Genomic DNA, 57,671 nt, shown 5'->3' with positions numbered 1-57,671 from the left:
GCCTGCGGCAGGTAGTTCTACCCGTGCCAAAAAACGCCACGCTGCGGCTATCGCCATGGTTTTTGACAAGAACCTATTCAATTAATACGTACATTTGATTTTCAGAATAAAACACTCATAAAATTATACTGACATGATTTTAGAAATGAAAGTTCCCTCGCCGGGGGAATCGATTACCGAAGTAGAAATAGCTACATGGCTTGTAAAGGATGGTGACTATGTAGAAAAAGACCAGGCCATAGCCGAAGTAGATTCAGATAAAGCAACCCTGGAGCTTCCTGCCGAAGCTGCGGGTATCATTACCCTTAAGGCAGAAGAAGGCGACGCTGTAAAAGTGGGCCAGGTTGTATGCCTTATAGACACCGGTGCTGCTAAACCGGAAGTTGGCGCTGCCCCTAAAGCAGAAGAAAAGAAAGAAGAGCCTAAGAAAGAAGAACCGAAAGCTGCTGCTCCTGCACCGGCTCCGGCTGCCCCTGCTGCTACTTACGCTACAGGTGCCCCTTCTCCGGCGGCTAAAAAAATACTTGATGAAAAAGCCATAGACCCTGCTACTGTAACCGGTACCGGTAAAGGCGGACGCATAACCAAAGACGACGCCGTAAACGCTAAAGCCAGTATGGGTACCCCTACAGGCGGTAACCGTGGCAGCGAGCGCACTAAACTAAGCATGCTACGCCGTAAGGTGGCAGAGCGCCTTGTTTCGGCTAAGAACGAAACGGCTATGCTTACTACCTTTAACGAGGTAAACATGACGCCTATAAACACCATCCGTAACGAGTACAAGGATGCGTTTAAGGCAAAACACGGCGGACTTGGCCTTGGCTATATGTCGTTCTTTACAAAGGCAGTAACCCGCGCGCTGCAACTGTTCCCGGATGTTAACTCTATGATAGACGGTGATTTTAAAACATCGTTTGACTTTGCCGATATTTCTATCGCAGTATCGGGCCCTAAAGGCCTTATGGTACCGGTAGTGCGCAATGCAGAAACACTTTCTTTCCGTGGTATTGAGGCCGAAATTAAGCGCCTTGCGCTTCGTGCCCGTGACGGACAGATTACTGTAGACGATATGACCGGTGGTACCTTTACCATTACTAACGGTGGTGTATTCGGCAGTATGCTTTCTACACCTATTATTAACCCTCCACAGAGCGGTATCCTTGGTATGCACAACATTATAGAGCGCCCTATTGCCGTAAACGGTAAAGTGGAAATACACCCTATGATGTACGTGGCGCTTTCTTACGACCACCGTATCATCGACGGCCGTGAATCTGTAGGTTTCCTTGTAGCCGTTAAAGAAGGCCTTGAAAACCCTGCTGAGCTTCTTATGGACAACAACCCTAAGAAAGCCCTTGAACTATAGTATATATTAGTCAGTATATATAAAAACCGCTCCTGAAAAGGGGCGGTTTTTTTGTTACTTGTAGTATTGATTTACAGAAACCGTATCAATCAGTTTCCAGTTTTGGGCATAATGCTCAATTATAGCATCAATCTCTTTTTGGGTATATGGGGGAAGGCTGGCTTCCTTGCCATCTTTTGTAAGGGTTGCGGTTTTGCCATACGGATAGTTCTCTATAGCATACTCTGATGTTTTTATGAGGCTGTCTTTTTCCCATTTATAATTGCCTATTCTCATAGATTCAAAAGCACAGCAGGCGGTATAACCCTGTATGACATTATGCTTAGTAAGTAGCATAGGAGTGCCTATTTCTCCAAATTCGGGAATATACTTAAAAGTGTTTACTTTGTTTAGCCATAGGCTAAACGACATAATAGCGGTGCCGTTAGATACCATACTTACTGCACCAATATCATTAATACCATCAAAATTATAATCGGCAATGTAAACCAAATCGGGTCTGAGAAAGTCTGTGTTTTGCTGATTATATGTCTTTATCCACTTATCATCCTTTAGTTCATATACAGATAAATCCGTGATAGAGTCGGTATGGATAACAAGTGCCTGCTGTTTGTTTTTGTTGAGAAATCTCCCAATCCTGATATAGCCAAAATCAGAAGTATCAGTAAAATCATCCGACAGTTTTTCCGCAAGCATTTTATCCGAAAAATACTGCTCGGCTTTAGAAAGGGGCTTTGCTTTTTGGCAACTGCAGACCACTATTGTAAACAACACTGACATGATTACTGTTTTATACATAGCGCATTTTTTGTTGGTTTATTTTTGGGTCTTAAAATGAGAAGGAACAAATACTATTCAAAAATAAAATTATCACTCCCCTAATCTATAAATCCTTGAATAGTTTTCAAATTCAGTTCCTTTCAGATTTTGGTCTATAACTTGTTTTGCAATATCAAAATCAACCACAACACAACCGACTTCCATCGTACTGCTACCAATACTCCCACCATCTACATGCCCCAAACCTGTCCAGCCCAAAAGTTCATTTAGACGATTCTCCAGGCGATGCCGTTTATCAAGATCTTCTTCTGTGCCGAACCCGTCAACGACGTACTCTATTTCTAAAAACACCAAATTATCTTCGTCTAATTCGGCATATCCCTCATTAACCTTCAAGTCCACTTCTTTTTGGACTATTTTTCTGAAGTTGGAGAAAAAACTACCTTTTATTTGTTTATGCTCGCCACGTTGTCCGACAACTCCCCAATGTATTACAGCTGATTTATCATCGCTATCCCATGTTTCCCAATAATGCAATTGTCCATCAATTAGTTTGTAAAGTTTAAGCATAAAAATATAGTAGGGTTACTTGGTTAAAGACTAATTTTTACTCTTGCTCCGGCGTAGTACCCCAGCCGTCAAATTCGCAATCATGTTTAAAACCAAGGTCGCACATCTTGTTTACCCAATCTGCTACAGTATTATCAGCCAAGGGCATTTTGGTCGTCCAACCGTTTACAAGATACTCCCTGCTGCTACCGGCAGATTTACCATGGTTCACCTCATACCCCAAAGCAGCAAGAGAAACCGAAAGCGCCTGTGCCTTTTCGGCAGTATCAGTGTAAAAGAAAAATTCCAGTTTAAGTTCCCTTTCGGCAGTAACATTCAGTTTACGTAATTGCCCAAGTGTTTCTGGAGCCAGTTGAACTTGCATTTTCTTATTACTGCTAAATGCGTTTTCGGTTACAAAAGGCTTATTAGTTTTTGGCTTTAAAAAGTCGAATATTCCCATATTGGCAGGTTTGATATTAAAGATACAAAAGCGCCCTATTATGGGGCGCTTTTGTATTAATTCGTTGTAATGTCATTTTCGGTAATGGTAACCAGCAGCTCTCGGGTAATTTTTGGTTCGCGTGCTATGCGGTTTGCCTGCTCTTCCATAGTTTTCTCGAAGATGTTTCGTGCAAAACGCCCGTTGCCAAACGAGTTATCCCTATTGGTGTATGCCTCGGCAAACACTGTATTTAATTTAGTGACAGCACCCGGAGTAAGTTGATATTCCAGCTTCTTGGACTGGCTTTCAAAAATTTTAAACAACTCTTCGGGAGTGTAATCCGGGAACTCTATGTAACGGTTAAATCTTGATTCAAACCCGGGATTTGTATCTATAAAGTTAGCCATTTCCTTAGTATACCCTGCCAATATTATCACCAGTTTATCACGGTCATCCTCCATACGTTTTATAATGGCAGCTACCGCTTCTTTACCGTAGTCATCGTTGTTTTCTCCTACCAGCGAATACGCTTCATCTATAAACAGCACACCGTTTATAGCGGTATTTATGGTACGGTTTACCTTAGGCGCGGTTTGCCCTGCATATTCTCCTATTAAACCAGATCTGTCTGTTTCTACAAGTTGGCCATCGGTAAGTATACCCAAATGCTTGTATATTTTTGCTACTATACGTGCTACCGTGGTTTTGCCTGTGCCGGGGTTACCTGTAAAAACAATATGATAAGATACAGAAGATGATTTTAACCCCGATTCTTCCCTGGCTTTTTGCACCTTAATGAAGTTAACCAGGGTATTTATTTCTTCTTTTACATCGCTTAAGCCTATAAGGCTGTTAAGTTCTGCCAAAACCTCATCGAGTGATTCATTGTCAGTGGCTTTAGAAACATGCAACGTTTCATTCTCCTGGCCGGGTATGGGATTATTTATCATATGGTAAATTTCTTTAAGCGTATTTTCTTCGGTTTGGGTTACAATGGTGTCTGCCTTAGAAATAATAGTTGCAAACCTGTATAATGCTGTCGCATATTCTTCAAAAACGTTACTCTCACCAAGTTTAAGTAAAATGGTAAGCCCCAGGTCTGTAGTTGTTTCAAGATCACTTACACTATTATCACTGTTCTTTTCCTGAAGGCTAATGCCCAGCATACCCTTTTCTTTTCCGTTATCTATAAAATTTTGGGCAAGCGGTTTATAGATTCCATTTTTAAAACCTTTTTTTACCACCCCAAAGTCAGAATCCAGCGAAATAGACTGCGGAAAATCTGCCCCGATTCCGGTTACGGCTTCTCCTACCAGTGCAATGCCGGTTGCTTCCAGGCTGCCATAATCTATGTTACCCCCTTTTACAAACAAGGCTACTTTGGCAAGTTCCTGGTTTATTACCAGCTTTACCATGTTTCGCACTGTAATTTTCCCTTCTAATGATGGTTCTAACTGCTCATTTATTCCGGTATCATTACTTACTTTATCAGCCACTTTACATATGTAAGCGGCATATTCTTTCAGTAATAAATAATATTCATTGGTAAACCCCGAATCAGTATCTTCTTCCTCTTGGTTGTCGTCGTTTTCTTCTACATTATTATGGGCAATATTGTTATCTGCCTCCCTGAAAGCACGCCTTAAAGCACTTTCTTCACCGGAAGTCCGGTTTGTAGTCTCCTGATTATGTATCTCCGGCGAATCGGTTGTAAAATGTGACACTGCCCCTTTATTGTATTTTTTATCAAAATCTTCCTGAGACATAAACAAAAAAACAAAAACATCTATAACCGATATTACCAGCGGTATAAAAGTCCAACAGAAAATAAGGGATAATAAAGCCTTTGTTTTATCTCCCAGATAAAAACGATGCCCACCAACAGCGCCAAGGAAGAATGCAAATAAGATGGTAGTAGTTTTTGATTTTGGTGTATTCATTAAAGAAAAATGTTGGTTACAGAGGGGCTAAAATAAGGTATATTTTATTGTTTAAAAACCTCTTTAAAAAAAATAGTAAAAATTTTGCCTCAGGTATTAACCCTAAAAAAGAGTGCTTTACTTTACAAGGTTGATATTTCTGCATTAACAAGCTTAGCACCACGAATAAATATAAAAAAACCGCCCCTATTCAGGAGCGGTTTGTATCATCAGGGCAAAAAAATATTAAGGCAACGCATTAATAGCATCTACAACTTCCGTTTCAGTGGCCGTAATAAATTCTTCGGGGGTAAACGTATAAGACGCATCTTCTGGCAGTGTTACCGATTTTATGGCATATATCCAGCCGCCACTACCGTCGCCCGTAACAAAAATAAGGTGGCATTGCAGCCCTACAGGATATTCACCCGAAAGGTTGCCCAGCGTATTCGGCGTATTTACCAATGCTATAAAAACGTTACTGTTTGCACCATTGTAGCCTTCGGGCACTATAATTTCAACATCCGTCTTGGAGCCTTCAAAACCATAAAACTTATCGCAGTTAAACCACCCGAAACCGTCAAGATAAGCATTAAAAGATTCTTCGTCCTGCCCCTGCTCGGTGCCTACCCAAAAATCGTTATACTGCTGCTCCCACACCACATTACCAGCAGCATCTACAGTACCCATCCAGGGCAGCATACCGGGCACCGTGCCACCGGTAAGGCTCGTAGGTATGCTAACGCTCAGGCCACAATTGGTGTCAAGCTGCTGGCCGTTTTGGGTAACGTTGATGTACACCTCACCTCCCGACAGCAGCAGGGATGTATCGCCATTTGGCAAAAGGCCCATAGTGGTTTTATTGGTAACCACCATGTTGCCACGGTCAAAAAGTTCCACATAGTCAACGGTCACGTCGCCGGTTACGGGGCTGCCGTTAAGGGTAAAGCAATTTGTAGAAAGCCATACCGTAACGCCTTTTTGCGACGTAAAGCTTGTCCAGGCGGCATCAGTACTTACGGTAAAATGCTGGGTAGCATGCTCTATGGCCTGTACTTTTACATTAGCGAACTCCTGTGCTGTGGGGGGAGTAAATGTGGGGGCTTCCGGCTGCGTGGGAATGGTTACACTATGGCCGGGCAGGCCAATTTCTTCGGTAGGGCCGCAGGAAACAAACAGGCTCAAAGAAACGGAAGCTAACAGAAAAAGGTATCTCTTTTCCATACATTGATTTTAATTGGTTTCCCAATGAAACAATGTTATGGTTTAAAACCCTACCACGCATGTGGTTATTTCCCCTACTCCACCACCACATCGGTAACCCCGTCAGGCCTTCCGATATCCAGCCTTTTAATTTCTTTCCTTGTTTTCAGGTCAATGACAACCACGGCATTGTCGGGCGTACACGATACAAACATACGGTTGTCTTTGTCAATGTAAATACCCGCGCCTTTGCCTATGTTCACCTGTTTTTCCAGCTTTCGGGATTGCAGGTTGTAAAACAGTAAATCACCTGTTTTAACGCTTACAATACACACGGTTTTACCATCTGGCGTCATCTTCAGGCGGTGCAGGCCGGGTACGTTTGAGTTAATGTCAGCCTTCACTGCTTTCTTTTCAAGGTCAACAATAACAATATGCCCATCAGGGCGGGCTGTCCACAACTCTTTGCCGTCGGGCGATACATCAAAACCTTCAGCACCGAAGCCCACGTTTATCAGTGTCTGCCTCCACTCTACCCTGGGTTTGGCGTTAGCAGGCAACACACCCGTAGGCGGCATATAGGGCGGTATTTCTTTCTTCTCGTAAATGCTTACCGTACCCGATTCTACATTAGTGGTATAAAAACGGTTGCCGTCGGGCGTGAGGTGTATCAAGTGGGTAAAGTCCTGTCCCGTGCCGTAAATATCGGTTACTTTATCCTGCTTTATATCGTATACGGCTACCGCTTTAGAACCCTGTGCGGTAAACCACAGCCTGCCGTCACGGTACACCAGCCCATGCGGAATGTAAAATGGACGGGTATCTACTACCTTTTCAGGCTTCAGGGTTTTCAGGTTTATGATGTCTATTTCGTGCCCGTTACTGTTCATCATAGGCACCGAAATGTAAGCGTAGTGCCCGTCGGGGCTGGTAACAATTTCATGAGGGTCATCGCCTACTGATATGCGGGCTATGGTATCGAGCGTTTTATAGTCCAGCACTATAAGCTTATGTTCGGTTTTGGATAGTACCAGCAGGTAGTGTTTGGGTTGGGCTATGGCAATGCTGTGGGCCATTATAAAAAAGGCAACCAGCAAATGTTTAAGGTATTTCATAATATAGCAGTAGCCCCGCATTTACGGGGCTACTGTATGATTAAAATTACAGCCGTAGGTTTAAACGGTACTGCAATAAAATGTAAAATTACTATAGGCCGTTACTTGGTTTGCAACTCCTTTAAAAGGTCTTCATACGTATACGTACCGGTGTTGGCAGTGCCGTAGTTTATAGAAACACGCAGTGCTTTAAGGCCGGTTACACCTTGCAGGTCTTCTACATCAAAGCTTTCCACCACATTACCCAGCAGGCCTTTGTGTTGCAAAAACTGGATGTAACGCCTGTATTCGGCTTCTTCCTTACGCTGGGTGTACACTATGGTAATCTTGCCTTTTTGCGTAATACGCTCCTGGGTACCTTTAATGTTACTCTTGTCTATGCGTTTTTTCACCACTTCGTAACGGGCATTGTAGGTGCCGTCTACGTCAAAACGCTTTTCGTCCATACGGAAGCGGATGCTTATGGGCGAACTGAATACCAGTATCAGCGAGGTAACATCAAGCTCGTATGGCAATGACGGTTTCAGGCGGTAGTACTCATTTTCCATTTCGCACATTACCTGTAGCTGCCACAACCTTAGGTTGTTCAGGTACAGTGGGTTGTACGGATGCTTCGGCGAAATACTGGCCCCTATGTACAGGTTGTGCTCTACACCATCGGTTTTAAATCGCTCGTAATAATGTGGGAAGAATGACTGTGCCTGCTCCTGTTTTTTATCGAGCAGGTTAGCCATCTGCTTGTTGATGGCCGACAGCGTACGGTCAAAATCCTTACGGCTTTGGTACACCATGTGCAGCTTGCCGTCCAGCGTATCGAAGTATTCCTTGATGCGTGTCCTTACGGTAGGGTTGCTGTTGTCAAAATGGTTCAGCACCGGGTGTACCTCGTTAATAAGGTACGCCTGTATTGTCGATTCAGTATCGGCCTTCAGCGGGTCGCGCAGCTTGTCTTCCAGGCTTTCCAGCTCGTAGATATGCTGTTCTATAAGCGGTAGTTGTTCCTGCTCAAATATAAACCGGAATACCGACAGCAAGGTTTGTACCTGTAGCATCAGGTCTTTTTCTGTACTGTCGTTACGGGCGGTGCTGCTGCCTTTTACGTCCAGCTGGCCGTAAAGCGGGTACACTTCGCGGAATACAATATCCTTAAATGCCTCGCGGTTGTTGCGGCTGTGCAGGTGTTCCAGCGCCTCCTCACGGAATTTCCAGTACACGCTTTGGTGTATGGCCGTGTATTCATTTTGTATTATGGCGTCTACCTCATTTTGCAGTTCGCTGTAGTAGCGTTCTATGGTATCGGTAATAAACGGCGTTACAAACTCCAGCTTGTTGGCATTTATGGTATTCAGCTCCTTAGGATGCGACGATACCAGTTCTATAAAGCCATAAAAACGTTCGTTTTTTACTATAGGTGCCAGTATCATGCTTCGGATGTCCTGCGAAAGCAGGTGCTTGCCCATGGCTTCCTCATCAGGGTTTTCAACAATATAGCGCTCCACATCGCTTATTACAAAGTACTTGCGGTCGTTCATTATCTCGTCGAGCGCATCGCTGCAAAACATGGCGTCGCAGTCCATTTCGCTGATACCGTTCAGTATATGGCTTTTTATTCCTACAAACGGTGCCAGCCTGAAAAGGTTGTCTTCGGTGTTTACCTCGGTAAAGCCCACGCGGAGGTCGGCCATACGGAAGATAGAACGGAAAATCCCCTCGAAATTTTCGGTGTCCTTGTCTTTCGTATCGTCGTTATTCAGCAGGCTGTCCTTAAGGCTGCCTATGGCATTTTCGGTAGTGGCATCAAACAATGATATTATGCCAAAACCCTTAACCAGCCAGCTGTCCGGCGGGAATTTCTCCTGCCACAGTTCCAGGTTGTCAAAATTATCAATCAGCCGGTCTACATCTTCGGGCGTAATGTGTACAGCCTTATCGGTAGGTACCAGCTCCATAAAATCTGCATTGTAGGTAATGCGGTAGTGGTGCATTACCCCCTCTTCATCTGGGATATCGTAAAACAGCGGCTTATTGAAATCAAACTTATACCCATAGTACGCATTAAGCACAAGGCAGCAGCAGAACACATAGAACTGGTGCCCGTCAAAATCGCGTATGGCCATATCAAAGTCGGTACCCGCATTGCTGAGTATCTTTTTAAAACGTGCCGTATGGTTAAAGGTAAGGTCGTAAAACGGTATGGTTACAGCCTTAATTTCGTTGTGGGTAAGTGCCGTGGGGAACAGGTCGGCGAGCAGGTTGCGTATCAGCCCTTCATGGGTTTCTATGAGGCCCATGTCTTCTATACCATCGCGCAGCTCAGGAAAGGGAGCGGCATGGTTTAGCAGTGCCTGTGCGTATTCGGCACGGTAGCCGGTTTCGTTTTTAGCGATATCCTCCAGTGCTTCAAGCACTTTGTGGAATGAGAGGCGGGGTGCCAACGGCCCCCATTTGTATTGCTTTGCCTCCATAGCTTCGTGTATTGGTGTGTGAGTGCAAAGGTACAAAATTTTTAAATCCGTTATACTAACTTTGAGGTTTATGCGTTGCGGGGAGGATTTGGAACACAGATGACACAGATTTTACAGATTTACACTGTTTTCTTTCGCATAACCGCATAACCAAGTTACCGCATTACCGCTTATCCCCTGCATTAAGCACACCTAAAATACCGTAACCCATTTCGCTGAGCTCGTGTTCAGAATTATCGCTGTGCATGTTTGTAAGTATAACAATCCCGGTTTTTAAGTCGGGGTACATAATAACATAACTGGTAAAACCGGCAGTACTGCCACTCTGGAAAACCGAGCGTTCTGTACCTTCCCTGTGCGACATTTGCCAGTTAAGCCCCATGGCATAGTACAATAAGTTGCCCCAGGTAGGCCGGTGCGAGAGCTCCACTACAGAGTTTTGCTCATTAAGGTGATAGCCTATATAATTAAGCATATCCGGTATTGTAGAACGTATTCCCCCGGCGGCATTGCTTTGGTTTGGCACCGCAGGCTTACCCTCCCCGTCGTACCCCTGCAATATAAATTCGCCTGACGTGTCAAGCGTGGTACTGTCCATTTTCAGGGGAGTAAAAAGCTTCCTTTTCAGTAATTCAGGAAAAGGCTTGTTGTACACTTTTTCCAGGATGTAAGCCAAAAGGTTTGCCGCACTGTTAGAATAACTTAGCTTAAAACCCGGAACAGTATCCAGTTTCACGTTATGCAGTTCTTTATAAAATGCTTTTTGGCCGAGTACCTTTCCGTTAGTGTCGTCACTTGCCCACGCGTTCGGCAATCCCGAACTGTGGTTCAGTAGCTGGTACAGCCGTATGGGCTGGCCTGCATATTCCAGGTTTGGGTACGAACCCGGTAAATAGTTGCGTATATCGTTGTTCAGCTTCACCTTGTTTTCGGTTGCGGCCATGGCAAGCAGGGTACCGGTCATGGTTTTTGTAACCGAACCTATTTCGTACAAGCTCCTGTCGTCCGTATGGTTGCCGTAGTGATACGCAGAAGTATTACCATTATCATAAACGCCTACCGAAATAACCACATTGCCCGGTTTGCCCGAAAGGAATTTTTCGGCTGCAGCATCTACAGCAATATCTATAGCCCTGAGGGAATCTGCGGGTTCTTCAGGTGTTTGTGCCGGGGCAATAAAACCAACAAGAAGAAGGACTGCCGAGAAAATGATGTTGCGGTATTTTTTCATACGGATTTGAAATTCATGCTAAAGATAGGTTATTTGGTTATTGGTTAATTCGTGGATTTGTTTATTCGACGGTTGTAGATTTCATCTCTCCTATCCGGTGTATCATTACGAGCGAAGGTACGAAGCCATCTCATAATCCAAAGTATAGACTAATATAAATTGTTACGAATTAAATGCTCCCGTATAACTCTTCCCATATCTTCAAGCATCTTATTATCTACATTCATGCTTAGTTGTCGGGTATGAATTACCAGTTTCTTGCAATCCTCACTATAATGCAGATAAAACCAATTCCCCCTCTTATAATCTGTATACTTTCCTATTTTGTCTCCTGGGTAGGTAACTTTAAATGTTTTATCTATTTCTCTATTAGGGTCAATATTGGTAATATAATTTGAACAAGCCAGCACCACGACCGAAAAGCCTTGGATATACGCTGAATTTTTAAATAATTCCTTTCGGTCTTTTAAACTACTTTTATCAGCTGAAGAAGTACGTTTTGATGGTGCATCATTAATCTCAGTGGTAAATACCTTTTCAAGAAAATCCACATGGAAAGGTTCACTTTTCTTTTCAAAAATTATGTCTGTTAGTTTTTGGTATTTGCTCCAGGTATTTCTTCCCCAACCGGCTCTTAAATCATGATCTTTGGAGACAGCATAGCTCAATACTTGCCCTTCATTGTTTTCTATAAGCCCTTTCCAGTCATTGGCATTTTTAGAATATTCCTGAATCCTGACATCTTCTTTGTCCGTTGCAGATTCTTTCCCAACAAACAAAATTTTTGCATAAGGGTTGCCAATGCCGATATAATACGTTTGCCTGGCTCCATCCGTAACAAAGTTTATAAATTCTTGTGAATGCTTAATTTGTGGCAATGTATCCATGGTTAAGTTGTTTTAAATTAGGTTGATTGGATAAATGTAATATTTCAATTTTGCACTCCAAAACTGAAAGAAACGTTTTTCATAAAAAACTAATGCTTCCTGAAATCAGGTGATAAATCATTGTAAATTTGTGGTATCGGTTATTAATGCCAATGTGATATGAGATGGCTTCGTGCCTCGCCATGACGGACCGGATAAAAGCATTAGAAAGAAATCCGCATTCTAATAATAAATCTGTGTAAATCTGCAAAATCTGTGTCATCAGTGTTCCAAATTAACGCATCCACAAAAATCGAATAACCATATAACCGCATTACCGGATAACCCACAAATGAACCAAAACCTCCCTATACCCCTCCCATACGGCATTACCCTTACCATAAAGCGCGAGGACCTGCTGCACCCGCATATTTCGGGCAATAAGTTCCGTAAGCTGAAGTACAACATACTGGAGGCAAAACAACAGGGAAAGGCGGCCTTGCTTACCTTTGGCGGGGCATACAGCAACCATATAGCGGCGGCGGCGGCGGCAGGCAGGGAGTACGGCTTTACCACCATAGGCATCATAAGGGGCGATGAATTGGTTGATAAAATTGGGGATAACCCAACGCTTTCGTTTGCAGCAGGTTGCGGAATGCGTTTTAAATTTATATCACGGGAAGACTACCGCCGCAAAACCGAACCGGAATTCCTGGAGGCGTTGCAGGCGGAGTTTGGCGATTGCTATATTCTGCCGGAAGGTGGCACTAACGCACTGGCCGTTAAGGGCTGCGAAGAGATACTTACGCAGGAAGATGCACAGTTTACCCACATTTGCCTGGCAGTGGGTACGGGCGGCACCATATCGGGGGTGATAAATTCAGCGGCAGAAAACCAGCAGGTAATAGGCTTCCCAGCGTTAAAAAACGCCGGATTGTGGGATGATATCCGTACATTTGCAACAAATCAAAACTGGCAGCTGGTGGAGGATTACCACTTTGGCGGATATGGCAAGGTAACAGCGGAACTGGTGGCGTTTATCAATGATTTTTACGATAAAACGCACATACCGCTGGATCCGGTGTATACGGGCAAGATGGTTTTTGGCGTTATAGACCTTGTACAGCAGGGCTTTTTCCCGAAAGGGGCCAAAATACTGCTCATACACACCGGGGGGCTACAAGGCACAGAGGGCATGAACCGCCTGCTTATGAAAAAGAATTTACCCATATTAAAAACACTATCAGATGATTAAAAAAATCGGGGCATTTGTATTATTGGCAGCGCTGGTATCCTGCGGGGGCAGCAAGGCACCTTACATACAGACTACTAAAAACGACAAATCGCGTAATCATCGTACCACTCCTAAAAAAGCAACCGCTTCAACCGGAAAAAAAACCGAAGTGCTGGAAAGCACCTCGCGCACTGTGGTATACAGCGAGCAGGTACAAAACTATGTTACAACTTATAAAGGTATAGCGCAGGACAACATGCGCCGCCACGGCATACCGGCCAGTATCACGCTGGCGCAGGGTATATTAGAGTCGGGTGCGGGCTATGGTGACCTTTGCGTAAGCGCCAATAACCACTTCGGTATTAAGTGCCACAAGGACTGGACGGGCGAAACTGTAACCCATGACGACGATGCCGCAGGCGAATGCTTCCGCAAGTACCCTAAGGCAGCCGACTCGTTTGAAGACCACTCGCAGTTCCTTACCACACGCAGCCGCTACGCCAGCCTGTTTGAGCTGGAAAAAGACGACTACGAGGCCTGGGCTAAAGGGCTTAAATCGGCAGGTTATGCTACCGATCCTAAGTACCCGGATAAGCTTATCGGCCTGATAGAGCGTTTCGAGCTGGCAAAATATGATGCCGAGGTATTGGGTAATGCCAAACCGTCCATCAATAAAGATATCCCTGTAAAAGGCGAGCTTACCGAAATAGTAGCTACCCAAAGCGTACCTAAAACGGTAGTGCAGCAAACCCCTACTATATCTACCGAAACCCCTAAGCAGGAAACCCTGCCTGTTATACTGGACAGGACTCCGGTTGTTGTACCGGCAGAACAACCTGCGCAAACTACTCCGGCTGTTGCCAAGCCCGCAGAAACAGCTGCTACAACTACCGCTACAGGCGATACCCACGAGGTAGTAAAGGGCGATACGCTGTACTCTATCTCAAAAAAATACAACACTACCGTAGACGAAATAGTGCGCCTTAACAACCTGGCCGGAAATGCCATAAGCATAGGACAGGTACTAAAAGTGAAATAAAAGAACCATGCTATACGAACGCAGCAGCCGCCTTTTTGCCGAGGCCTCACAGGTTATTCCCGGCGGCGTAAACTCGCCCGTACGTGCCTTTAAAGCCGTGGGTGGAACCCCTATTTTTGTAAAAGAAGCTAAAGGTGCCTACCTTTTTGATGAAGACGGCAACCGCTATATAGATTATATAAACAGCTGGGGTCCCATGATTTTGGGCCATGCTTACGCACCCGTGGTAGATGCCGTTATAGAACGTGCCAAAAAAGGTACATCTTTCGGTACGCCTACCGCGCTTGAAACCGAGATTGCAGCACTGGCCGTTTCTATGGTGCCGAATATAGACAAGATACGCTTTGTAAACAGCGGTACCGAAGCCTGTATGAGTGCCATACGCCTGGCACGCGGCTATACCAATCGCGAAAAGATTATAAAATTTGCAGGCTGCTACCACGGCCATTCTGATTCGTTCCTGATTCAGGCGGGCAGTGGCGCGGTAACCTTCGGCAGCCCTAACAGCCCCGGCGTTACCCAGGGTACTGCCAAAGATACCCTGCTGGCAACCTACAACGACCTGGCCAACGTAACCGAAATTTTTGAGGCCAATAAAGGCGAAATCGCAGCCATAATCATAGAGCCGGTAGCCGGTAATATGGGGTGCATCCCTCCAACTGACGGCTTCCTCCAAGGGCTGCGCAACCTGTGTGATGCGCACGGCACCCTGCTGATATTTGACGAGGTAATGACGGGCTTCCGCTTAGCAAAAGGCGGTGCGCAGGAGTTGTTTGGCATTAAAGCTGATATTGTTGCTTTTGGCAAAGTAATAGGCGGCGGGCTTCCTGTGGGGGCATTTGCCGCACGCAATGAAATAATGGATTACCTGGCGCCTGTAGGCCCGGTATACCAGGCAGGTACGCTGAGCGGCAACCCGCTGGCTATGGCTGCCGGGCTGGAAATGCTGAAAGCGCTGAACAACGACCCTGAGGTATTTGTAAGGCTGGATGCCAAAACCGCTTACCTGGAAACGGGTATACGCAACATACTGGACAAAAAGAAAATAGCCTACACCATAAACCGTACAGGTTCCATGATTTCGGTACACTTTGATGCAAGGCCGGTGACAGATTTTGCAACGGCGGGTTATGGTAATAACGATACGTTTAAGAAGTTCTTCCACGGACTGCTAAACGAGGGTGTATACATAGCGCCATCGGCTTATGAAACCTGGTTCATTACCGATGCGCTCTGCTACGAAGACCTTGATTTTACTCTTGCCGCAATAGAAAAAGTTGCAGGCACGCTATAAGACATTAAATCAATAGAAAATACAAATGCCACGCAGTTTTGCGTGGCATTTATATTTTATGGTAGTGCGCTCTTACAGGAATCTATGACATAAGCGCCCAGTCTTATTCCTGATGGGCCATTAAGGCCGGTTATGATTATAATCCCACCATCATACCAAAGGTAATCCTGCCACCATCTGACGTATAAAAATAGCTGAGCTTTGCGGTAACAGCACTTGCGCCGTTCAGCCAAAAGCCGCCACCTGCGCCCTGGTGCCACTTATTGCTGTTTTCGCCCGGAAGCCATACGCGGCCATAATCGTACCCGGCCAGCAGGCCATAGGTTACCGGCACTATGCTTTTGCCTTTGCCCAGTGTATACCTCAGGTCGGTAGTATGCAGGAAGGTATTACGCCCTGCAAAACGCTCACGGCGGAAACCCCTCAGGTCGGCATCGCCACCCAGCGTATTGGCCTGGTAAAACTCGTAGTTGTTGTTAAAGATAAGCTTGCCCTTCACCCCACTGGAAACCACCAGCCTGTCATCAGGCGTTATGCGGTGCCAAAAGGCAAGGCCGCTTTCAGCATGGGCAAAGTTGCGCTCAAAGGTATCAAAGCTTACCTTCCACCCTCCGTTTACGTAAAACTTCATACCCATAGCAGGGAGCGAAGCGTTATCATAGTTTTCAAACTTATACGTACCCTGCACATCGGCATACTGCATATGTTCAAATAAACGCGACGGTATGGCACCCGGCTGGTTTACAAAACGGCCTGTGGTACCGTCTACCTCTATGGTTTCAAAATCGGTTTTCAGCTCGGCAAAACTGCCGTTTACCCCTTCCCTGAACAGCGACGGCGACACACGGAATACCTGTAGTTTTACACGGTTATAGTCCAGGCTAAGGTCGTCATCGTAGTTTTTGGTTTCGTTACCCATCCCGAAATAGTTAATACTGAAATTCGGGCTGGTATAGCGGGCATCAATACCAATGTTCCACTTGCTGACTACATTCATAAACGTGCCGCGGTAGGTAAGCTCAAAACCCTGGGTGGCAAAAAAGTAATTGGCCCCAAAGGTATGCTTACGCGAAAATGGCCTGCGGTTAAAATTGTTTACCGTATAGCCGGCCACAGCCCCCAGCTTTACGCCATCATCGGGGTTAAAGCCCGCCATAGGGTAGGCTACCCAGTAATTATAATCCGGCTTTTTGTAGTCGTAGCTGTTGGTTTCATAATTATCGGTAAGGCGCAGGGCGGTGCGGGTGTCGGTCTGGTAGGTATTTTCCTTACTCTTAAAGTCGTATATCTTCACCTTCCTGCCGTTTTCCACAATATAATTGTCGTGGTTCTGTCCGCCTATCAGCCTTACGGTAATAGGATGTTCGGGTTGGCCTTTTACTTCAAAAGTATCATCATCGTCAAGGCCGTAAATCCACAGCTCCTTCGTCTGCGCACGGTTGTAAGTATTGTTATAGATGAGCGAATCTCCTTTTTTACTCGCCTTATACAGCTCTACCTGTGTAACGCCATCGGGTTTACGTGTAATAACGAAACGGTCTTTTTTATCAGTACCGGTAAGCAGTACCGTATGCAGTAGCACCTTACGGTATTCCAGCGCATATTTATCCAGCTTATCGCGACGGCTCTTCAGGTTTTTCTTGATGTTTTCTATATCAGCATCCATAATCTCCGGCGGAAGCTGGGCAAATGCTTTTTCTATAGCTGCATCGGTAAGGTGCTCCTTTATGTAAGCGGCCTGTTCCAGCCATTCCTTTTCGCCGCTTTTGGTAATAAATGCCACATCCTGCGGATAGCCCTGTTTGGCCTGCCATTTTACACTCGGTATATCACCGGAATAATTACGCATGTAGCGCAGCGCAGGTATCTTCATAATCAGCGACAGTAGTGCCCCGTCTATCTTCGGGAATGCCTGGTCGCGGTCGCGCGGTATGGGGCGGTAGTAGGTGCTGTCCGGCGTTTTAAACTCAGCCCAGCGCCACTGGTCGGCATGGCGGTCCCAGTCGCCCACGGCAAAGTCAAACAAGCGGGCACGGATGTACAGCTTTTCGTCTATTACATTCTTTTTGCTTTTGGCAAGCTTATCGTGTACATCGGCAGAACTCACAATACCATCGGCATTGCCAAAGGTATCGGCCTTGCTGAACTCATCCGTAGGGCGTTCCTCCACCATAAAAAGGGCATCGCCATATTCGGTATTGTAGTTGCCCAATGCGGGCTGCTTCGGTATGTAAACCAACTCAGGGTTAGTATGGTAAATGCCCACTGCACCCACCAGGTCGTTAATGATAAAAGGCGTATACGGGTTAGCCGTAGTATAAAAATCGAGCAGGAAGCGTTCTGCAAAAGTATCTTCAAACTCATCGCCTATATAACGTGTACGGAACGCCGACGACTGTAAAAAACGCGTAGTGCTTTTGCGCACGGCACGCATTACATATTCGCGGCCCTGTTTGTCTATCAGGCGGATTGAATTACTCTGGTGGCCGCCGCCCGTGCGGCCCACGGTAAGTCCGCCGTGCAGGGTATCGAGCACTACCATGGGCACCCTTACCGGGGTGCTGTAGTACTTGCGGTAATGCTCCCCGAACAAAAAGCGGTAAAAGCCGCCCTTGGTAGTCTCTGCTTTGGTGTAAATACTTGCTACGGTATCTTTCGGGAAGTTGCGGCCGTACGTGGCCGGTGCCGCACCCGATTCTTTTTCTTTATGCAGCAGGCGTTTGGTAAATATCTGCTCTTCGCCGTTATCGGTTACCTTATAGTATTTTACTATAGCCTCGCCATTGGTATACACATCGAGCGTGGCATAACCGCGGCCACCGTATGAAAAATCATTGTCATACAGTGCGCGTGCCGGTTCTTCCTTACTGCCTGCGCCGCTTATTATCTGCTTTATGTTGTCTTTTTCTATGTATTGCAGGTTGTGGTCGTGCCCCGATATTACGATGACATTATCGCGCGGCTGCAACAACGTTTTTATACGGTTGCTCAGGGTACTGTATTCCTTGCTTTGCAGGTCCTGGTCTATAACGCCACCGGCACTGCGCAACAGGTTACCCAGCGAACCCAGTATGGGCATAGGTATATTGTAATGCGAGGGGTACAGCTCCTTCCTTGGCGAAAACTGCCCTCCGTGTGCACCGTTATCCATAAGCGGGTGGTGCAGCGCCAGGAGTATGGTTTTGTCCTGATTTTTGTTCAGCAGGCTTTCCAGTTCCAGAAAAAAAGCCTCTCGGGTTTTTATGTCGCAGTCGTCGTTTATGGTAGGATAATTGTCCCAGTTTTCCAAAAACCACTGGCTGTCTATGGTAATTATGGTAATATCATCGGTAACTTCAATATCGTTTATGGCACAGCCACTACCCGGCTGGAATGCTTTTTTGCCAAGGGCAGCCTTTACCAGCTTTTCCTGTTCCTGAAGGCCTTTAAGCCCGTGGTACCAGTCGTGGTTACCGGGAATAAAATACGTTTTACCCTTAAAAAGTGCTGCAAGCGCCAGCTGGCTGTTTAGTGAAGCCTCGGCTTCGGCACGGCTTTTATCGCCTTCGGGTGGCATGCCCAGCGGGTAAATATTATCGCCCAGGTAAAACAGGGTGGTGTTTTTACCCTCTCCCTTCAGCTTATCCCCCACTACCGAAAGCAGCCGCCGCGAATGCGGGCTGTCGGCAAAACCGGCATCGCCCACCAGGTAAAAACTGTGGGCAAGGGTATCGGTTGCGGTAACCGCGGTATTATCTTTGTCTATAAGGGCTTTTGGGCCGTATTGTTCGTGCCGGGTAGCGCACGATGACAGCGCCAAAGCAGCAACGACAACAGCCGTACTGCCAATATTTTTTGAAAGCCTGGTGCCAACCGGAAAGATTTTCATAATTTGGTAGTGTTTTTAAATCAGTCTTGCCAATGGATATTGTTTCAAAAGCGGAGAACTACGTATTCCACCTATTCAAAGATAGGTTATCTCCCGATTATATTTACCATAATTTTAACCATACTTTACGTGTGGTGCGTGCCGCTGAAACCATAGCTAAGGCAGAAGATGTGGCACCCGATATGCTTGAGTCCATTACCCTTGCGGCCTGGTTCCATGATGCCGGGTATATAGACGGGGGTGCCGGGCATGAGAAACGCAGTGCCAAAATGGCCGAAGATTTCCTGAAAGAAAACGGCTACCCTGAAGGAAAAACGGAGTTGATAAAGCGCCTTATCATGGCTACCGAAATGACCCATGAGCCGGAAGACCTGCCCGAAAAGATAATGAAGGATGCCGACTGCGCGCATTTTGCCGACCCGAATTACATTCAGTTATCGGAACTATTGCGCAGCGAATGGGAGAAAACCGAAGGCAAGGATTTTACCGACCTGGAATGGAATGTGGCAAACCGCATGATGCTACTGCACAAGCACCGCTTTTATACCCATTATGCTAAAAAACACCTGCAACCTATAAAGGAGGCAAACATTGCCGCACTACAGGAAGCCATAAGCGGCTACGATAAGCAGGACAAAAAAGAAAAGAAGAAAGAGAAAAAAGAAAAAGATAAGAAAAAGGAGGAAAAGCCCGACCGTGGCATAGATACCCTTTTCCGGGTGACGCTGAGCAACCATACCCGCCTGAGTGATATAGCCGACAGCAAGGCAAACATACTGCTATCGGTAAACACAATCATCATATCTATAGCGCTGAGCAGCCTTATCCCTAAGCTGGACAGCCCTGCCAATGCGCACCTGGTATTCCCTACGTTTATAATGATGCTGTTTAGTACCGTGAGTATCATCTTCGCGATACTGAGCACAAGGCCGAAAGTAAACTCGGGCAACGTAACCAAAGCCGACATACAGCATAAGCGTATTAACCTGCTGTTTTTTGGCAACTTCCACCAAATGGGGCTGGACGAGTACGATGCCGCACTGAAAGAAATTATGGCCGACCGCGACGACCTGTACAGCGCCCTGATTAAAGACCTGTACTACCTGGGCCTGGTGCTAAACCGCAAGTACCGCCTGCTGCGTATTACTTATAACATTTTTATGGTGGGGATTATTATCTCTGTATCGGCGTTTGTGTATGCGTTTTGGATGCTATAGTTTTTGTTTAAAGTTTAAAGTTTCAGGTTGCCAATAGCAATGGAAACTGTATAGATAACAAAGCCCATAAGCGATAAACTTATGGGCTTTGTTATATTTATGAGATTACTTCGTCGTGCCTCCTCGTAATGACGGGGCGTGAAAAAAGTAATGTATAAAGACTGATTAACCTCTGGATGCATACAAGTTATCAGGCCCGAGTGAAGCTCCCAACAACTAACAACTAACAACTGACAACCAACAACTAATACCTGTTCCTAAACCACACCTTTTGCCATTCACGCTTCAGGATAAGGAAGGTAACCTGCTCTGCCAGTTCGGCTATATCGCCGCCGTTGAGGGCTTTTACGTCTTTTTCGGGTACGTCTATAATATAGAGGAGGTTAAGGTATTCGGCAAACTTGTGGTGAATCATCCGGAAGATTTTATCCTGCACCGCCATTTTCATATCAAAGGGCGATATGCCTTCTGCTAAATCCATAGACTCATTGGCCAGCGCAAAATCCTTGTTCAGCTGTTCTATAAGTTTTGTGTACAGCTGCTCTTTTTGAGCCTGGCTCAGCAGCAGGTCGGTATTTTCCGGGGGAACGTAAGTCATTATACAGTGCGTTTCATCAGGTTTTGGCCAAAGGCGCGCAGCACTTCTTTTTTATCTGCCGCAATATCCATTTTATCAAGGGTATCAAATGCCTTCAGGGTGTATTCCTCTATGGCTTTTTTAGTCACTTCGTCGGCACGGCTTGCGGTGAAGATGTTTTTTACGTCTTCTATTTTATCTGTAGCATCTTCAGGTTGCGCGGCAAACCATTGCAGCAGGCGTTCGCGGCTGTTATCGTCGGCCTGTTTTATGGCTTTAAGGTACAGGTAGGTTTTTTTATTCTCGATGATATCGCCCCCCACCTGTTTGCCAAAAGTAAGAGGGTCGCCAAAGGCATCAAGGTAATCGTCCTGTAGCTGGAAGGCTATGCCCAGGTAGCGCCCAAAGTCGTATATAAGGCTTGCATTCTCCTCCGATGTCTTGGCTACTATGGCGCCCATTTTCATGGCGGCACCTACCAGCACTGCGGTTTTGTATTCTATCATTTTAAGGTACTCCGGCTCGGTAACGTCGTTGCGGGATTCAAAATCCACATCCCATTGCTGGCCTTCGCACACCTCAAGGGCAGTTTTGCTGAACAGCTTTGCCAAGTCGCGGAAGGTTTCCGGCTGGTATTGCTCAAAATACTGGTAGGCCAGTATCAGCATGGCATCGCCGCTGAGGATACCGGTATTAATGTCCCATTTTTCGTGTACGGTCTGGTTGCCACGGCGCAGTGGCGCGTCGTCCATAATATCGTCGTGCACCAGGCTGAAGTTGTGGAATACCTCTACAGCCACAGCAGCCGGCAGGGCTTCGCGGCAGTCGGCATCAAATACCTCAGCAGCCATAAGGGTAAGTACCGGCCTTATGCGCTTGCCGCCCAGCGACAGTATATAGTTTACGGGATCGTACAGGTTTTTTGGTTCTTTCTCCACAGCGGTACTGGCAAAATAATCGGCCACTACCTGCTGGTAATAGGTTATAGGGTGCATTACTACAGAATATTTGGGCTAAAGTAGTTTATAATTCACTGTTATGCAAAATTAAGAGCATTGCAAAGAGTTTTCAGTCGCAGTCGCAGTTTACAGCGCTCACTCGTGTATGACGTAACACGGAGTTTCACAGAGGAGGCACAGAGCTACACAGAGAAAGCGAGAAGTTTCTTAATGTTTTTATTCGCTAATGTTTTTTAGTATACAGAGCATTCCTACGGAATGAAGAGAAGAACCCGGAGTTTTCAGTCGCAGTCGCAGTTTTCAGCTTTGCGCCTTGGCGGCTTTGCGAGAAACAATCCCTCGCAAGGTTTGACAAAAGCAAAGCCCGTTAGACAATACATCGTAAACTGCAAAGAAATTTATAATACGTTGCAGGTTTGGCAAATTAAGGGATTTAAATTTTGAAAATTCTTACAATAGGCAACTAAACATCTCGTGTTTGACAAAAATGTAAAAACTTTGGAAACTTTTTTTGTTTTTAAAGTTTCCTTGCTATATTTGTACCATGGAAAATGAACCCCACATAAGCGAGCAGATTCTGGAAAAGGCAAAAGAGATGTATCTTTCGCTCGGCTTTAAGGGTGTAACGCTTGATGATATAGCCCAGGAAATGAGCATCAGCAAGAAGACCATCTACCAGCATTATGCCAATAAAAATGAGTTGGTAGAAGCGGTACTGAATAACCTGATGCAAATTGTGTTTGCTGAAATTGAAAAAATTTCGGCATCTGATGTAAATGCCATAGAAGAACTCTTTGAAATACGAAAATACCTGCGCCGCACCATAGAAGACCGCTACAGGCTGGCCATCTACCAGATGTACAAGTTTTTCCCCGAGATATCGCAGAAAATGCACTTCCGCCAGTTCGACCGCATGCAGGAGAGCGTAACATGCAACCTTAAGAAGGGAATAGAAGAAGGCCTGTACCGCCCGGAAATTAACTGCGAGTTTGTATCGCGCATGTACTTTGCAGGGGTATCGGCTACTAAAGATACAAGCATTTTCCCGGAACAGCTTTTTACGGTAAACCAACTCCACGTGCTGTACCTGGAATACCACCTAAGGGCCATATGTACACCAAAGGGCATACAACAAATTGAAAACCACCTGAAGGAAATCGAAGAAAACTCTTAACAAAATTTAACATTTGCTAATTCAGGGAAACCTATACATTTGCATTGACAAAAATGTCAAACAAAAAAGTTAAACTAAAATGTCAGCTAAAAAAACCGAAGATATAGCCGTTGCAGTTGATACAGAACAGCTGATAAAAGATACCGCCAAAAAACTTTTCTTTGGCGAAGGAAAATTTAATGCCACCACACAGGAAATAGCCGATACAGCCGGGGTAAACCGTACGCTTATAAACTACTACTTCCGCTCGCGCGATAACCTGTTTAACATAGTGTTTGAAGAAGCACAGCAAAAAGAGCAGGACCGCACCGAGGTTATTGTATACAGCGAAGGGTCGCTTCGTGAAAAAATAAGCGATTACCTGGACTTTAACCTGCAGCAAAGCAAAGAATACCCCTACCTGGAAATATATATGGTAACCCAGATGAACCAGGGCTGCGTGTACAAAGACCCGGAAACTATGAACCGTATGCTGGATAAGTTTTACCTGCAAATAGCTGTAGAAATGGACAAAGGATATATCCCGAAGATGCGCCCAGAGCAGTTTTTGCTGAATTTTATTTCGCTGTGCTCGTTCCCGGTGTCTATGCGCCCGCTGTTGCAGGAAACCATGGGCTTTACCCAGGAAGGCTACGACCGCCTGTTGGAAGAGCGCAAGCAGATAATACTGGACCTGCTGTTTTGCAGGAAAGAAAACGAATTATAGAAAACCCAATATAATCATTAAATATCAACAAAAAATGAGCAGTTTAATCACCCGTAAGGGGCTATTAGCCCTCTTGATGGCACTCCCGGCAGCTCTTGGCCTACACGCGCAGACAAAACCCGCGCAGGCCATAACGCTGAAGGATGCCATAAACTACGCGCTGCAAAACAAGGCCGATGCCGCCAAGGCAAAGCTGGATGTAGAAAACAGCGAGTATAAGATACAGGAGGTGCGTGCACAGGCATTGCCAAACATATCGGCAAGCGGTGGCCTTACGTACAATCCTATTTTACAACTTAATGCGCTTCCGGGACAGTATTTCGGCGGCCCTGTCGGATCTGTAATCCTTGCGCCACTGGGCCAGAAATGGACTTCGGTAGCAGGTGTAAACCTTACCCAGAAGCTTTTTGACCAAAGCGTATTTACAGGGCTAAAGGCAGCCAAAAGCACCCGCGAGTTCTACCAGGTAAATGCACAGCTTACCGAACAACAGGTTATAGAGCGCGTGGCTACAAACTACTACCAGGTATACGTGCAGCGCCAAAACCTGAACACCCTTACCGAAACGTACAAGAATACCGAAAAGGTACGCAATGTAATAAAAGGGCAGTTTGATGCAGGCCTGGCACGCAAAATAGACCTGGACCGTATGAACGTAAACCTTCGTAATGTGGAAACGCAGCTTACACAGGTAAAGAATGCTGTAGAGCTTCAGGAAAATGCACTGAAATTCTACATGGGCATGCCTATAGACACACCTATAACCCTACCGGACAGCGACATGCAGGTAAAACCACTGGCGCTAAGCGAAGCCCCCGATGTTACTAACCGTACCGAATACCAGTTATTGCTTAAACAAAAACAGCTGTACTACTACAACAAGAAAGCACAGCAGGCAGCCTATTACCCTACCCTTTCTGTTACTGCCGGGTATAACTACATAGGCCAGGGCCCTGAAATGCCATGGTTTAAAAAGCCAAGCAATGATGTATACTGGACTGATTACAGTGCTATAGGGCTTAACCTGCACGTACCTATATTCACCGGTTTCGGTACCCGTGCCAAGGTAAGGCAGGCCGATATAGAACTTCGCAAGACTGAAGAGGACATTAAAGATACCAAACTGAGCCTTGACCTGGATTACCGCAATGCAAAGGTTAGTATAGAAAACAACCTGAGTACCATACAGCTGCAAAAAGAAAATGCCAAGCTGGCAAAAGAGGTACTGGAAAACACACAAAACAACTACAAGCAAGGGCTCGCCACACTCACCGACCTGCTTGATGCAGAAAACTCGTACATAGAAGCACAAAATAACTATAATGCTGCCCTGCTGGACTATAAGCTTGCCGAAGTGCAGCTGATAAAGGCCAAAGGCGAACTGGAAACATTAAAAAATTAACCTGAGATGAAAAAAGTAATATACGTTGTAGCCATAGCCGCTGTACTGGGACTGGGATACTATATACTAAATAAGAACAAAGCCAAGAACGAAGCCGAAACGGCCGTAGTGGCAAAACAGAACAACTCGGTTGCGGTGCGTATTGCCACTGCCAAAAACGAGGTGCCAAACCTGGAGTATACTGCTAACGGTAATTTTGAGCCGGCACAACAGCTGGAGTTCCCTGCCGAAAACAACGGCCGTGTGGTTAAGGTACTGGTAGACGAAGGTGACCGCGTACGTGTAGGCCAGGTGCTTGCCATTGTAAAAGGCGACCAGCTGAACATACAGTTGCAAAGCGCCAATGCTTCTTACCAGAATGCCAAAGCCGACCTTGCCCGCTACGAAAGTGCGTTCCAAACCGGTGGTGTTACCAAGCAGCAGCTGGACCAGGCCAAAGTGGCCCTTGCCAATGCAAAGGCGCAGTATGACCAAACTCGTGTAAGCCTTGGCGACAACAGCATTAAAAGCAGCATAAACGGTATTGTAAACAAGCGTAATATAGAGCCGGGCAGCGTAGTATCTCCGGGTACTGTACTGTTTGAACTTGTAGACGTAAGCAGCCTGAAACTAAAGGTAACCGTTCCGGAAAGCCAGATTGCTTCACTTAAACTGGGCAGTACCATCAATGTAACTGCCAGCGTATACCCTGACAAGAAATTCAGCGGTAAGGTAACGTTCATTGCCCCTAAGGCAGATGGGTCGCTTAACTTCCCTGTAGAGATAACCATAGCCAACAACCCTAACAACGAGCTTAAAGCCGGTATGTACGGTTCGGCAGTATTTGGTAACAGTGCCGGTACAAAACAACCATCGGTACTTACCGTGCCACGTGTAGCCTTTGTGGGCGGTGTGGGTAACAACGAACTATTTGTAGTTAAAGACAGCGTAGCCAAACTTACAAAAGTGGTGGCAGGCCGCATCTTTGGCGACCAGGTAGAGGTGCTTAAAGGAATCAACGACGGCGACGTGGTGGTAACCAGCGGGCAGATAAACCTTGCAGACGGCAGTAAAGTAAGCGTTATAAAATAGGCCCAAAGCCCCCTAACCCCCAAAGGGGGAACAGTTCCCCCTTTGGGGGTTAGGGGGCGCTTAAACTCAAAAAAATGAAAATAGCAGAAATATCCATAAAACGGCCAACGCTTATTATAGTGTTGTTCACCATACTTACTTTGGGAGGGCTTTACAGCTACAGCAGCCTGAGCTACGAGCTTATCCCTAAGTTTGAAATGAACGTTATTACCATCAGTACCGTATATCCGGGTGCTTCGCCGGGCGAGATTGAAAACACCGTAACCAAGAAAATTGAAGATGCGGTATCGTCGCTGGAGATGGTAAAGAAAGTAGAATCTAAATCATACGAAAGCCTTTCGGTAGTAATGGTAACGCTTCAGCCCGAAGCCAATGCCGACTACTCGCTTAACGATGCGCAACGTAAGATAAACGCCGTACTGAAAGACTTACCCGAAGATGCCGATCCGCCATCGCTGGTAAAATTCTCCCTGAGCGACCTTCCGGTGGTAACCCTGGGTGCTACCAGTAAGCTGGATGAAGTAGCCTTCTACGACCTCCTTGACAAGAAAATAGAACCGATACTTAGCCGTGTAAACGGTGTGGCTCAGGTAACCCTTGTAGGTGGTGAAGAGCGTGAAATTCAGGTAAACCTGGACCAGGACAAGCTGAAAGGCTACGGCCTTAGTATACCGCAGGTACAGCAGGCGGTACTGGGCAGTAACCTTGACTTCCCTACGGGTAGTGTAAAAACCCGCGAAAACAGCATGCTTGTACGCCTTGCCGGTAAATACCGCGATGTAGAGGAAATGCGTAACCTTGTAATATCGAGCAAAAACGGCATACAGGTACGCCTGGGCCAGGTAGCCGATGTACAGGACAGCCAGAAAGAGGCCGAGAAAATAGCCCGTGTAGACGGTAAAAGCGCGATAGCGATACAGATTACCAAACAAACCGATGCCAACGCGGTACAGGTAAGTGAGGACGTACGCAAAATCATTGAAAAAATACAGACGGATTATGCCAAAGAAGGGCTGAAGCTGGAAGTGGCAAACGACACCTCAGAATTTACCCTTGTAGCGGCAGAAGGCGTTATCCACGACTTGTTCCTTGCGGTAATACTTGTGGCATTTGTAATGCTTTTCTTCCTGCACTCGCTTAGGAATGCACTTATTGTAATGGTGTCTATCCCGGCATCGCTTATTGCCACGTTTATCGGTATCTTCCTTATGGGCTATACCCTTAACCTGATGAGCTTACTTGGTTTATCACTGGTGGTAGGTATCCTTGTGGACGACGCAATTGTGGTACTGGAAAACATTTACCGCCATATGGAAATGGGCAAAAGCCGTATACGTGCCGCTTACGACGGTACTGCCGAAATCGGGTTTACGGTAGCGGCCATTACGCTGGTTATTGTGGTGGTGTTCCTGCCTATAGCCATGAGTACAGGCCTTGTAAGTAACATTATCACCCAGTTCTGTGTGGTGGTGGTTATAGCCACATTACTATCGTTAGTATCATCATTCACGCTTATACCATGGCTGTCATCACGCTTTGGTAAGCTGGAGCACATTACCGGTAAAAATATCTTCGGCCGCATCATCCTTGGTTTTGAAAAAGGCCTTGATAAATTTACACACTGGGTAACCGATATCCTTACATGGGCACTTAAAAACTGGAAGACAAAACTTGCCAGCCTTGGTGTTGCCATCGGCCTGTTTGTTGCCTCTATAATGATAGCAGGTAACTATGTAGGTGGTGAATTCTTCGCGAAGCTGGACAGGGGCCAGTTCATGGTACAGATAGAGCTTCCGAAAGATGCTTCACTGGAACAAACCAACCTTATGATGATTAAGGCAGAGCGTTTCCTTCAAAGCAAAAAAGAAGTGAAGAGCATCATTACCACAGTGGGCCAAACGAGTGAAGGTTTTGCAGGTTCGCAAAGCACCGCTTATAAAGGCGAGCTTACCGTAACCCTTGTAGATGCCGAACAACGTACAGACAACTCATTTGTATACGCTGCCAAGACCAAGCTGGAACTGCAAAAGGTACTGGTAGGTGCCAAGATAAAAACCGTACCGGTAAGTATAATGGGTGGTGCCGACGAAGCGCCGATAGCCCTTACCGTAACAGGTAACGATTTTGAAACTACCTATAAATGGGCCGAGGCTGCTGCCAATGAGCTTAGGAAAATACCGGGAGCATCGGAAGTTAAGCTAACGTCTGAAGCGGGTTCGCCGGAGATTGACGTAAAAGTAGACCGCGATAAGATGGCTGCACTGGGGCTTGACCTGCAAACTGTAGGTTTAACCATGCAGACTGCCTTTAACGGTAATACCGACGGTAAATTCCGTGCCGGGCAGTACGAGTACGACATCAACATCCGTTTTGGCCAGTACAACCGTATGAACATAGAAGACGTACGCAACATGACTTTTGTAAACACTGCCGGACAGGAGGTGAAGCTGAGCCAGTTTGCCAATATTACTGAAGGATCCGGCCCAAGCTTACTGGAACGCCGCGACAAGAGTACATCGGTTACCGTACAGGGACAAACTGTAGGTAGGCCTGTAGGTAGCGTTGTAGGCGACTGGCAAAAAGTATTTGAAAAAATGGAACGCCCTGCCGGTGTAAGCTATGTATGGGGTGGTGATATGGAAAACCAGAGCGAAGGTTTCGGTACGCTGGGTGTGGCGCTTCTTGCTGCGATTATCCTGGTATACCTTGTTATGGTAGCGCTGTATGACAGCTTTGTGTATCCGTTTGTGGTACTGTTTGCCGTACCACTGTCGTTCATTGGTGCATTGCTTGCCCTGGCGCTTACAAACAACTCGCTGAACATCTTTACCATATTGGGTATCATCATGCTTATCGGGCTTGTGTGTAAGAACGCGATACTACTGGTAGACTTTACAAACCACCGTAAAGCGGAGGGCGAAAGTACTTACCATGCACTAATACAGGCTAACCATGCCCGTCTTCGCCCTATCCTTATGACCACAATAGCGATGGTTATAGGTATGATTCCTATTGCACTTGCCAAAGGTGGTGCGGCAGAGATGAACAACGGGCTTGCATGGGTAATCATCGGCGGACTTGTAAGCTCGCTGTTCCTTACCCTGATTATAGTACCGGTGGTGTATTCTATATTCGACGGGCTTATCCGCCGTGTTTCTAAGAAAGAGAAAATTGACTACGCTGCCGAAATGGTGGCCGACTACGAGCACCGCGAGCTTAGCGAAGACGGCTTTACTGCCAAGCACTAATTTATGTTTTCATCTTTATATAGTTATTCCGGGTCCCGCCACATGGCGGGACTTTTTTTTGGCCCCTCCCCAACCCTTCAAAAAAGGGAAGGGGGCAGCTTCACTGATGCTCGAAAATCGATGGTGCGGATTTCTCTGCATAAGTGTTCGAAACATGAATTTTATCGGTTATTAAACCCCAGAGGGGTGACATATCTATAGCAATACATTGTACAGGAGTGAGCAGAGCTCCAGAGGAGCGGCATATTTATACGGCTATATGCCGTTCCTCCGGAACTCCTTTGCTTACCAAATCATTTATCTTGCTATAGATATACCGCTCCTCCGGAGCTGATGAAAGGTTTCGAACAGTTATGATTTCTCTGTGCAGCTCTGTGACTCCTCCGTGTAACTCCGTGTTACAATTCCACGCAAAGCCGCCAAGGCGCAAAGCTGAAAACTGCGACCGCGACTGAAAACTGTACTTACGGTTTGCCCAATAGTTTTTTTAGCTGGGCACCCAAATCAGGGTCGCTGGGGCGCAAAGCATCAGAGTCCACGATATTACCGTTAGGGTCTATAATTATAAAGCGCGGTATAGATTCTATGCCATAGGCCGTAACAAACTCGCTTTTCCAGTCGTTATCGGCCATTACCTGTACGCCGCCAAGCGACTTTTCGGCTACCATTTTCTTCCATTTTTCGGCATCCTTGGCTTCGTCTATAGATACGCTTACAAAAGCTATTTTACTACCCTTAAACTGCTCTTCCAGTTTTTGCAGGGATGGGATTTCCTTACGACAGGGGCCGCACCAGGTAGCCCACACATCTATATATACGTATTTACCTTTAAAATCGGACAGGTTTACCGTTTTGCCCTTCACATCCTTGTAGCTGAACTGTGGTGAAGGTTTCCCTGCAAGGGCAGCTTTCTTTTCCCTGCCTATAACCTCCAGCTTCAGGGAGGCCGATTGCTGGGTTACAAGCATTACAAGGCTGGTGCGCGACATGGCCGGCGTGTTCTCCCTAAGCTGCACACGCCACTCTGCTACCATAGCATCTATTTCGCCGGTTAGCGTTTCGGCACTGTTGATTGGGCTGGCTATTTTGGCTTCCATAGCGCGGGTATCAAGGTTTACGCGTTTTACAAAGTTATTCTCCACAGCCCCTTCCCCACTGAAATTTATTGATTTTTCCAGTTCGTTAGCATCGGCAGTTATGGTAAGGTCGGTTTCATTAGACAGGAAAATCATAATATCCTGCCCGCCATATTCCAGCGAAAACAGCCTCATACCCTGCTGTATGTTCGCACTGAAACGCCCCTGCTTGTCTACAGCCATGGCCTTCCTGAATTTGCCCACCTTAATTACAATAGAATCACCTTTACTGTTCGTAAGCGTACCTTTAAAGTTTGGTGTGGTCTGTGCCAGGGCGGTAAAGCCCATTAGCAGCAATATGTAAAAGTGTTTTTTCATAGTAACTTTAATCATTTAGCCTGTTGCTTCTTTAGCAACTTTTTAAGTTGTTTGTCCAGCCCGTCGCTGGGCCTGTCAGCACTCGGGTTGGCTACCGTACCGTCGGGTGCCACGATGATAAATCTCGGTACCGAACGTACCCCATACTCCGCAAGGAAACCACTCTTCCAGTCGTTATCGGCTATCACCTGCACCCCGCTAAGGGATTTATCGGCCACAAACTTCTTCCATTTATCTGCCTGCTCCTGCTTATCTATAGAAATGCTCAAAAATACAACATTCTCACCTTTTATTTCCTTAGCTATTTTTTCCATAAATGGTATCTCGGCCACACAGGGCTTGCACCAGGTAGCCCATATGTCTATAACCACAAATTTACCTTTAAAATCAGACAGGTTTACCGTATTGCCATCTACATCTTTATAGCTGAACTGCGGCGAGGGTTTGCCTCCCATATCCGCTATAAGGTCCAGGCGGCTGATTTCTTTCTCTACCTTTTCTGTTTCCATGGCTGCGGCTACTTCAAGGTACCGTTGCGTATCGGCCGAAAAGCCCGATTTACTTATGCTCTTATGCCAATAGTCCATAATAGACGCGGCATCTTTTTTCAGCTTTTTATCGCTCTCCATGTTCGAGGTAAAACGGATGCTAAGGTTATACGCATCAACAGACATTTTTTGTATCGCCTTGTTTTCGGCAGCGCCCTCCCCTTCAAAAGCCAGCGTAGTGAAAAATTTTGCACCATCGGCAGTAAGGGTAAGGTTGGTTTTATCAGAAAGGTAAATGTACTGTTTGGTAAAGCCGTATTGCAGGGTGTAAATATTCTCCTTAACCTGTAGCGCTGCACCAAAATTTCCGCTTTTATCTACAGGCATTACCTGACGGAACTTGTCCAGCAGGCCGGTTACCACAACAGAGTCTACCGTGCTGTTAGTAATTGTCCCTTTAAAATTAAAACCGGCCTGCGCAAAGGCCGTAAAGCCCAGTAACAGAAAAATGTAAAAATGTTTTTTCATAAAAGGTTATATTGGTTTTAGTTCTTAATTATGAGATGGCTTCGTGACTCATCATGACTGACGCAAAGTGAAAATACTAAAAAAAGCCCACGCACAGGCATGGGCTTTAGTTATATGTGTCTGAAAAATTATTTCAACAGTGTTTCAAGCTGTGCTGTAAGTCCGGGGTCGCTTGGCCTTTTGGCATCGGCATCAACCACATTGCCTTTAGGGTCTATAAGGATAAAACGTGGTATAGAGTTTACACCAAAAGCTTTCGGGAAATCACTCGACCAGTTTTTATCGGCCATCAGCTGTACGCCACCAAGGCTTTTGTCGGTTACAAACTTCTTCCATTTTTCATGGTCTTTAGCATCGTCTATGCTTATGCTTACAAACTCTATGTTTTTACCGTGGAAATGCTCCTCCACCTTTTGCAGGTGCGGAATTTCCTGGCGGCATGGCCCACACCATGTAGCCCACAGGTCTATATATACGTATTTACCTTTAAGGTCGGCCAGTTTGGTAACGCCTCCTTTGTGGTTTTCATAAGCAAACTGTGGCGAAGGCTGGCCTTTCATTTTTGCAGTGGCTGCTGCCTGCACCGCCATTTGCTCCAACTGTTGCTTGTTGCTTAGCAGGTCTTTTTTCATGGCGGCAGTAAAATCGGCATCAAAACCCGGGCCTTCTACTTCTTTTACAAATGCATCAAGCTTGTTAGCTGCAGCCTTGTAAGCATCAGGGTTGCCCCCACCCAGGGTTTCAGATATCTTTTCTATCTCAAGGCCCAGTTTGGCAAGGAAGTTATTTTCTTTTTCGCCTTTACCTTTATATACTATGCTTTCGTCAAACTGCGCAGCATCCATAGTAAGGGTAAGGTCTAAACCGTTTGTAAGGAACACACTGGTTTGCTCTGTACCGTCAAAAAGCTGGTATATGCCCGGTGTTACCGAAAAAGCATCGGTAAATGTGCCTTTTGTTCCTTTTATAACGTGCTTAAATGTGCGCGAACGTATCACCAGCGAGTCGCTGTTGGCATGCTGTATCGTAGCTTTAAATTTTACCTTATCGGCCTGTGCATGCAGTGCGGCAGAAGCCATAAGCATAATGGCAAGAATTTTTTTCATCGGGAGTAGTTTCAGAATTTTATTATAAAGTGTAAATGTAAGCGAGAAATGCGTAACTCCACAGCCCGTAAATGTTAAAAATAAAGTACTGTTCCGGCAAAAAACAGTATCTTGCAGTACACAATTATGATGGCGAACCAATTATTTAAAACAATGAGAATAAAACACCTGGCTGTTATAGCCTTTGTAGTAACCCTGTTTACCGGCTGCGACAGCGAACCAAAAACCGTAAAAATTAAAAACCAATACAGCGTAGTACTCCCGTCTTTCCTGAGCGAGGGCAAAGGCCTGCACGACGATGCATCACTACAATACCAAAACCTGCTGAAGGAGTTTTACGTGATTGTTATAGACGAACCCAGCAATACCCTGGACAACATGATTAACGAAAGCCTGCCTGAATATACCCCCGATGTAGACGGCTACAGCAAGCTGCTGATAGGCAGTACTGCCGAAGCACTGCACCTGGCTAAAGAGCCAGCCCTTTCTCCAAAAAAGATAAACGGCATGGATGCGCGCGTGGGTGGCTTTACCGGTGAGGCCGAGGGACAGAAAATCTTTTGGAAAGCGGCATACTATAAAGGTAAAAAACATTACTACCAACTGCTGTGCTGGACCCTGGCCGATAAGCAAAAGGATTATGAAGGCGACATGGATAAGATTATCGATTCGTTTAAGGAACTTGGAGCGAAATAGGTGATGCGGTTATTTGGTTATTCGTGGATTTGTGGATTTGTGTATTCGGAAGAACTGTTCGATAGCGGGGATTTGAAAGCACCATTGGACAGAAACATGCATTACCAAAGATTATCGCCTTTCTTGCTGCTTATGAGAAAAATCCCCTTGCTCTTACTATTGGTACTTGTTTGCTCCTGTAAGCGTGAGCCTGTCATCACCATAAACATAGTAAACGAACTCTCCGCAAGGAAAACATACGGCTACCTTACCGATAAAGAAAGGGATTCGGTTTTTGCTGCAAATCCCGAAATGCAGGACAGCAGGCTCGAAAAAGCAGGTTTTATTAAAGACGGACGATTACTCATAGAAAAAATAAAATCACCGGGAGCAGGCTTTGAACTGAAAAGCACCTCAGGCGCCACTATAAAAGCAAAGTGGGAAGGCGAATATGACAATTTTGCCATAGTACTTGTAACAACCGGGAACGATAGCATTAGTATAGCTATTGAAGAACCTTTTACAGACTATTGTATTGCCGATGTTGTACCGGGCGGCTATCCTGAAATTATTACACTAAACCAATGGTATATTGGCAACGGCGATAACTTTGATGTAACGGTTTATGAAGTAAAAAGTGAATAAAGCTAAATAGACAAAGTATTTAAAAACCCACATTATTTCTGATTTATAAGCTCCTAATAGAACAGTTGTTTGAATTGGATTCTATCCTTGCACTTAATAATTAGATTACTTCGCTCCGTACCTCCGCTCGTAATGACTCGCCGGATAGGAGGCGTTAAACCACAAACATCGAATAACCAAATAACCGAATCCACGAATAACCAAATAACCACTATATTTGCACTCGAAAATTCAACATACAATCTATAATGTACAGAAGCCATAATTGTGGTGAGCTAAGTGCCAGCCACATCAACCAGGAAGTAACCTTAGCCGGATGGGTACAAAAAGTGCGTAACAAAGGGTTTATGATTTGGGTAGACCTACGCGACCGCTACGGCATTACACAGCTTATTTTTGACGAACAACGTACAGAAAAAGCCGTGCAGGACCTTGCTGCTACCCTGGGCCGCGAGTTTGTTATACAGGTAAAAGGCACCGTAATAGAACGCGAAAGCAAAAACCCTAACATGGCTACCGGCGATATAGAAATACTGGTAAAAGAACTTACCATACTAAACGCAGCACAGGTACCGCCATTTACCATAGAAGACGAAACAGACGGTGGCGAGGACATCCGTATGAAATACCGCTACCTTGATATACGCCGCAACCCGGTAAAGAACAGCCTGCTGTTCCGCCACAAGGTGGCTATGGAGGTACGTAATTACCTTAGTGGCAACGGCTTTGTAGAGGTAGAAACCCCGGTACTTATAAAGAGTACCCCTGAAGGTGCACGCGACTTTGTAGTACCAAGCCGCATGAACCCTGGGCAGTTCTATGCCCTGCCGCAGTCGCCACAAACCTTTAAGCAGCTGCTTATGGTAGGTGGTATGGATAAGTATTTCCAGATTGTGAAATGTTTCCGCGACGAAGACCTTCGTGCCGACCGCCAGCCGGAGTTTACGCAGATAGACTGCGAAATGGCCTTTGTGGAGCAGGAAGACATCATCAACATGTTTGAAGGCCTTGCCAGCCACCTCCTTAAAGAACTTAAGGGTGTGGAAACCGGTAAATTCCCGCGTATGACCTACGACGAGGCCATGAAAAAATACGGTAACGACAAACCGGACATTCGTTTCGGGATGGAGTTTGGCGAACTGAACGCAGTAGCCCAGCACAAAGAGTTTGCAGTGTTTAACAGCAGCGAACTTGTAGTGGGTATTGCCGTTCCGGGCGCTGCAAGCTACACCCGCAAGCAGATAGACGAACTTATAGAATGGGTAAAACGCCCGCAGGTAGGTGCTACCGGTATGGTGTATGCCAAATATGAGCTTGATGGTTCTATAAAATCATCGGTAGATAAATTCTACGACCAGGACGACCTGAAAAAGTGGGCCGAAATTACCGGTGCACAACCGGGCGATCTTATACTGGTACTGAGCGGTGATGCCAACAAAACCCGTGCACGCCTTAGCGCACTGCGCATGGAAGTAGCTACACGCCTTGGCCTGCGTAACCCTGAGGTATTCGCGCCGCTATGGGTAGTAGACTTCCCACTTTTAGAATGGGACGAGGAAAGCGAGCGTTTCCACGCCATGCACCACCCGTTCACTTCGCCTAAGCCGGAAGACATTGCCCTGCTGGAAACCAATCCGGGCGCGGTACGTGCCAATGCGTATGACCTGGTGCTGAACGGTAACGAAATAGGCGGCGGATCCATACGTATACACGATAAGGCCACACAGAGCCTTATGTTTAAATACCTTGGCTTTAGCGAAGAAGAAGCTAAAAACCAGTTCGGATTCCTTATGGATGCGTTCCAGTACGGTGCGCCGCCACACGGTGGCCTTGCCTTTGGTATGGACAGGCTTACAGCCATTCTTGGCGGACAGGAAACTATACGTGATTTCATCGCCTTCCCTAAGAACAACAGCGGCCGCGATGTTATGATTGATGCACCGAGTGCCATAGCCGATGCACAGCTTAACGAGCTTTTTATCAGTGTAAAACAAGAGTAGTTTACACAAATACATATTGGAAAACCCGCAGCGTTTGTTGCGGGTTTTCTTTTTTATAGATTATATCTCAAAACCTACAAGGTTAAAAAACCTTGCAGGTGTAGTAATATTACGGCATTCTGGCTCCGGCAAGGCCTTAAAACCCTGAAGATGTTAACAAACCGCAAAAACACCAACACACTTTGCCCAAACCTTAAAAAACCCAAAACATTTAACAAAAAGCCTTTATATTCGCGCAGGAAAAATCCATTACCAATGAAACACAAATTACTCTTATTGCTGGCATCGGCATTTTTATCAATTCCGGGGTTTGCCCAGGAAGAAACCACTTACGGTATGAACCTTGGCGGTACATTTACAAACGTTAGGGTAGACCTCCCTGGCTACAACTTAACACCGGGCGTTACCTGGGAACTCGGCATATCAATGGACAAACCCATAACCGATAATTTTACCTTTTTAGGGCACCTTAACTACTCCCGCAGGAAATACAGCTACGATTACAGCTACATCTATGAATCACCGAGCGGCCAACTAACCCCAGTCAAAGAAAGCGGTGACAGAAGCCTGTCTTACTTATCTATACCTGTAGGATTGAGGTTTTACTTTGGCGAAGAGGCAAAATATTTTGTAAACGCCGGGGGCTTTGCCGACTTGCAACTGGGCGGTAAAACAAGCACAAACGGTGGGTACGATGCTTTTGTAAGCTATGCTGAGTATACGGCAGGTGTTTTTGCAGGAGGCGGTTACCGCCTGGCACTATCTGAAGAAAATGGCAACGACCTGCTTTTTGAACTGAAATATAACAGGGGGCTTACACGTTTTGACCAAGACAGCGCAGGCCAAAGCGTATACATGGATTACTTTATACTTGGTGTAAGCTACAGGGTGAGCTTCTCTGATGATGAATAACCGAAACAGTACATACAGAAAAAGGGCACCGAATAGTGCCCTTTTTGTTTTTTGGTTGGTTGGTAAATCGGTTTTTATATTTTGGGTAGATTTCCTGAATACCGGCAAAATCACGGATTATACCCCAACAAAAAAATTTAACTAAACTACTTATTAATAAAATGAAATTCCTTTGGAAAACTCCTACCCCAAAAATCAGTTCATTTTCGGTAGCGAAGATACGCAAGGGGGTAAAATTAGCTTTACCAAAAAACCACATTTTTTGTTAAATCATTACTACAGCTCTGTAAACGAAAACGATTGAAAAACCCAACATACATGCGGGTTTTCATTGCTTCAAAACAAAACCCAAACTGTAACTTTTTTTGAAACATTATAAAAAAACGAATTTATTTTTTAGTTGTTTCCAATTTTTTTAACATAAATGTTTGGATGTTACATAAATAGATTTACCTTTACGCATTATTAATATTTTTTTATTGCAACAATGCGAACAGGCAAAGTAAAATTCTTTATTGAGTCAAAAGGTTTTGGCTTTATTACAGATGACGAAACGGGCAAAGATATCTTTGTACACGTTACAGGTCTTAAAACAAGTAACCTTAACGAAGGCGACAAAGTAAGCTACGTGGAACAAGATGGCAAAAAAGGTAAAGTAGCCGCTAACGTAACAGCGCTATAATAATATAACAATTATTATTTTCCTTAAAGCGACAAAGCCGCCCATTATGGGTGGCTTTTTTATTAATACCCCGCATTTATCGGTAGTGTTTTTGCATTTTTTTTAAGAATATGTTAACAGCCAAAACCCGTAATTGGCAAGTTGTCAAAAACCATTGTTTCATAGCCGCGCAATAATTATTTAGAACCAATAAAAATTAAGCCCCTACCCTTTCATCTGTTAGAAAAACATTGAATAAGTAGGGTAATGACATGTATATTTGTGAATTGATTTACTATATATACACAATATTATGGAAACAGGCCAGGGACAACTAATCCCGATTTTAATGCAGATGGGGCTTGCCATCGGCTTTGTAGCAGGTACTATTGCCATATCTAACATGCTGGGGCCGAAAAGGCACTCTGCCAGCAAAGACAAGAATTTTGAGTGCGGTATAGAATCTGTGGGTAACGCCCGTATACCGTTTTCTGTAAAATACTTCCTTGTAGCCATCCTCTTTGTACTTTTTGACGTAGAAGTAATTTTCATGTACCCGTGGGCGGTAAACTTCCGCGAAATGGGTGTAGCCGGCCTTGCCAAAATGGGCATTTTCATGTTCCTTCTGGTAGTGGGCTTTTTCTATGTTATCAAGAAAAAAGGCCTGGAGTGGGAGTAATACCGGGCACGGCTTTTGAGGCATATACCCGGTAATCAAAAATTAAAATTAGTATGAGCGATTCATCAAACATAAAAACAGCCGAAGCCCCTGAAGGATTACAGGGCGAAGGTTTTTTTGCCACCAAGCTTGCAGACGTAGTAGGGCTTGCCCGTGCCAATTCGCTTTGGCCACTGCCTTTTGCCACCTCTTGCTGCGGTATAGAATTTATGGCTACCATGGCCTCTACGTATGACGTGGCCCGTTTCGGGTCAGAACGTATGAGCTTTTCGCCACGCCAGGCCGATATGCTGCTGGTTATGGGTACCATTGCCAAAAAAATGGCCCCTATCCTGCGCCAGGTATACGAGCAGATGAGCGAACCGCGCTGGGTTATAGCCGTAGGCGCATGCGCATCATCGGGTGGTGTATTTGACACCTATTCTGTACTTCAGGGTATAGACAAGGTAATTCCGGTAGACGTATATGTACCGGGCTGCCCGCCAAGGCCTGAGCAGATACTGGACGGCATAATGAAACTGCAGGAAATTGTAAAAGACGAATCACTGCGCCGCCGTAACTCGCCTGAGTATAAAGAATTAATGGCTTCTTATAACATATCATAAATGGCTTTAGAAACCACTGTAATAGAAGATAAACTAACCGGTACCTTTGGCGACAAAGTTTTCGGTTTTGCCCAGATAAAAGACATTTTTTCGTTTGAGGTAGCCCCGGAGGCCAGCAACGATGTGGTGCGTTTCCTTAAGGAAGATGCCACACTCCGTTTTAACTTCCTTACCGATGTATGCGGCGTGCACTACCCCGATAACGAAAAAGAAAGGCAGTTTGCCGTGGTATACCACATGCACAACTGGCTTGATAATGTACGTGTACGTATAAAATGCTACCTGAACGGCGACAACCCTGAAATAGATTCGGTAACGAACCTTTTCCTTGGGGCCAACTGGCAGGAGCGCGAAACATACGATTTTTACGGCATAGTGTTTAAAGGCCACCCGCAGCTGAAACGCATCCTTAATATGGATGAAATGCAGGTGTTCCCGATGCGGAAGGAATTCCCGATGGAAGACGCAGGCCGTACCGATAAGGACGACCGTTTCTTCGGCCGCAGCACTGATAACGCATTAAATTACTAACCGGCAATAAGTTTATATAAACATGTCAGACCTGTTATTATCTCCGGAAGACCGCTACGCCAAAATCATTGAGGCAAAAAAGCATAACGACGACGGCAGCGAGCTTTCTGTACTGAACCTGGGTCCTACCCACCCCGCCACGCACGGCATTTTCCAGAACATACTGCTTATGGATGGCGAGCGCATTGTAGACGGCGAGGCTACCGTAGGCTACATACACCGCGCTTTTGAAAAAATAGCCGAAAACAGGCCGTTTTACCAGATAACCCCGCTTACCGACAGGATGAACTATTGTTCAAGCCCCATCAACAACATGGGCTGGTGGATGACCCTGGAAAAAGTGCTGGATATAGAGGTGCCGAAAAGGGTACAGTACATGCGTGTGGTAATTATGGAACTGGCCCGTATAGCCGACCATATTATATGTAACTCGGTACTGGGTGTAGATACCGGCGCACTTACCGGTTTCCTTTACGTATTCCAGTACAGGGAAAAGATATACGAAATATACGAAGAAATATGCGGTGCCCGCCTTACTACAAACATGGGCCGCATAGGCGGTTTTGAAAGGGACTGGAGCGATGCCGCCTTTAAAAAGATAGACGATTTCCTTGCCGATTTCCCTGCGGTATGGCAGGAGTTTGAAAACCTGCTGGTGCGCAACCGTATTTTTATGGACCGCACCATAGACGTAGGCCCTATCTCTGCCGAAAAAGCCATGAGCTACGGCTTTACAGGCCCTAACCTTAGGGCTGCAGGCATTGACTACGATGTACGCGTTATGAAACCGTACAGCTCTTACGAAGAATTTGATTTTGATGTACCTGTTGGCAAATCAGGTGATACCTACGACCGTTTCTGCGTGCGAAACGCCGAAGTGTGGGAGAGCCTTAAGATTATCCGCCAGGCTATAGAAAAGATAAAGGCGATACCGGAAAAGATTTACCACGCCAATGTGCCTGATTATTACCTTCCGCCAAAAGAGGAAGTATACCACAACATGGAGGCACTTATTTACCACTTTAAAATTGTAATGGGCGAAGTACCGGTACCGAAAACCGAAGTATACCACGCGGTAGAAGGCGGTAATGGTGAGCTGGGCTTTTACCTTATAACCGACGGTAGCCGTACGGCATACAGGCTGCACTTCCGCAGGCCGTGCTTTATCTACTACCAGGCGTTTAACGATATGGTACAAGGGCAAATGCTTTCGGATGCTATTGCAACGCTTTCAAGCCTGAATGTTATTGCAGGAGAACTTGATGCTTAATTTGATTTATTATAAATGATGAATTTTGAATTTTAAATTTTTGGGTGGAGTACATTCAGAATTTGTAATTCAGAATTTAAAAGAAGAAGAAAGAACGTTTTGGGTTAAGAATTTTAGAGTCATTTAAAATTTATAATTCAAAATTTAAAATAGAAAAAAGGAGTATGGAAGTTAGTCACATACATCAGGAAATAAACATTACGCCCGAGCTTTCGGCCAGGATAGAGGAGCTTTGCAGCCACTACCCTGCCGAGAAAAGGAAAAGCGCGCTGCTGCCTGTACTGCACGAAGTACAGGACAAGCACGACAACTGGCTTAGCGTACCGCTTCAGGACAAAGTAGCCGAAATCCTTGGCATACAACCTATAGAGGTGTATGAGGTGGTTACATTCTATACCATGTTTAACCAAAAACCCATAGGTAAGTACATGTTTGAGTTTTGCCGCACATCGTGCTGCATGATCCGCGGTGCCGAAAACCTTATGGATTATACCTGCCAGAAGTTGGGCATTAATGTAGGCGAAACTACATCGGACGGTATGTTTACCGTTGTGGGTGTAGAGTGCCTGGGTGCCTGTGGCTATGCGCCGATGCTTCAGCTGGGTGACTACTTCTACGAGAAGCTTGACCCTGCAAAAATGGACCAGCTGATTGAAGACTGCCGCGCGGGCAAAATAGATTTACATAAACTTTCCATTTCGCAATAACAATGGGACAAAAGATATTATTAGAGCACGCTAACGTACCGGGTATAAAAACCTATGAGGTGTACCGCCAGCAAGGTGGATACCGCTCGGTAGAAAAAGCGCTTAAGAGCATGACGCCTGACGAGGTGGTGGAAGAGGTAAAAACCAGTGGCCTTCGCGGCCGTGGTGGTGCCGGTTTCCCTACCGGAATGAAATGGAGCTTTATAGACAAGAAATCGGGCAAACCACGCCACCTGGTGTGCAATGCCGACGAGTCTGAACCAGGTACGTTTAAAGACCGTTACCTTATGGAGTACATCCCTCACCTGCTTATCGAGGGAATGATTACTTCAAGCTACGCGCTGGGCTGTAACCAAAGTTACATCTACATCCGTGGCGAATACATGTGGGTATTCCGCATCCTTGAAACTGCTATTAAAGAAGCCTATGCCGCAGGTTGGCTGGGTAAAAACATATTAGGTACCGGTTGGGATCTTGACCTTGCCGTTCACTGTGGCGGTGGTGCTTACATTTGCGGTGAGGAAACCGCCCTTATCGAGTCGCTGGAAGGCAAGCGTGGTAACCCGCGTATTAAGCCGCCATTCCCGGCGATTAGCGGTTTGTGGCAAAACCCTACCGTGGTAAACAACGTAGAATCTATAGCCGTAGTGCCGTGGATTGTAAACAATACCGGGGCAGAATATGCCAAAATCGGTATCGGACGTTCTACAGGCACCAAACTTATTTCAGCTTCGGGGCATTGTAAAAACCCTGGCGTTTACGAAATTGAGCTTGGCCTTAGCGTAGACGAATTCATGAACTCTGACGAATACCTTGGCGGTATGATGGACGACCGTCCGCTTAAAGCGCTTATACCAGGAGGTTCGTCAGTGCCTATCCTTCCTGCACACCTTATCTTTAAAAATGCCGAAGGCGGCGACAGGCTTATGAGCTACGAGTCGTTATCTGAAGGTGGTTTTGCAAGTGGGTCGATGCTGGGATCGGGCGGGTTCATTGTATATAACGACACAACCTGTGTAGTACGTAACACCTGGAACTTCAGCCGTTTTTACCACCACGAAAGCTGCGGGCAGTGTTCGCCATGCCGTGAAGGTACGGGCTGGATGGAAAAAGTACTGCACCGTATAGAAACAGGCCACGGCCGCGAGGAGGATATCGACCTGCTTTGGGACATACAGCGTAAGATAGAGGGTAATACCATTTGCCCACTGGGTGACGCTGCTGCATGGCCGGTAGCCGCTGCCATACGCCACTTCAGGGAAGAGTTTGAATTCCACGTGCGTTTCCCTGAAAAGATTAAAGACAAAGACCACTTTGTACACGAACCTTTTGAGAAGGTAAGGCATTTAGTTGCAAAACAACCAACAACCATATAATGAAAAAGATAGTAACCGTTATAGCCGCTTTTGCTTTCCTGCCCGCCTTTGCGCAGCAGTGGGAAGTTAGCATTGTAGATGTAAAGACGAATGACCTGGTATATGATGCCGGTACAAATCGTATTTATGCCTCAGTTCCCAGCAGCAATGGCAGCAACGGTAACAGCATAGGTATTATTAACCCGCAAACGCATATACTGGAAAGTACGGTGTTTATGGGAAGCGAGCCTACAGAACTTGCCATAACAGACAACGGCCAGTACATCTATACCGGATTTTCGGGTTCGGCTACGGTGCGCAGGTTTGATGTGGCTGCACAAACGGCAGGGCTTCAGTTCCCGCTGGGCAATGATTCTTTCCTTGGCCAGTTTTATGCTGCCGATTTAGAAGCCGTACCGGGACAGCCAAACAGTATAGCGGTTTCCAGGAGATACACTTCTGTTTCGCCACATTTTGCAGGCGTAGCCATTTATGATGACGGCGTAGCCCGCCCTAACGTGGTAACCTGGACGAATGGCGAAATAAGCAACCAGATAGAGTTTAAAAACGAAGCCACGCTTTTAGGTTATAATAACGAAACCACAGGGTTTTATTTTAACTATATGACCATGAACAGTAGCGGGCTTACACTTAGCTCGTCTACAGGCAGTACGCCAAGCTCGTGGTTTTACCTTGATTTTGATTACGGCAACAACAAAGCCTATTTTACAGACGGTACCGTGGTAGATGCATCATACAGCATACCTTTTATAAGCGGTTCATTCAGCGGTGCCAGCGGCCCTGTAGTGTATGACGGTGCTAACGACTATGCATGTTATGCTACAGATACTGATACGTATATATTGTTCCAAAGGTTTAATGCCGAAACCTACCTTGAAGAAGACACCTTTGCGGTAGAAGAAGCTACAGGCGAGGCCAAAAGCATTATTACGTGCGGCAACGGTTATTATGCCTTTAATACCGAAGACAAAGTGTACATACTGCACGATACTACTGCTGCCACACAGCAGCTTACTAAAAACGCTATTAACCTGTACCCTAACCCGGCCACAGATTATATAAACATAGATGCCGAAGCAAACATTAAAAATGTAGCAGTGTACGGCGTTAACGGCAATAAGGTTTTTGAAGGAAAACCACAAAACAATATGGTAAACATCAGTAATTTTGCATCGGGGCTTTACCTTGTGCAGCTTACTGACAATAATAATAACAGCATCACCAAAAAAATCGTGAAGCGATAAGGAGTTTTACAATGAAAGTAACAGTAGACGGCCAGGAAATAGACGTAGAACCGGGGACCACCATCCTGCAGGCTGCGCGCAAAATAGGCGGCGAAAGCGTTCCGCCCGCCATGTGCTATTATTCTAAACTAAAAGGTAGCGGTGGTAAATGCCGTTGCTGCCTTGTAGAGGTAAGCAAGGGTAGCGAAGCCGACCCACGCCCTATGCCAAAGCTGGTAGCATCTTGCGTTACCGGTTGTATGGACGGTATGGAGGTAAAAAGCATCACGTCTGAAAGGGTGCTGGATGCGCGTAAGAGCGTTACCGAATTCCTGCTTATAAACCACCCGCTGGATTGCCCTGTGTGCGACCAGGCCGGTGAGTGCGACCTGCAAAACCTTAGCTTTAAGCACGGTGCTGCCAAAACGCGCTTTATTGAAGACAAACGTACCTTTGAGCCTGAAAACATAGGCCCGAACATACAGCTGCACATGAACCGCTGCATACTGTGCTACCGTTGTGTAATGACGGCAGACCAGCTTACAGACGGACGCGTACACGGCGTACTGAACCGTGGCGACCATGCGCAGATTTCTACCTACATAAGCAAGGCGGTAAACAACGAGTTCTCGGGTAACATGATAGACGTGTGCCCTGTGGGAGCCCTTACCGATAAAACCTTCCGCTTTAAGCAAAGGGTATGGTTTAACAAGCCATACAACGCGCACCGCGACTGCGACAAGTGCTGCGGTAAAACCACGCTTTGGATGTTCGGTAACGAAATACAAAGGGTTACAGCCCGTAAGGACGAGTACCATGAGGTAGAGGAGTTTATTTGTAACGAATGCCGTTTCGACCATAAAAATGTGGAGGACTGGACAATTGAAGGCCCTCGCAAGTTTGAGAAAGATTCGGTTATCAACCAGAACAACTATACCCGCAAGGTAGAGCCGGTAAAAATAGGTACTGAGAAACACATACTATTGGGCCGCGACAAAGACCGCCACAAGATAAGTATGACCGAAGTGCCACTGAAACCCGAAGAAGCAGCAGTATTAAAAAAAGGAAATTATTAGGCTTCCAAATACAAAACGAACAGGCTTAACTTTAAACCTGAAACTTTAAACAAAAGAAATGGATAGTGCTATCATTATAGAAAAAAGCGTATTTATTGTGGTGATTTTCGCCATAACCATGCTTTTTGCCATGTACGAAACATTAGCCGAGCGCAAAATAGCCGCCTGGTTCCAGGACCGTATAGGCCCTAACCGTGCCGGTAAAGGCGGTATACTACAGCCCCTTGCCGACGGCCTTAAGCTGTTTGCCAAGGAGGAATTCTTCCCGAATACGCCAAACAAATTCCTTTTCATAGTAGGCCCTGCCATTTCTATGAGTACCGCGCTTATGACCAGCGCCGTAATTCCGTGGGGCAAAAGCCTTACCATTATGGGCCGCGAAGTGCAGCTGCAGGCTACCGACATCGATATTGCCATGCTGTACGTATTCGGTGTGCTGTCGGTAGGTGTATACGGCATCATGATAGGCGGATGGGCATCTAACAACAAATTTTCGCTGATGGGCGCCATGCGTGCATCATCTCAAATGATATCGTACGAAGTAGCCATGGGCCTTGCGCTTATAGCCCTTGTAATGATGGACGGCTCACTGAGCATACGCCACATTGCCGAAGGCCAGCACGGTTTTAAATGGAATGCATTCTACCAGCCGGTAGGTTTCCTTATCTTCCTGGTATGTTCGTTTGCGGAGACCAACCGTACACCGTTTGACCTTGCCGAATGTGAGGCCGAGCTAATCGGTGGGTACCATACAGAGTATTCGTCTATGAAAATGGGCTTCTACCTGTTTGCAGAATATGCTTCAATGTTCATCAGTTCAGCCATCCTTTCTATACTGTACTTCGGTGCGTATAACTATCCGTTTATGGATGAGGCTGCCGCTGCTCTTGGCGAAAACTGGGCTAACATCATCGGTGTGTTTGTACTGTTCGGAAAAATATGCTTCTTCATATTCTTCTATATGTGGGTACGCTGGACGATACCGCGCTTCCGTTATGACCAGCTGATGAGGCTGGGCTGGCAGATGCTTATACCGCTGGCTATTGTAAACATTGTTATCACAGCCATAGTCATACTGTTTGCCGACGGAAAGCTGTAATTAAATAAGATAAAGTTTGCCCCACGGGGCTAATAAAGATAAATAGAGATGTCAATAGAAACGCTATCATTATCGGGACGCAAGAAAGAGGTTTCAAACAAGAAGATGAACTTCTGGGAGGGGCTTTACCTTGTAGCGATTGCCAAGGGGCTTAAGATTACCCTTAGCCACCTTTTTACCCGTAAGGTTACTATTAAATACCCTGACGAAAAGCGCGAGCTGAGCCCGGTATACCGCGGCCGCCATACGCTGATGCGCGACGACGAAGGGCGCGAACGCTGTACTGCCTGCGGGCTTTGTGCACTGAGCTGCCCTGCCGAGGCCATAACCATGAAAGCTGCCGAGCGTACACCTGCCGAAAAGCACCTGTACCGCGAGGAAAAATATGCCGAGATATACGAGATAAACATGCTGCGTTGTATTTTCTGCGGATTGTGTGAGGAAGCATGCCCTAAACAGGCCATTTACCTTACAAAAAGCCGCGAATGGGTACCGTCGCTTACCGAAAGGGAAGACTTTATCTTTGGCAAAGACAAGCTGGTAATGCCACTTGATGCGGCCATTAGGAACACTCAAACACAGACAGCAAGCTAAGATGATAACGTTATTTTACATACTATCGGCCATTACCATTGCTACGGCGCTGCTTACCATCCTTAGCAAAAACCCTATCCATAGTGCCATCTACTTAGTACTTTGTTTCTTTTCTATAGCGGGGCATTACTTCATGTTTAATGCCGATTTCCTTGGTATAGTACACATTATAGTATACTCTGGCGCTATCATGATCCTGATGCTGTTTACCATCATGCTCATGAACCTTAACAAAGAAGACGAACAGCATAAACCCATACTATCGCGCGTGGCGGCTGCCGGTGCAGCAGGCCTGCTGGGCCTTGTATTGTTGGCTACCTTTATAAAATCGCAGCCGGTAATAAACGGTTACGAAGCATCGGGCAAGGACTTCCAGAGCATTAAGGTGCTGGGACAGGTATTGCTGAACGAGTACATGGTACCGTTTGAGTTTGCCTCTGTACTGCTACTTGTATCTATGATAGGTGCAGTATTGCTAAGTAAAAAAGAACACATCAACAGCTAAGAATGGAAAATATATTACAGCAAATAGGCATTGAAAATTACCTGCTGCTTTCTGCGGTGCTTTTCTGCATCGGGGCATTCGGGGTGCTTTTCAGGAGAAATGCCATCATCATGTTCATGTCTATCGAAATTATGCTGAATGCGGTAAACCTGCTGCTTGTAGCGTTTTCTACCTTCCACCAGGATGCCAGCGGACAGGTGTTCGTATTCTTTTCCATGGCGGTAGCTGCTGCCGAAGTTGCCGTGGGGCTTGCCATACTGGTAGCCATATACCGCAACCTGAAAAACATTGACATTGATAACCTCAAGAACCTAAAAGGATAACGCCCGATGGATAATAATTTGGCCTTACTACTCTTAATAATACCCTTTGCAGGGTTCCTCATCAACATTTTCTTCGGGAAGAAACTCGGCCATAGCGCCCCGGGCTGGATTGCCACGGGTGCCATAGCTGTAGCTTTCGGCGTTACACTTACCTTCTTTTTACAGGTACTGGGCGACGGGCAAGCTGTAAAAATCAACGTAGCCCCCTGGCTTACGCTGGCTAACTTTACCGTAGACTTCAGCTTCCAGCTGGACCAGCTTTCGCTGCTGTGGCTTATGTTCGTTACCGGTATCGGTACGCTTATCCACCTGTACTCTATCAGCTACATGCATGATGATGAAAACGTACACAAATTCTTCGCCTACCTAAACCTGTTTGTATTCTTCATGATTACGCTGGTTATGGGCAGCAACCTTCTAATAATGTTCATCGGCTGGGAAGGCGTAGGGCTTTGCTCGTACCTGCTTATCGGCTTTTGGCACAAAAACCAGGATTATAACGATGCGGCCAAAAAGGCTTTCATCATGAACCGTATAGGTGACCTTGGTTTCCTTATCGGTATCTTTATCTTAGGGTACCTGTTCCACACTACAGAATACGACGTAATAAAAACCGAACTTTCTAACGGCTGGAAATACGATACTGCTTGGCTTACACTGGCTACCCTGTGCCTGTTTATAGGTGCATGTGGTAAAAGTGCACAGCTGCCCCTATACACCTGGCTACCCGATGCGATGGCCGGCCCTACCCCGGTATCGGCACTGATACACGCGGCTACCATGGTTACCGCCGGTATATTTATGATTACAAGGCTGAACTTCCTGTTTAACCTTACCCCGGATGTGCTTGAAATTATAGCTGTAGTAGGAGCGATTACATCTCTTGTGGCTGCTGCCATAGGTCTTGTACAAACCGATATTAAAAAGGTACTGGCGTACTCTACCGTATCGCAGCTGGGCCTTATGTTCCTGGCACTGGGCTGCGGCGCTTATGAAGTAGCAGTATTCCACGTAATAACACATGCATTCTTTAAGGCATGTTTGTTCCTTGGTTCGGGTTCGGTGATACACGCCCTGCACGGCGAACAGGATATGCGTAAAATGGGCGGATTAGGTAAGGTAATGAAAATTACAGGTTTCACCTTTATTGCTTCATCACTTGCAATTGCCGGTGTTCCCGGATTATCTGGTTTCTTCTCTAAAGATGAAATACTAATATCAGCATTCCATCACAACCCTGTGCTGTGGGCCATTGGTTCAATAGCCTCTATAATGACAGCGTTCTATATGTTCCGTTTGGTAAACCTTACTTTCTATAAAGATTTCCGCGGTACAGAAGAACAAAAACACCACCTGCACGAATCACCGGCCCTTATTACCATACCACTGGTAATACTTGCTCTTTTCGCAATATTTGGCGGGGCTATAAGTGTACCGGGCAACAGCTGGCTGAACCACTACCTTGCACCTATCATGTCGCATCCCGCGGCTCACCACGAACTTGGTAATGAAGAGTATATCCTTATGGGCATTGCAGTAGCAGGTGCTTTAATAGGTATATTTTATGCACACTATAAGTACAAAACCAAAGGCGAAGTTCCGCCTGCCGATGAAGAATTTGCAGGGCTTAGCAAAGTGCTGTACAACAAACTGTATGTAGACGAACTGTATATGGCTATAATCGTGAAACCGATATACGCTATAGGCAGCTTCTTTAAAAATGTTACCGAAGTGGCCATCTCGGGATTGGTGTTTGGCCTGGGCAAGCTTGCCGGTATACTGGGCAGCGAAGGCAAAACACTGCAAAACGGCAGCGTAGGCTTTTACCTGCTTGTATTTGTATTGGGCGTGTGCTCTATACTTGGCTATATATTCCTGTTTCTGGCAAAATAATTTACACTGATGAACGTAGCATTAATACTTATTATTTTACTTGCAGGTGCATTGCTTACCTGGTTTGTTGGCGACAAGTTTGCCTCTAAAATGGCATTAATTTCCGGTGTGGCTGCCTTTGCAGTGACGCTTTTTATAATCTATCTATTCACCCAGGGCGAAATGGTACACGTAAATTTCCTTTGGTCCAGGAAACCGCATATTGTATTCTCGCTTCAGGCCGATGGGCTCAGCCTTACCATGACGGCGCTTACCACAGCGCTTACACCTATAATAGTGTATTCGTCATTCGGTAACCTGTTTCCGCGTACGCGCACCTTCTATGCTCTGATACTGCTTATGGCTGCTGCCATGGTGGGTTCATTCCTTGCGGCAGACGGTATCGTATACTACATCTTCTGGGAAGTATCGCTTATCCCTATTTACTTCATAGCACTTACATGGGGCGGCGGCGATGCCGAAGAACGCAAAAAAGCGATTATCAAATTCTTCATATACACATTCGCAGGCTCGCTGTTTATGCTGTTTGCTTTTGTGTACCTGTACCAGAAATCGCATTCGTTCCTTAACCTGCACCTGTATGCGCTTAACCTTTCGGCTAAGGAGCAGCAGTGGATTTACTGGGCATTCTTCCTTGCTTATGCTATTAAGACCCCAATTATACCGTTCCACACATGGCAGGCCAATACGTACCAAAAGGCCCCGGCTGTGGGTACCATGCTGCTTTCGGGCATCATGCTAAAGATGGCGCTGTTCAGCATTGTGCGTTGGCAATTGCCTTTAACGCCGTTTGCTGCCGAGCAAAACAAATTCATCGTAGTTGGCCTGTGCCTTGCAGGGGTTATCTACGGCTCTATACTGGCACTGAAACAAACCAACATAAAGAAACTGCTTGCCTATTCATCGCTTGCGCACGTTGGCCTTATCGCTGCGGGTGCGTACACGCTGACGCTTGACGGTATACGCGGTGCATTTATACAGATGCTGGCACACGGCTTTAGCGTGGTAGGCCTGTTCTTTGCCGCCGAAGTGATAGAGCGCCGTTACGGCACGCAGGAAATAGCCGAAATGGGTGGCATACGCCCGCAGGCACCTAAGTTTACCTCTATGTTTATGATACTGGTTATGGCTTCTGTAGCCCTGCCGGGTACCTTCAGCTTTGTGGGTGAATTTGAGTTGCTGTACAGCCTTGCGCAAACGCACATAGCGCTTGCCGTAGTGGGTGGTACTACCATAATACTGGGCGCTTTCTATATGCTGAGGATGTTCCAGCAGGTAATGCTTGGCGAAACCAATGCCAAACCGTTTGCCGATGTTACCTTTAGCGAAGGCCTTACCTTTACAATCATCATCGCCGTGCTTATATTCTTCGGTCTTCACCCGAAACCGGTTACCGATTTTATACTGCCGGAAATTGAGAAAGTTTTAGTTTACATAAACCGATATAATTTATAATGGAGATCTTAATAGCTATTGCAGGATTAGGTATTTTTTGCCTTGTAGCTGAAATTTTTAACCTGAGGAAAGCCATAGTGCCGGTAACGGTTATAGGGCTCCTTGCCACACTTGTTTATGTAGCATTAAAAATTACAGGCCAGGCAGAAACACTACTACCGGGGCTTCAGTTAGACGAGGCCGCGCTGAACAATATGTTCATTACCACTAAGTACGGCCTGTTTTTTACGGCGCTGTTTATAGTGCTGGCGGCATTCCTTATTACGCTTACGCCAAATTTCCACAGCGAGCACAAGCCTAAGATATCTGATTTTGTATCGATAAAAATATTCCTGCTTACCGGTGCCATAGCATTGGTAAACTTCAATAACCTTTCTATGTTCTTCCTGGGCATAGAAATACTTTCTATAGCACTGTATGTGCTTGCTGCCAGCGAGCCGAAGAACATAAAGAGCAACGAGGCCGGTATGAAATACTTCCTTATGGGTTCGTTTGCATCGGGCTTCATCCTTTTTGGTATAGCGCTTATTTATGGTGCTACTGCGTCGTTTGACCTTAGCTACATTGCAACGCTAAACCGCGAAACACTTAACTCGTGGTTTGCCCTGGGTTGTATGATGATATTCATAGGCCTTATGTTTAAGGTGGCTGCCGTACCGTTCCACTTTTGGGCGCCTGACGTATACGAAGGTTCACCTGCGCTTACTACCGCTACCATGAGTACATTGGCCAAAATTGCTGCCATGGGCGCATTCTTTAAGCTGGTTGTATCACTAAGCCCTAAACTTGCGGGCTACATAACTACCATAAACGTAGTTGCGGTACTGTCTATGATAATAGGTAACCTCATCGCGCTAAAACAAACGAATGTAAAGCGTATGCTGGCCTATTCGGGTATAGCGCACGCAGGTTACATGCTGCTTGCCATACAGTACAAAACGCAAAGCGAAGCTGAGTTTAACCTGTTCTACTACGCTGCTGCGTACGGCCTTGCCGGTATTGCTGCATTTGCGGTAATCATAGCAGTGGTTAAGGTAAAAGGCAACGAGGAGATAAGCAGCTTTAACGGCTTTGGCAAAAAGCAACCGTTGCTTTCGGCTATACTTACAGGCTCACTGCTTTCTATGGCAGGTATCCCGGTATTTGCAGGCTTTATGGCGAAAATGTTCCTGTTTACCCAGGTCCTGGAAAAAGGCCACTTTAGGGATACCAGCTTTATGCCTACCCTTACCCTGATAATATTTGCCGTGATAAGCTCTATCATCAGTGCAGGCTACTACTTTAAGGTAATCATAGCCATGTACACTAAAGACGAGGAGCCAACTACCGAAGCCACCCCGGCGGCAAAAATACCTGCTGCTTACGTAGCTGTGGCGGTACTTGCCATAGTGCTGAACCTTGCCATGGCATTGTTCCCTCAGGCACTGGAACATTACTGGAGGTAATAACAAACAAACATATAAACAGAAAGGGCGCTTAATACTAAGCGCCCTTTCTGTTTATATGAATAACTATAACTTGAGTGAAGTTCCTCCCTCCCCGCCGTGGCGGGAGGGTTGGGGAGGGGCTCCTACCACCCTTCTTTAAGCCCGTCCTCTAAAGCGGCAGTGTAGCGCTCCAGGTTAAACTTATACAGGTTAGGCGACTTATGTGCACCTCCCCTGCGTGGTTCAGGCATTTTATCAAGGATGTCGTAGGCCATCATCTTGCGGTAGAAGTTGCCACGGTTCAGCTGCTTGCCCAGTATGGCTTCATACAGGCGTTGCAGCTCCGGCATGGTAAATTGTTCCGGCAGCAGGTTATACCCCACCGGCCTGAAGTTTAGCCCACGGCGTATTTTCACCAGGGCTTCGCGCACAATATCTTTGTGGTCCATGATTAGCTCAGGCAAATCATCCAGGTCCTTCCATTCGCAGGCATCAGAATACTCGTCTGTAACGGGCTGCACAACGCTGTAATCTACAAGGGCATAGAAGCCGACGGTTAAAAAACGTTGCTTATGCCATAAATCATCCGGATAACCTTCAAAGAAAGCCTCCGAGCGTTGTAAGCCGCTAAAAATACGGAATTGTTGCAGGTATACATCGGGTACGCCGGTGCGTTCGTGCAGGATACGTGTAGCAGCATCTTCCAGCTCTTCTTCTTTACCCAGGTAACCACCCGGCAGCATCCAGTATTGCTGGCCTTTCATACGGGCGAGCAGTACTTTCAAGGAACCACCGTGAAACCCAAATACCACACAATCAATAGAAACATGAGGCAAAAAGGTATCGCGTGCTTCCTCGCTTTTAGCAATAAGCAAATCTTTAATCTCCATTTAAAATAACATTTCCCACGCCAAATAAAGATATTTTTTTACTGACTACGAAATTTTTAGCCATTTTATTTAATAGCGCAAGCATACTAATTAACAAAAGCTTAAGGCAAAACTTACAAACGATGACCTATTGACGAAATTTAACAAAAAAATATTGGCATTGTGAAAAAAATAATTTTAGTAAATCGTCTTTTTTAACAAAAACGTTGAATATTCAGAAATTATTTAGTATGTTTACAACAGTAAGTAGTTTAGGTAAAAACTATTAGCGGGCTCAGGCGTCCGGGAGAAATGACTGCGCCCCGTTTTACAATTTAAAATAAGTAGTGCTATTTTAAACAAAAGGAGGCTCCGTGTGTGGTAACATGGGCCTCCTCTTTTTGTACAAAACCACTAACTTAAACAGCTGTATATCCTCCGTCGGCTATAAAATAACTTCCGGTAGTAAAAGATGACTTATCAGAACTCAGGAACGCCACAAGGTCGGCTATTTCCTGGGGGGTGCCTAAGCGATTCATACTGGCCTTGGCTGAAATTCCCGCTTTCATTTCATCGGTAAGGTTGGCATCCAGCAACGGCGTGGCTATATAACCGGGGCCTACTGCGTTACAGCGTACACCTTTCTGGCCGTACTCCACCGCAATGTTTTTGGTAAGGCCCACCACACCGTGCTTGGTAGCAGTATATGCAACACTCATAGGCGCTGCCACCGTGCCGTGTATACTGGCAATGTTTACAATGCTGCCGCCGCCATTTTTCACCATTTGTTCCAGCTGGTAATGGCAGGCATAGAACACGCCGCTAAGGTTTACGGCTACTACCTTATCCCAACCGTCCAGCGGATACTCGCCCGTTAGCGCAGCAGGCCCGCCAATACCGGCATTGTTACAGGCCACATCCAGCCTGCCGTATTTTTCTACAATGGCTTCTACCAGCTTTTTGTTGTCTTCTGCCTTACCGGAATCCGACTTTACAAAAAATGCTTCACCACCCGCAGCTTTAATCGCGGCTACGGTTTCTTCGCCGTGTGCTTCGTTAATATCGGTTACAACTACTTTAGCGCCTTCTTTAGCGTAGGTTTCGGCAATGGCACGTCCTATGCCCGAACCGGCACCCGATACCACTGCTACTTTATCTTTAAGTAATGACATGATGTTTGTTTGTTAAAAATTGTACAATAAAGGTACGACAAAATTTATCAATGCTTATTTTTGAAGCCATGATTTGACAGAAGTTTAACAATGTTAAAATTTTTGCGGGAAAACCGTATACACCCAATGTCCAATATTTGTACTTTAGCAGAATATCCCATCGCTATAAACAACATGGCATTCAGCAACCTGAGCAGTTATCTTTGTACCAAAGCTGCCTTTACCCCTGCCGAACTGGAAGTGGTAGAAAAAGTATGCCTGTACCGCAACCTTGCCGCAGGCGAAAAACTGGTAATACCGGGCGACCTGTGGGAACACAACGCTTTTGTAAGCAGCGGCCTGGCCCGTGAGTACCGCATTGATGCATTTGGGCATGAAAAGACCGTGCTGTTTGCCCCGGAAAACCACTGGACGGGCGACCGTGAAAGTTCCCTTACCGGGAATCCTGCCACACTCTACGTAGAAGCACTGGTACCTACTGAATTTATCCTGATACAACGCGATGCTTTTGAGCACCTGTGTGTATCGCTTGCACCCTTCAGCGAGTTTATGGATAACCTGATTCAGCGTAACATCCATGCAAGGGTGAAACAGGTGCAGCAGCAACTGCTTACCGACGAGGAAAAAATAGCGGCCTTTAAAACCAAATACCCTACGGTGGCACAACGCGCACCGCTGTATACCATAGCTTCGTTCCTGGAACTGGACGAGGAAACCCTGAAAAAATATATTTAAGAATATTTTAAGAAATCGCAGTAATAAATTGCCACATTTTTTTTAATTTAATACTAAGAAAACGAGCCCTTTATGTTTGACCTGTTTAAGGCCTATATGCTAAGCAAAGCCCCGTTTACCAATGCAGAAATTACTGCCGTGGAACGCGTGGTTACCGTATGCAGCGTACCCGCCGGAAGCGTTGTTTTTAGCGAAGGCAGCCACTGGCCGTACAACGGTTTTGTATGCAAAGGGCTGGTGCAAAAGCATACGCTGCACGATAACGGCTTTGAGAAAACTGTGGGTTTTTGCTGTGAAAATTACTGGCTGGGCGATCGCAGCAGCCTGCTTACGGGCAGCACTATGCCCTTTAGCGCACTGGCACTGGAAGATACTTACATGCTGCTGATAGAAAACAGCGACTTCGAAAACCTGCGTATTACTGTGCCATCGTTTAACGAAATGATGTCACAGCTGATTACCAATAATATTAGTGTAACCCAAAAGGAAATAGCCGACAGCATGGTAATGGGCGACGAGCAGCGCTATGCCGACATGATACAGAAACACCCGGCACTGATGCACCGCGTGCCGCCGCACATGATTGCGTCGTACCTCAACATAGGGCTGAACAGCCTGAACGCAATACTGAACGGCTCATCCCAAACGAAGAGCAGGGAATAAATTATAAAACACGCACAAAACGAAAAAATGACGCTTTATAGGCGTCATTTTTGTTTTAGTCTACAGTCGCAGTCGCAGTTTTCAGTTACTGACTATGGTTATTATTTGCAAAGCAAGTTCACCAGATTGCTTCGCTTTGCTCGCAATACAGACCTGAAAAACGTTGTGATAAATCCACACGTAAATCAGGAACCTGAATAACACATTGCTTTTACATTGCTTTCTTCACGTGCTGTCATTGCGAGGGAGGTACGACCGCGGCACCCGAGGCATAGCCGAACAGACGAAGTAATCTCATAAAACAAAGTGATGAGACTGCTTCGTGCCTCGCAGTGACGGCACGTAAAAGCTTCGCAGCTAGTTTACCCCACCACGTTTATAATACGTCCCGGGACTACGATAATCTTCTTCGGCGTGTTGCCGTTCAGGTACTCTGTGGTACGGGCATCGGCAAGTACGGCGGCTTCAATGTCGGCTACCGGCATATCCATCGGGAATTCCAGCTTAAAGCGGGTTTTGCCGTTAAACGACACCGGGTATTCCTTGCTGCTTTCTACCAAATATTCAGGGTTGAACTTAGGGAACGGCACGGTGCTAATGCTCGTTTTGTGGCCCAACTGGTGCCAAAGCTCCTCTGCAATGTGTGGCGCGTATGGCGAAATCAGTATTGCAAGTGGTTCCAATATCAGGCGTTCGTGGCAGTTCATGGCAAGCAGCTCATTAACGGCAATCATAAACGAACTCACCGAGGTGTTAAATGAGAAGTTCTCTATATCTTCCTGAACCTTTTTAATGGTTTTGTGCAGTGTCTTGTACGCGTCCTTGCTTGGCGGATTGGCCGTTACTATAAGGCCGTTATCGTCAAAGTACAGTTTCCATAGTTTTTTTAGGAAACCGCTTACCCCCGTAATACCGGCAGTATTCCACGGCTTGGCTTGTTCTAATGGCCCAAGGAACATTTCGTACAGTCGAAGCGTATCGGCACCGTATTGGTCGCAAATATCGTCGGGATTCACAACGTTGTACCAACGTTTTGACATTTTTTCAACTTCGCGGCCTACAACATATTTCCCATTTTCAAGGATAAATTCAGCATCATTAAACGATGGCTGCCATGCTTTAAGCTCTTCAGGATTTATTTCGTCTGAAGAATTAACCATATTTACGTCAATGCGAAGTTCTTCTACCTGATGCTCGCCTTTTAGTCCTTTTGACACATAAGTGTTTGTGCCTGAAATACGGTATACAATAGCACTCATACCAAGAATCATC

General features: G+C 45.9%; 51 protein-coding genes (2 of these 51 cut by a window edge). 33 read left to right on the top strand and 18 right to left on the bottom strand.

The window, feature by feature from the left end; all coding sequences use genetic code 11:
* Together ACZIX4_RS07200 and odhB are read left to right on the top strand one after the other, a co-directional pair.
* Positions 1-85 carry the 3' end of a 2-oxoglutarate dehydrogenase E1 component gene (locus ACZIX4_RS07200; RefSeq protein WP_463334943.1) on the top strand. Its footprint begins 2,720 nt before the window's first position, so only the last 85 of its 2,805 coding nucleotides appear in the window; its start codon lies beyond the left edge, outside the window; the stop codon is at positions 83-85.
* A 48-nt stretch (positions 86-133) separates the two neighbouring features.
* The gene (gene odhB, locus ACZIX4_RS07195) at positions 134-1,366 is read left to right on the top strand and encodes a 2-oxoglutarate dehydrogenase complex dihydrolipoyllysine-residue succinyltransferase (protein WP_463334942.1); all 1,233 of its coding nucleotides are present in this window, start codon (positions 134-136) and stop codon (positions 1,364-1,366) included.
* A gap of 54 nt (positions 1,367-1,420) precedes the next feature.
* On the opposite strand, the gene ACZIX4_RS07190 is transcribed toward odhB, so the two are convergent.
* From ACZIX4_RS07190 to ACZIX4_RS07150, 9 genes are all read right to left on the bottom strand, one after another.
* Positions 1,421-2,164 (bottom strand): XAC2610-related protein, encoded by a 744-nt coding sequence (locus tag ACZIX4_RS07190; protein WP_463334941.1) that lies wholly within the window; start codon positions 2,162-2,164, stop codon positions 1,421-1,423.
* Between the two features lie 72 nt (positions 2,165-2,236).
* The gene (locus ACZIX4_RS07185) at positions 2,237-2,716 is read right to left on the bottom strand and encodes a hypothetical protein (RefSeq protein WP_463334940.1); all 480 of its coding nucleotides are present in this window, start codon (positions 2,714-2,716) and stop codon (positions 2,237-2,239) included.
* 37 nt (positions 2,717-2,753) lie between these two features.
* Positions 2,754-3,158: a ribonuclease E inhibitor RraB gene (locus ACZIX4_RS07180; RefSeq protein WP_463334939.1), complete on the bottom strand. Its 405-nt coding sequence runs from the start codon at positions 3,156-3,158 to the stop codon at positions 2,754-2,756.
* Between the two features lie 56 nt (positions 3,159-3,214).
* Positions 3,215-5,080 carry an AAA family ATPase gene (locus tag ACZIX4_RS07175; RefSeq protein ID WP_463334938.1) on the bottom strand — a complete coding sequence of 622 codons (1,866 nt, stop codon included), beginning with the start codon at positions 5,078-5,080 and terminating at the stop codon, positions 3,215-3,217.
* A 225-nt stretch (positions 5,081-5,305) separates the two neighbouring features.
* Positions 5,306-6,283: a hypothetical protein gene (locus tag ACZIX4_RS07170; RefSeq protein ID WP_463334937.1), complete on the bottom strand. Its 978-nt coding sequence runs from the start codon at positions 6,281-6,283 to the stop codon at positions 5,306-5,308.
* Between the two features lie 74 nt (positions 6,284-6,357).
* Positions 6,358-7,377, bottom strand: coding sequence for a YncE family protein (locus ACZIX4_RS07165; RefSeq protein WP_463334936.1), 1,020 nt, complete (start codon positions 7,375-7,377; stop codon positions 6,358-6,360).
* Positions 7,378-7,478: 101 nt separating this feature from the next.
* On the bottom strand, positions 7,479-9,842 hold the full coding sequence (locus tag ACZIX4_RS07160; protein ID WP_463334935.1) for a GAF domain-containing protein: 2,364 nt from the start codon (positions 9,840-9,842) through the stop codon (positions 7,479-7,481).
* 163 nt (positions 9,843-10,005) lie between these two features.
* On the bottom strand, positions 10,006-11,073 hold the full coding sequence (locus ACZIX4_RS07155) for a serine hydrolase domain-containing protein (protein ID WP_463334934.1): 1,068 nt from the start codon (positions 11,071-11,073) through the stop codon (positions 10,006-10,008).
* Between the two features lie 149 nt (positions 11,074-11,222).
* Positions 11,223-11,960 carry a hypothetical protein gene (locus ACZIX4_RS07150; RefSeq protein WP_463334933.1) on the bottom strand — a complete coding sequence of 246 codons (738 nt, stop codon included), beginning with the start codon at positions 11,958-11,960 and terminating at the stop codon, positions 11,223-11,225.
* A gap of 331 nt (positions 11,961-12,291) precedes the next feature.
* On the opposite strand from ACZIX4_RS07150, the gene ACZIX4_RS07145 reads away from it, so the two are divergent.
* The 3 genes from ACZIX4_RS07145 to hemL are packed head-to-tail and all read left to right on the top strand — an operon-like array spanning position 12,292 to position 15,506.
* Positions 12,292-13,194 carry a 1-aminocyclopropane-1-carboxylate deaminase/D-cysteine desulfhydrase gene (locus ACZIX4_RS07145; RefSeq protein ID WP_463334932.1) on the top strand — a complete coding sequence of 301 codons (903 nt, stop codon included), beginning with the start codon at positions 12,292-12,294 and terminating at the stop codon, positions 13,192-13,194.
* Complete coding sequence (locus ACZIX4_RS07140) at positions 13,187-14,212, top strand: glucosaminidase domain-containing protein (protein WP_463334931.1); 1,026 nt, start codon at positions 13,187-13,189, stop codon at positions 14,210-14,212. The genes ACZIX4_RS07145 and ACZIX4_RS07140 overlap by 8 nt, the downstream gene beginning before the upstream one ends.
* A 7-nt stretch (positions 14,213-14,219) precedes the next feature.
* On the top strand, positions 14,220-15,506 hold the full coding sequence (gene hemL / locus ACZIX4_RS07135) for a glutamate-1-semialdehyde 2,1-aminomutase (RefSeq protein ID WP_463334930.1): 1,287 nt from the start codon (positions 14,220-14,222) through the stop codon (positions 15,504-15,506).
* A gap of 136 nt (positions 15,507-15,642) precedes the next feature.
* Here the strand turns inward: hemL and ACZIX4_RS07130 are convergent, their stop codons facing one another.
* Complete coding sequence (locus ACZIX4_RS07130) at positions 15,643-19,374, bottom strand: metallophosphoesterase (protein ID WP_463334929.1); 3,732 nt, start codon at positions 19,372-19,374, stop codon at positions 15,643-15,645.
* Positions 19,375-19,406: 32 nt separating this feature from the next.
* Here ACZIX4_RS07130 and ACZIX4_RS07125 point away from each other — a divergent pair, with 32 nt between their 5' ends.
* The gene (locus tag ACZIX4_RS07125) at positions 19,407-20,591 is read left to right on the top strand and encodes a Pycsar system effector family protein (RefSeq protein WP_463334928.1); all 1,185 of its coding nucleotides are present in this window, start codon (positions 19,407-19,409) and stop codon (positions 20,589-20,591) included.
* A gap of 244 nt (positions 20,592-20,835) precedes the next feature.
* Here the strand turns inward: ACZIX4_RS07125 and ACZIX4_RS07120 are convergent, their stop codons facing one another.
* Together ACZIX4_RS07120 and ACZIX4_RS07115 are read right to left on the bottom strand one after the other, a co-directional pair.
* On the bottom strand, positions 20,836-21,189 hold the full coding sequence (locus ACZIX4_RS07120) for a hypothetical protein (RefSeq protein ID WP_463334927.1): 354 nt from the start codon (positions 21,187-21,189) through the stop codon (positions 20,836-20,838).
* Positions 21,189-22,163 carry a polyprenyl synthetase family protein gene (locus ACZIX4_RS07115; protein WP_463334926.1) on the bottom strand — a complete coding sequence of 325 codons (975 nt, stop codon included), beginning with the start codon at positions 22,161-22,163 and terminating at the stop codon, positions 21,189-21,191. The genes ACZIX4_RS07120 and ACZIX4_RS07115 overlap by 1 nt, the downstream gene beginning before the upstream one ends.
* Positions 22,164-22,671: 508 nt before the next feature.
* Here ACZIX4_RS07115 and ACZIX4_RS07110 point away from each other — a divergent pair.
* The 5 genes from ACZIX4_RS07110 (at position 22,672) to ACZIX4_RS07090 (ending at position 29,728) form a co-directional block, all read left to right on the top strand.
* A complete protein-coding gene (locus ACZIX4_RS07110) occupies positions 22,672-23,301 on the top strand; it encodes a TetR/AcrR family transcriptional regulator (protein ID WP_463334925.1) in 630 nt (209 codons plus the stop codon).
* A gap of 79 nt (positions 23,302-23,380) precedes the next feature.
* A complete protein-coding gene (locus ACZIX4_RS07105) occupies positions 23,381-24,007 on the top strand; it encodes a TetR/AcrR family transcriptional regulator (RefSeq protein ID WP_463334924.1) in 627 nt (208 codons plus the stop codon).
* Between the two features lie 34 nt (positions 24,008-24,041).
* On the top strand, positions 24,042-25,409 hold the full coding sequence (locus tag ACZIX4_RS07100) for a TolC family protein (protein ID WP_463334923.1): 1,368 nt from the start codon (positions 24,042-24,044) through the stop codon (positions 25,407-25,409).
* Positions 25,410-25,415: 6 nt separating this feature from the next.
* Positions 25,416-26,480 carry an efflux RND transporter periplasmic adaptor subunit gene (locus ACZIX4_RS07095; RefSeq protein ID WP_463334922.1) on the top strand — a complete coding sequence of 355 codons (1,065 nt, stop codon included), beginning with the start codon at positions 25,416-25,418 and terminating at the stop codon, positions 26,478-26,480.
* 74 nt (positions 26,481-26,554) lie between these two features.
* Positions 26,555-29,728, top strand: a complete 3,174-nt coding sequence (locus tag ACZIX4_RS07090; protein ID WP_463334921.1) for an efflux RND transporter permease subunit — start codon at positions 26,555-26,557, stop codon at positions 29,726-29,728.
* Between the two features lie 464 nt (positions 29,729-30,192).
* Here the strand turns inward: ACZIX4_RS07090 and ACZIX4_RS07085 are convergent, their stop codons facing one another.
* The 3 genes from ACZIX4_RS07085 to ACZIX4_RS07075 all read right to left on the bottom strand — a co-directional run bounded on the left by ACZIX4_RS07085 (position 30,193) and on the right by ACZIX4_RS07075 (position 33,304).
* A complete protein-coding gene (locus ACZIX4_RS07085; RefSeq protein WP_463334920.1) occupies positions 30,193-31,182 on the bottom strand; it encodes a TlpA family protein disulfide reductase in 990 nt (329 codons plus the stop codon).
* An 11-nt stretch (positions 31,183-31,193) separates the two neighbouring features.
* Complete coding sequence (locus ACZIX4_RS07080) at positions 31,194-32,198, bottom strand: TlpA family protein disulfide reductase (RefSeq protein WP_463334919.1); 1,005 nt, start codon at positions 32,196-32,198, stop codon at positions 31,194-31,196.
* 128 nt (positions 32,199-32,326) lie between these two features.
* Entirely contained in the window at positions 32,327-33,304 is a 978-nt protein-coding gene (locus tag ACZIX4_RS07075) for a TlpA family protein disulfide reductase (protein ID WP_463334918.1), read from the bottom strand.
* Between the two features lie 153 nt (positions 33,305-33,457).
* On the opposite strand from ACZIX4_RS07075, the gene ACZIX4_RS07070 reads away from it, so the two are divergent.
* The 20 genes from ACZIX4_RS07070 (at position 33,458) to ACZIX4_RS06975 (ending at position 52,978) form a co-directional block, all read left to right on the top strand.
* A complete protein-coding gene (locus ACZIX4_RS07070) occupies positions 33,458-34,000 on the top strand; it encodes a hypothetical protein (RefSeq protein ID WP_463334917.1) in 543 nt (180 codons plus the stop codon).
* 132 nt (positions 34,001-34,132) lie between these two features.
* Complete coding sequence (locus tag ACZIX4_RS07065) at positions 34,133-34,624, top strand: hypothetical protein (RefSeq protein ID WP_463334916.1); 492 nt, start codon at positions 34,133-34,135, stop codon at positions 34,622-34,624.
* A gap of 248 nt (positions 34,625-34,872) precedes the next feature.
* Positions 34,873-36,624, top strand: a complete 1,752-nt coding sequence (gene aspS / locus ACZIX4_RS07060; RefSeq protein WP_463334915.1) for an aspartate--tRNA ligase — start codon at positions 34,873-34,875, stop codon at positions 36,622-36,624.
* A 255-nt stretch (positions 36,625-36,879) separates the two neighbouring features.
* Positions 36,880-37,536 (top strand): outer membrane beta-barrel protein, encoded by a 657-nt coding sequence (locus ACZIX4_RS07055; RefSeq protein ID WP_463334914.1) that lies wholly within the window; start codon positions 36,880-36,882, stop codon positions 37,534-37,536.
* A 487-nt stretch (positions 37,537-38,023) separates the two neighbouring features.
* Positions 38,024-38,218 (top strand): cold-shock protein, encoded by a 195-nt coding sequence (locus ACZIX4_RS07050; protein WP_411408100.1) that lies wholly within the window; start codon positions 38,024-38,026, stop codon positions 38,216-38,218.
* Positions 38,219-38,510: 292 nt separating this feature from the next.
* Entirely contained in the window at positions 38,511-38,876 is a 366-nt protein-coding gene (locus ACZIX4_RS07045; RefSeq protein WP_463334913.1) for an NADH-quinone oxidoreductase subunit A, read from the top strand.
* Between the two features lie 53 nt (positions 38,877-38,929).
* On the top strand, positions 38,930-39,481 hold the full coding sequence (locus tag ACZIX4_RS07040; RefSeq protein WP_463334912.1) for an NADH-quinone oxidoreductase subunit B: 552 nt from the start codon (positions 38,930-38,932) through the stop codon (positions 39,479-39,481).
* Positions 39,482-40,012: an NADH-quinone oxidoreductase subunit C gene (locus ACZIX4_RS07035; RefSeq protein WP_463334911.1), complete on the top strand. Its 531-nt coding sequence runs from the start codon at positions 39,482-39,484 to the stop codon at positions 40,010-40,012.
* A 22-nt stretch (positions 40,013-40,034) separates the two neighbouring features.
* The gene (locus ACZIX4_RS07030; RefSeq protein WP_463334910.1) at positions 40,035-41,282 is read left to right on the top strand and encodes an NADH-quinone oxidoreductase subunit D; all 1,248 of its coding nucleotides are present in this window, start codon (positions 40,035-40,037) and stop codon (positions 41,280-41,282) included.
* Between the two features lie 164 nt (positions 41,283-41,446).
* Positions 41,447-41,989 (top strand): NADH-quinone oxidoreductase subunit NuoE family protein, encoded by a 543-nt coding sequence (locus ACZIX4_RS07025; RefSeq protein ID WP_463334909.1) that lies wholly within the window; start codon positions 41,447-41,449, stop codon positions 41,987-41,989.
* A gap of 2 nt (positions 41,990-41,991) precedes the next feature.
* Positions 41,992-43,365, top strand: a complete 1,374-nt coding sequence (gene nuoF, locus ACZIX4_RS07020; protein ID WP_463334908.1) for an NADH-quinone oxidoreductase subunit NuoF — start codon at positions 41,992-41,994, stop codon at positions 43,363-43,365.
* Positions 43,365-44,609, top strand: coding sequence for a T9SS type A sorting domain-containing protein (locus ACZIX4_RS07015; RefSeq protein ID WP_463334907.1), 1,245 nt, complete (start codon positions 43,365-43,367; stop codon positions 44,607-44,609). Before nuoF ends, ACZIX4_RS07015 begins: the two co-directional genes overlap by 1 nt.
* Positions 44,610-44,620: 11 nt before the next feature.
* Complete coding sequence (locus tag ACZIX4_RS07010; protein WP_463334906.1) at positions 44,621-45,664, top strand: NADH-quinone oxidoreductase subunit G; 1,044 nt, start codon at positions 44,621-44,623, stop codon at positions 45,662-45,664.
* Between the two features lie 58 nt (positions 45,665-45,722).
* Complete coding sequence (gene nuoH / locus ACZIX4_RS07005; RefSeq protein ID WP_463334905.1) at positions 45,723-46,763, top strand: NADH-quinone oxidoreductase subunit NuoH; 1,041 nt, start codon at positions 45,723-45,725, stop codon at positions 46,761-46,763.
* A gap of 48 nt (positions 46,764-46,811) precedes the next feature.
* Entirely contained in the window at positions 46,812-47,357 is a 546-nt protein-coding gene (locus ACZIX4_RS07000) for a NuoI/complex I 23 kDa subunit family protein (RefSeq protein WP_463334904.1), read from the top strand.
* Between the two features lies 1 nt (position 47,358).
* A complete protein-coding gene (locus tag ACZIX4_RS06995; protein WP_463334903.1) occupies positions 47,359-47,862 on the top strand; it encodes an NADH-quinone oxidoreductase subunit J family protein in 504 nt (167 codons plus the stop codon).
* Positions 47,863-47,864: 2 nt separating this feature from the next.
* On the top strand, positions 47,865-48,185 hold the full coding sequence (gene nuoK / locus ACZIX4_RS06990; RefSeq protein WP_463334902.1) for an NADH-quinone oxidoreductase subunit NuoK: 321 nt from the start codon (positions 47,865-47,867) through the stop codon (positions 48,183-48,185).
* A 6-nt stretch (positions 48,186-48,191) separates the two neighbouring features.
* Positions 48,192-50,078, top strand: coding sequence for an NADH-quinone oxidoreductase subunit L (gene nuoL, locus ACZIX4_RS06985; RefSeq protein ID WP_463334901.1), 1,887 nt, complete (start codon positions 48,192-48,194; stop codon positions 50,076-50,078).
* Between the two features lie 9 nt (positions 50,079-50,087).
* Positions 50,088-51,533, top strand: a complete 1,446-nt coding sequence (locus ACZIX4_RS06980; protein WP_463334900.1) for a complex I subunit 4 family protein — start codon at positions 50,088-50,090, stop codon at positions 51,531-51,533.
* Complete coding sequence (locus tag ACZIX4_RS06975) at positions 51,533-52,978, top strand: NADH-quinone oxidoreductase subunit N (protein ID WP_463334899.1); 1,446 nt, start codon at positions 51,533-51,535, stop codon at positions 52,976-52,978. The genes ACZIX4_RS06980 and ACZIX4_RS06975 overlap by 1 nt, the downstream gene beginning before the upstream one ends.
* A gap of 125 nt (positions 52,979-53,103) precedes the next feature.
* Here the strand turns inward: ACZIX4_RS06975 and ACZIX4_RS06970 are convergent, their stop codons facing one another.
* Both ACZIX4_RS06970 and ACZIX4_RS06965 read right to left on the bottom strand, forming a co-directional pair.
* Positions 53,104-53,850 (bottom strand): NUDIX hydrolase, encoded by a 747-nt coding sequence (locus ACZIX4_RS06970; RefSeq protein ID WP_463334898.1) that lies wholly within the window; start codon positions 53,848-53,850, stop codon positions 53,104-53,106.
* 398 nt (positions 53,851-54,248) lie between these two features.
* Positions 54,249-55,001 carry an SDR family NAD(P)-dependent oxidoreductase gene (locus ACZIX4_RS06965; RefSeq protein WP_463334897.1) on the bottom strand — a complete coding sequence of 251 codons (753 nt, stop codon included), beginning with the start codon at positions 54,999-55,001 and terminating at the stop codon, positions 54,249-54,251.
* 126 nt (positions 55,002-55,127) lie between these two features.
* Between ACZIX4_RS06965 and ACZIX4_RS06960 the strand changes: the two genes are divergently transcribed.
* Complete coding sequence (locus tag ACZIX4_RS06960) at positions 55,128-55,736, top strand: Crp/Fnr family transcriptional regulator (protein WP_463334896.1); 609 nt, start codon at positions 55,128-55,130, stop codon at positions 55,734-55,736.
* Between the two features lie 72 nt (positions 55,737-55,808).
* The gene (locus tag ACZIX4_RS06955) at positions 55,809-56,399 is read left to right on the top strand and encodes a Crp/Fnr family transcriptional regulator (RefSeq protein ID WP_463334895.1); all 591 of its coding nucleotides are present in this window, start codon (positions 55,809-55,811) and stop codon (positions 56,397-56,399) included.
* 362 nt (positions 56,400-56,761) lie between these two features.
* On the opposite strand, the gene leuS is transcribed toward ACZIX4_RS06955, so the two are convergent.
* On the bottom strand, positions 56,762-57,671 hold the 3' end of the coding sequence (leuS, locus tag ACZIX4_RS06950) for a leucine--tRNA ligase (protein ID WP_463334894.1). It continues 1,973 nt past the right edge of the window; 910 of the gene's 2,883 nt are visible here — the last part of the coding sequence; its start codon lies beyond the right edge, outside the window — the gene reads right to left on this strand; the stop codon is at positions 56,762-56,764.

This window comes from Flavobacterium niveum (assembly GCF_055231775.1).
The sequence above is the reverse complement of the archived record's forward strand: the minus strand, read 5'-3'. Positions and strand labels throughout refer to the sequence as shown.

What these genes read in the sequence shown, in the direction of transcription:
- odhB (WP_463334942.1), top strand. Translation starts at nt 134, where the DNA reads ATGATTTTAGAAATGAAAGTTCCCTCGCCGGGGGAATCGATTACCGAA.
- ACZIX4_RS07190 (WP_463334941.1), bottom strand. Translation starts at nt 2,164, where the DNA reads ATGTATAAAACAGTAATCATGTCAGTGTTGTTTACAATAGTGGTCTGC.
- ACZIX4_RS07185 (WP_463334940.1), bottom strand. Translation starts at nt 2,716, where the DNA reads ATGCTTAAACTTTACAAACTAATTGATGGACAATTGCATTATTGGGAA.
- ACZIX4_RS07180 (WP_463334939.1), bottom strand. Translation starts at nt 3,158, where the DNA reads ATGGGAATATTCGACTTTTTAAAGCCAAAAACTAATAAGCCTTTTGTA.
- ACZIX4_RS07175 (WP_463334938.1), bottom strand. Translation starts at nt 5,080, where the DNA reads ATGAATACACCAAAATCAAAAACTACTACCATCTTATTTGCATTCTTC.
- ACZIX4_RS07170 (WP_463334937.1), bottom strand. Translation starts at nt 6,283, where the DNA reads ATGGAAAAGAGATACCTTTTTCTGTTAGCTTCCGTTTCTTTGAGCCTG.
- ACZIX4_RS07165 (WP_463334936.1), bottom strand. Translation starts at nt 7,377, where the DNA reads ATGAAATACCTTAAACATTTGCTGGTTGCCTTTTTTATAATGGCCCAC.
- ACZIX4_RS07160 (WP_463334935.1), bottom strand. Translation starts at nt 9,842, where the DNA reads ATGGAGGCAAAGCAATACAAATGGGGGCCGTTGGCACCCCGCCTCTCA.
- ACZIX4_RS07155 (WP_463334934.1), bottom strand. Translation starts at nt 11,073, where the DNA reads ATGAAAAAATACCGCAACATCATTTTCTCGGCAGTCCTTCTTCTTGTT.
- ACZIX4_RS07150 (WP_463334933.1), bottom strand. Translation starts at nt 11,960, where the DNA reads ATGGATACATTGCCACAAATTAAGCATTCACAAGAATTTATAAACTTT.
- ACZIX4_RS07145 (WP_463334932.1), top strand. Translation starts at nt 12,292, where the DNA reads ATGAACCAAAACCTCCCTATACCCCTCCCATACGGCATTACCCTTACC.
- ACZIX4_RS07140 (WP_463334931.1), top strand. Translation starts at nt 13,187, where the DNA reads ATGATTAAAAAAATCGGGGCATTTGTATTATTGGCAGCGCTGGTATCC.
- hemL (WP_463334930.1), top strand. Translation starts at nt 14,220, where the DNA reads ATGCTATACGAACGCAGCAGCCGCCTTTTTGCCGAGGCCTCACAGGTT.
- ACZIX4_RS07130 (WP_463334929.1), bottom strand. Translation starts at nt 19,374, where the DNA reads ATGAAAATCTTTCCGGTTGGCACCAGGCTTTCAAAAAATATTGGCAGT.
- ACZIX4_RS07125 (WP_463334928.1), top strand. Translation starts at nt 19,407, where the DNA reads ATGGATATTGTTTCAAAAGCGGAGAACTACGTATTCCACCTATTCAAA.
- ACZIX4_RS07120 (WP_463334927.1), bottom strand. Translation starts at nt 21,189, where the DNA reads ATGACTTACGTTCCCCCGGAAAATACCGACCTGCTGCTGAGCCAGGCT.
- ACZIX4_RS07115 (WP_463334926.1), bottom strand. Translation starts at nt 22,163, where the DNA reads ATGCACCCTATAACCTATTACCAGCAGGTAGTGGCCGATTATTTTGCC.
- ACZIX4_RS07110 (WP_463334925.1), top strand. Translation starts at nt 22,672, where the DNA reads ATGGAAAATGAACCCCACATAAGCGAGCAGATTCTGGAAAAGGCAAAA.
- ACZIX4_RS07105 (WP_463334924.1), top strand. Translation starts at nt 23,381, where the DNA reads ATGTCAGCTAAAAAAACCGAAGATATAGCCGTTGCAGTTGATACAGAA.
- ACZIX4_RS07100 (WP_463334923.1), top strand. Translation starts at nt 24,042, where the DNA reads ATGAGCAGTTTAATCACCCGTAAGGGGCTATTAGCCCTCTTGATGGCA.
- ACZIX4_RS07095 (WP_463334922.1), top strand. Translation starts at nt 25,416, where the DNA reads ATGAAAAAAGTAATATACGTTGTAGCCATAGCCGCTGTACTGGGACTG.
- ACZIX4_RS07090 (WP_463334921.1), top strand. Translation starts at nt 26,555, where the DNA reads ATGAAAATAGCAGAAATATCCATAAAACGGCCAACGCTTATTATAGTG.
- ACZIX4_RS07085 (WP_463334920.1), bottom strand. Translation starts at nt 31,182, where the DNA reads ATGAAAAAACACTTTTACATATTGCTGCTAATGGGCTTTACCGCCCTG.
- ACZIX4_RS07080 (WP_463334919.1), bottom strand. Translation starts at nt 32,198, where the DNA reads ATGAAAAAACATTTTTACATTTTTCTGTTACTGGGCTTTACGGCCTTT.
- ACZIX4_RS07075 (WP_463334918.1), bottom strand. Translation starts at nt 33,304, where the DNA reads ATGAAAAAAATTCTTGCCATTATGCTTATGGCTTCTGCCGCACTGCAT.
- ACZIX4_RS07070 (WP_463334917.1), top strand. Translation starts at nt 33,458, where the DNA reads ATGAGAATAAAACACCTGGCTGTTATAGCCTTTGTAGTAACCCTGTTT.
- ACZIX4_RS07065 (WP_463334916.1), top strand. Translation starts at nt 34,133, where the DNA reads ATGAGAAAAATCCCCTTGCTCTTACTATTGGTACTTGTTTGCTCCTGT.
- aspS (WP_463334915.1), top strand. Translation starts at nt 34,873, where the DNA reads ATGTACAGAAGCCATAATTGTGGTGAGCTAAGTGCCAGCCACATCAAC.
- ACZIX4_RS07055 (WP_463334914.1), top strand. Translation starts at nt 36,880, where the DNA reads ATGAAACACAAATTACTCTTATTGCTGGCATCGGCATTTTTATCAATT.
- ACZIX4_RS07050 (WP_411408100.1), top strand. Translation starts at nt 38,024, where the DNA reads ATGCGAACAGGCAAAGTAAAATTCTTTATTGAGTCAAAAGGTTTTGGC.
- ACZIX4_RS07045 (WP_463334913.1), top strand. Translation starts at nt 38,511, where the DNA reads ATGGAAACAGGCCAGGGACAACTAATCCCGATTTTAATGCAGATGGGG.
- ACZIX4_RS07040 (WP_463334912.1), top strand. Translation starts at nt 38,930, where the DNA reads ATGAGCGATTCATCAAACATAAAAACAGCCGAAGCCCCTGAAGGATTA.
- ACZIX4_RS07035 (WP_463334911.1), top strand. Translation starts at nt 39,482, where the DNA reads ATGGCTTTAGAAACCACTGTAATAGAAGATAAACTAACCGGTACCTTT.
- ACZIX4_RS07030 (WP_463334910.1), top strand. Translation starts at nt 40,035, where the DNA reads ATGTCAGACCTGTTATTATCTCCGGAAGACCGCTACGCCAAAATCATT.
- ACZIX4_RS07025 (WP_463334909.1), top strand. Translation starts at nt 41,447, where the DNA reads ATGGAAGTTAGTCACATACATCAGGAAATAAACATTACGCCCGAGCTT.
- nuoF (WP_463334908.1), top strand. Translation starts at nt 41,992, where the DNA reads ATGGGACAAAAGATATTATTAGAGCACGCTAACGTACCGGGTATAAAA.
- ACZIX4_RS07015 (WP_463334907.1), top strand. Translation starts at nt 43,365, where the DNA reads ATGAAAAAGATAGTAACCGTTATAGCCGCTTTTGCTTTCCTGCCCGCC.
- ACZIX4_RS07010 (WP_463334906.1), top strand. Translation starts at nt 44,621, where the DNA reads ATGAAAGTAACAGTAGACGGCCAGGAAATAGACGTAGAACCGGGGACC.
- nuoH (WP_463334905.1), top strand. Translation starts at nt 45,723, where the DNA reads ATGGATAGTGCTATCATTATAGAAAAAAGCGTATTTATTGTGGTGATT.
- ACZIX4_RS07000 (WP_463334904.1), top strand. Translation starts at nt 46,812, where the DNA reads ATGTCAATAGAAACGCTATCATTATCGGGACGCAAGAAAGAGGTTTCA.
- ACZIX4_RS06995 (WP_463334903.1), top strand. Translation starts at nt 47,359, where the DNA reads ATGATAACGTTATTTTACATACTATCGGCCATTACCATTGCTACGGCG.
- nuoK (WP_463334902.1), top strand. Translation starts at nt 47,865, where the DNA reads ATGGAAAATATATTACAGCAAATAGGCATTGAAAATTACCTGCTGCTT.
- nuoL (WP_463334901.1), top strand. Translation starts at nt 48,192, where the DNA reads ATGGATAATAATTTGGCCTTACTACTCTTAATAATACCCTTTGCAGGG.
- ACZIX4_RS06980 (WP_463334900.1), top strand. Translation starts at nt 50,088, where the DNA reads ATGAACGTAGCATTAATACTTATTATTTTACTTGCAGGTGCATTGCTT.
- ACZIX4_RS06975 (WP_463334899.1), top strand. Translation starts at nt 51,533, where the DNA reads ATGGAGATCTTAATAGCTATTGCAGGATTAGGTATTTTTTGCCTTGTA.
- ACZIX4_RS06970 (WP_463334898.1), bottom strand. Translation starts at nt 53,850, where the DNA reads ATGGAGATTAAAGATTTGCTTATTGCTAAAAGCGAGGAAGCACGCGAT.
- ACZIX4_RS06965 (WP_463334897.1), bottom strand. Translation starts at nt 55,001, where the DNA reads ATGTCATTACTTAAAGATAAAGTAGCAGTGGTATCGGGTGCCGGTTCG.
- ACZIX4_RS06960 (WP_463334896.1), top strand. Translation starts at nt 55,128, where the DNA reads ATGTCCAATATTTGTACTTTAGCAGAATATCCCATCGCTATAAACAAC.
- ACZIX4_RS06955 (WP_463334895.1), top strand. Translation starts at nt 55,809, where the DNA reads ATGTTTGACCTGTTTAAGGCCTATATGCTAAGCAAAGCCCCGTTTACC.